Source organism: Rhodococcus sp. WS1 (assembly GCF_003797745.1).
Classification (GTDB): domain Bacteria; phylum Actinomycetota; class Actinomycetes; order Mycobacteriales; family Mycobacteriaceae; genus Rhodococcus_F; species Rhodococcus_F erythropolis.
This window is the reverse complement of sequence record NZ_RKLZ01000002.1, coordinates 1,283,060-1,337,245: the sequence shown is the minus strand read 5'-3', so window position 1 is coordinate 1,337,245 and position 54,186 is coordinate 1,283,060. Positions and strand designations below refer to the sequence as shown.

64 protein-coding genes (2 of these 64 only partly in view) are annotated in these 54,186 nt (G+C 61.7%); 33 read left to right on the top strand and 31 right to left on the bottom strand.

Annotation, left to right across the window (positions count from 1 at the left end):
- Both EEB12_RS18820 and EEB12_RS18815 read right to left on the bottom strand, forming a co-directional pair.
- Positions 1–532 carry the 5' end (the start) of a VIT1/CCC1 transporter family protein gene (locus EEB12_RS18820; RefSeq protein WP_007729922.1) on the bottom strand. It extends 542 nt beyond the left edge of the window, so only the first 532 of its 1,074 coding nucleotides appear in the window; its start codon is at positions 530–532; the stop codon falls past the left edge of the window.
- A gap of 24 nt (positions 533–556) precedes the next feature.
- Positions 557–1,402 carry an alpha/beta hydrolase gene (locus EEB12_RS18815; RefSeq protein WP_029256394.1) on the bottom strand — a complete coding sequence of 282 codons (846 nt, stop codon included), beginning with the start codon at positions 1,400–1,402 and terminating at the stop codon, positions 557–559.
- Positions 1,403–1,593: 191 nt separating this feature from the next.
- On the opposite strand from EEB12_RS18815, the gene EEB12_RS18810 reads away from it, so the two are divergent.
- Positions 1,594–2,235 (top strand): DUF4232 domain-containing protein, encoded by a 642-nt coding sequence (locus EEB12_RS18810; protein ID WP_141488303.1) that lies wholly within the window; start codon positions 1,594–1,596, stop codon positions 2,233–2,235.
- A gap of 1 nt (position 2,236) precedes the next feature.
- Here the strand turns inward: EEB12_RS18810 and EEB12_RS18805 are convergent, their stop codons facing one another.
- Genes EEB12_RS18805 through EEB12_RS18795 form a run of 3 tightly spaced genes read right to left on the bottom strand, consistent with a single transcriptional unit; the run spans position 2,237 to position 4,574 of the window.
- Entirely contained in the window at positions 2,237–3,295 is a 1,059-nt protein-coding gene (locus tag EEB12_RS18805) for an ABC transporter permease (RefSeq protein WP_258537251.1), read from the bottom strand.
- Complete coding sequence (locus EEB12_RS18800) at positions 3,292–4,134, bottom strand: ABC transporter ATP-binding protein (RefSeq protein WP_410055714.1); 843 nt, start codon at positions 4,132–4,134, stop codon at positions 3,292–3,294. Before EEB12_RS18800 ends, EEB12_RS18805 begins: the two co-directional genes overlap by 4 nt.
- A gap of 23 nt (positions 4,135–4,157) precedes the next feature.
- On the bottom strand, positions 4,158–4,574 hold the full coding sequence (locus EEB12_RS18795) for a GntR family transcriptional regulator (RefSeq protein WP_007729675.1): 417 nt from the start codon (positions 4,572–4,574) through the stop codon (positions 4,158–4,160).
- 308 nt (positions 4,575–4,882) lie between these two features.
- Between EEB12_RS18795 and EEB12_RS18790 the strand changes: the two genes are divergently transcribed.
- From EEB12_RS18790 to EEB12_RS18775, 4 genes are read left to right on the top strand one after another with little or no spacing between them, the layout of a single operon-like run.
- Positions 4,883–5,842 carry an ABC transporter substrate-binding protein gene (locus EEB12_RS18790; RefSeq protein ID WP_042953078.1) on the top strand — a complete coding sequence of 320 codons (960 nt, stop codon included), beginning with the start codon at positions 4,883–4,885 and terminating at the stop codon, positions 5,840–5,842.
- A 7-nt stretch (positions 5,843–5,849) separates the two neighbouring features.
- Positions 5,850–6,884, top strand: a complete 1,035-nt coding sequence (locus tag EEB12_RS18785) for a FecCD family ABC transporter permease (RefSeq protein ID WP_141488301.1) — start codon at positions 5,850–5,852, stop codon at positions 6,882–6,884.
- Positions 6,881–7,669: an ABC transporter ATP-binding protein gene (locus tag EEB12_RS18780; RefSeq protein ID WP_141488300.1), complete on the top strand. Its 789-nt coding sequence runs from the start codon at positions 6,881–6,883 to the stop codon at positions 7,667–7,669. Before EEB12_RS18785 ends, EEB12_RS18780 begins: the two co-directional genes overlap by 4 nt.
- Positions 7,669–8,991, top strand: coding sequence for a bifunctional adenosylcobinamide kinase/adenosylcobinamide-phosphate guanylyltransferase (locus EEB12_RS18775; RefSeq protein WP_141488299.1), 1,323 nt, complete (start codon positions 7,669–7,671; stop codon positions 8,989–8,991). The genes EEB12_RS18780 and EEB12_RS18775 overlap by 1 nt, the downstream gene beginning before the upstream one ends.
- Positions 8,992–8,993: 2 nt before the next feature.
- Here EEB12_RS18775 and EEB12_RS18770 read toward each other — a convergent pair whose 3' ends face one another.
- A complete protein-coding gene (locus EEB12_RS18770) occupies positions 8,994–9,779 on the bottom strand; it encodes an IclR family transcriptional regulator (protein ID WP_141488298.1) in 786 nt (261 codons plus the stop codon).
- Entirely contained in the window at positions 9,776–11,314 is a 1,539-nt protein-coding gene (locus tag EEB12_RS18765) for an APC family permease (protein WP_080909863.1), read from the bottom strand. The genes EEB12_RS18770 and EEB12_RS18765 overlap by 4 nt, the downstream gene beginning before the upstream one ends.
- A gap of 348 nt (positions 11,315–11,662) precedes the next feature.
- Here EEB12_RS18765 and EEB12_RS18760 point away from each other — a divergent pair, with 348 nt between their 5' ends.
- The 8 genes from EEB12_RS18760 (at position 11,663) to EEB12_RS18725 (ending at position 18,163) form a co-directional block, all read left to right on the top strand.
- Positions 11,663–12,253, top strand: a complete 591-nt coding sequence (locus tag EEB12_RS18760; RefSeq protein WP_141488297.1) for a MauE/DoxX family redox-associated membrane protein — start codon at positions 11,663–11,665, stop codon at positions 12,251–12,253.
- A gap of 43 nt (positions 12,254–12,296) precedes the next feature.
- Positions 12,297–12,905 (top strand): redoxin domain-containing protein, encoded by a 609-nt coding sequence (locus EEB12_RS18755; RefSeq protein WP_019745575.1) that lies wholly within the window; start codon positions 12,297–12,299, stop codon positions 12,903–12,905.
- Between the two features lie 75 nt (positions 12,906–12,980).
- Entirely contained in the window at positions 12,981–13,652 is a 672-nt protein-coding gene (locus tag EEB12_RS18750) for a methylamine dehydrogenase light chain (protein WP_029256402.1), read from the top strand.
- Positions 13,649–14,968 (top strand): hypothetical protein, encoded by a 1,320-nt coding sequence (locus tag EEB12_RS18745; protein WP_141488296.1) that lies wholly within the window; start codon positions 13,649–13,651, stop codon positions 14,966–14,968. Before EEB12_RS18750 ends, EEB12_RS18745 begins: the two co-directional genes overlap by 4 nt.
- Positions 14,965–16,554 (top strand): multicopper oxidase family protein, encoded by a 1,590-nt coding sequence (locus tag EEB12_RS18740; protein ID WP_113682643.1) that lies wholly within the window; start codon positions 14,965–14,967, stop codon positions 16,552–16,554. The genes EEB12_RS18745 and EEB12_RS18740 overlap by 4 nt, the downstream gene beginning before the upstream one ends.
- A gap of 27 nt (positions 16,555–16,581) precedes the next feature.
- The gene (locus EEB12_RS18735; protein ID WP_003940240.1) at positions 16,582–16,929 is read left to right on the top strand and encodes a plastocyanin/azurin family copper-binding protein; all 348 of its coding nucleotides are present in this window, start codon (positions 16,582–16,584) and stop codon (positions 16,927–16,929) included.
- The gene (locus tag EEB12_RS18730) at positions 16,929–17,252 is read left to right on the top strand and encodes a cupredoxin domain-containing protein (protein ID WP_141488295.1); all 324 of its coding nucleotides are present in this window, start codon (positions 16,929–16,931) and stop codon (positions 17,250–17,252) included. Before EEB12_RS18735 ends, EEB12_RS18730 begins: the two co-directional genes overlap by 1 nt.
- A 74-nt stretch (positions 17,253–17,326) precedes the next feature.
- Positions 17,327–18,163, top strand: a complete 837-nt coding sequence (locus EEB12_RS18725) for a methylamine utilization protein (protein WP_141488294.1) — start codon at positions 17,327–17,329, stop codon at positions 18,161–18,163.
- A 95-nt stretch (positions 18,164–18,258) separates the two neighbouring features.
- Here the strand turns inward: EEB12_RS18725 and EEB12_RS18720 are convergent, their stop codons facing one another.
- The 6 genes from EEB12_RS18720 to EEB12_RS18695 are packed head-to-tail and all read right to left on the bottom strand — an operon-like array spanning position 18,259 to position 25,346.
- Positions 18,259–18,948: a vancomycin high temperature exclusion protein gene (locus tag EEB12_RS18720; RefSeq protein WP_019745580.1), complete on the bottom strand. Its 690-nt coding sequence runs from the start codon at positions 18,946–18,948 to the stop codon at positions 18,259–18,261.
- Positions 18,949–18,973: 25 nt separating this feature from the next.
- Positions 18,974–20,707 carry an ABC transporter ATP-binding protein gene (locus tag EEB12_RS18715; RefSeq protein WP_141488293.1) on the bottom strand — a complete coding sequence of 578 codons (1,734 nt, stop codon included), beginning with the start codon at positions 20,705–20,707 and terminating at the stop codon, positions 18,974–18,976.
- Positions 20,704–22,506: an ABC transporter ATP-binding protein gene (locus EEB12_RS18710; protein ID WP_258537253.1), complete on the bottom strand. Its 1,803-nt coding sequence runs from the start codon at positions 22,504–22,506 to the stop codon at positions 20,704–20,706. The genes EEB12_RS18715 and EEB12_RS18710 overlap by 4 nt, the downstream gene beginning before the upstream one ends.
- 23 nt (positions 22,507–22,529) lie before the next feature.
- The gene (locus EEB12_RS18705) at positions 22,530–22,877 is read right to left on the bottom strand and encodes a plastocyanin/azurin family copper-binding protein (RefSeq protein ID WP_021331818.1); all 348 of its coding nucleotides are present in this window, start codon (positions 22,875–22,877) and stop codon (positions 22,530–22,532) included.
- Positions 22,878–22,887: 10 nt separating this feature from the next.
- Entirely contained in the window at positions 22,888–24,465 is a 1,578-nt protein-coding gene (locus tag EEB12_RS18700) for a multicopper oxidase family protein (RefSeq protein WP_141488292.1), read from the bottom strand.
- Positions 24,462–25,346, bottom strand: a complete 885-nt coding sequence (locus EEB12_RS18695) for an ABC transporter substrate-binding protein (protein WP_258537254.1) — start codon at positions 25,344–25,346, stop codon at positions 24,462–24,464. Before EEB12_RS18695 ends, EEB12_RS18700 begins: the two co-directional genes overlap by 4 nt.
- Positions 25,347–25,630: 284 nt before the next feature.
- Here EEB12_RS18695 and EEB12_RS18690 point away from each other — a divergent pair, with 284 nt between their 5' ends.
- On the top strand, positions 25,631–26,362 hold the full coding sequence (locus EEB12_RS18690; protein WP_141488290.1) for a TetR/AcrR family transcriptional regulator: 732 nt from the start codon (positions 25,631–25,633) through the stop codon (positions 26,360–26,362).
- Between the two features lie 64 nt (positions 26,363–26,426).
- Here EEB12_RS18690 and EEB12_RS18685 read toward each other — a convergent pair whose 3' ends face one another.
- On the bottom strand, positions 26,427–27,590 hold the full coding sequence (locus tag EEB12_RS18685) for an alpha/beta hydrolase family protein (RefSeq protein WP_007729711.1): 1,164 nt from the start codon (positions 27,588–27,590) through the stop codon (positions 26,427–26,429).
- A gap of 175 nt (positions 27,591–27,765) precedes the next feature.
- Here EEB12_RS18685 and EEB12_RS18680 point away from each other — a divergent pair, with 175 nt between their 5' ends.
- The gene (locus tag EEB12_RS18680; RefSeq protein ID WP_003940268.1) at positions 27,766–28,206 is read left to right on the top strand and encodes a VOC family protein; all 441 of its coding nucleotides are present in this window, start codon (positions 27,766–27,768) and stop codon (positions 28,204–28,206) included.
- Between the two features lie 21 nt (positions 28,207–28,227).
- On the opposite strand, the gene EEB12_RS18675 is transcribed toward EEB12_RS18680, so the two are convergent.
- Both EEB12_RS18675 and EEB12_RS18670 read right to left on the bottom strand, forming a co-directional pair.
- Positions 28,228–28,827, bottom strand: coding sequence for a TetR/AcrR family transcriptional regulator (locus tag EEB12_RS18675; RefSeq protein ID WP_030536496.1), 600 nt, complete (start codon positions 28,825–28,827; stop codon positions 28,228–28,230).
- A gap of 58 nt (positions 28,828–28,885) precedes the next feature.
- Positions 28,886–30,319, bottom strand: coding sequence for an FUSC family protein (locus EEB12_RS18670; RefSeq protein ID WP_054781336.1), 1,434 nt, complete (start codon positions 30,317–30,319; stop codon positions 28,886–28,888).
- Between the two features lie 58 nt (positions 30,320–30,377).
- Between EEB12_RS18670 and EEB12_RS18665 the strand changes: the two genes are divergently transcribed.
- Positions 30,378–30,893 (top strand): MarR family winged helix-turn-helix transcriptional regulator, encoded by a 516-nt coding sequence (locus EEB12_RS18665; protein WP_003940222.1) that lies wholly within the window; start codon positions 30,378–30,380, stop codon positions 30,891–30,893.
- A gap of 1 nt (position 30,894) precedes the next feature.
- Here the strand turns inward: EEB12_RS18665 and EEB12_RS18660 are convergent, their stop codons facing one another.
- Positions 30,895–31,299: a PaaI family thioesterase gene (locus tag EEB12_RS18660; protein WP_003940256.1), complete on the bottom strand. Its 405-nt coding sequence runs from the start codon at positions 31,297–31,299 to the stop codon at positions 30,895–30,897.
- A 117-nt stretch (positions 31,300–31,416) separates the two neighbouring features.
- Between EEB12_RS18660 and EEB12_RS18655 the strand changes: the two genes are divergently transcribed.
- On the top strand, positions 31,417–31,860 hold the full coding sequence (locus EEB12_RS18655; protein ID WP_075834550.1) for a winged helix-turn-helix transcriptional regulator: 444 nt from the start codon (positions 31,417–31,419) through the stop codon (positions 31,858–31,860).
- Between the two features lie 2 nt (positions 31,861–31,862).
- Here the strand turns inward: EEB12_RS18655 and EEB12_RS18650 are convergent, their stop codons facing one another.
- From EEB12_RS18650 to EEB12_RS18635, 4 genes are all read right to left on the bottom strand, one after another.
- Positions 31,863–32,318, bottom strand: a complete 456-nt coding sequence (locus tag EEB12_RS18650) for a PPOX class F420-dependent oxidoreductase (protein ID WP_050656047.1) — start codon at positions 32,316–32,318, stop codon at positions 31,863–31,865.
- Positions 32,319–32,351: 33 nt separating this feature from the next.
- Complete coding sequence (locus EEB12_RS18645; RefSeq protein WP_141488289.1) at positions 32,352–32,861, bottom strand: hypothetical protein; 510 nt, start codon at positions 32,859–32,861, stop codon at positions 32,352–32,354.
- Between the two features lie 70 nt (positions 32,862–32,931).
- Positions 32,932–33,747: a DUF72 domain-containing protein gene (locus tag EEB12_RS18640; RefSeq protein WP_030536491.1), complete on the bottom strand. Its 816-nt coding sequence runs from the start codon at positions 33,745–33,747 to the stop codon at positions 32,932–32,934.
- 44 nt (positions 33,748–33,791) lie between these two features.
- Positions 33,792–33,974: a hypothetical protein gene (locus tag EEB12_RS18635; RefSeq protein WP_003940600.1), complete on the bottom strand. Its 183-nt coding sequence runs from the start codon at positions 33,972–33,974 to the stop codon at positions 33,792–33,794.
- Between the two features lie 81 nt (positions 33,975–34,055).
- Here EEB12_RS18635 and EEB12_RS18630 point away from each other — a divergent pair, with 81 nt between their 5' ends.
- From EEB12_RS18630 to EEB12_RS18610, 5 genes are all read left to right on the top strand, one after another.
- The gene (locus EEB12_RS18630; RefSeq protein WP_141488288.1) at positions 34,056–34,376 is read left to right on the top strand and encodes a GYD domain-containing protein; all 321 of its coding nucleotides are present in this window, start codon (positions 34,056–34,058) and stop codon (positions 34,374–34,376) included.
- A 44-nt stretch (positions 34,377–34,420) separates the two neighbouring features.
- Positions 34,421–35,269 (top strand): LLM class F420-dependent oxidoreductase, encoded by an 849-nt coding sequence (locus EEB12_RS18625; RefSeq protein WP_181447543.1) that lies wholly within the window; start codon positions 34,421–34,423, stop codon positions 35,267–35,269.
- 75 nt (positions 35,270–35,344) lie between these two features.
- Complete coding sequence (locus EEB12_RS18620) at positions 35,345–36,094, top strand: SDR family oxidoreductase (RefSeq protein WP_141488286.1); 750 nt, start codon at positions 35,345–35,347, stop codon at positions 36,092–36,094.
- A 62-nt stretch (positions 36,095–36,156) separates the two neighbouring features.
- Positions 36,157–36,621: an RrF2 family transcriptional regulator gene (locus EEB12_RS18615; RefSeq protein WP_039973110.1), complete on the top strand. Its 465-nt coding sequence runs from the start codon at positions 36,157–36,159 to the stop codon at positions 36,619–36,621.
- A gap of 118 nt (positions 36,622–36,739) precedes the next feature.
- Positions 36,740–37,882 carry a sensor domain-containing diguanylate cyclase gene (locus EEB12_RS18610; protein WP_050656051.1) on the top strand — a complete coding sequence of 381 codons (1,143 nt, stop codon included), beginning with the start codon at positions 36,740–36,742 and terminating at the stop codon, positions 37,880–37,882.
- A 27-nt stretch (positions 37,883–37,909) separates the two neighbouring features.
- On the opposite strand, the gene EEB12_RS18605 is transcribed toward EEB12_RS18610, so the two are convergent.
- Positions 37,910–38,794, bottom strand: coding sequence for a helix-turn-helix transcriptional regulator (locus tag EEB12_RS18605; protein ID WP_141488285.1), 885 nt, complete (start codon positions 38,792–38,794; stop codon positions 37,910–37,912).
- 167 nt (positions 38,795–38,961) lie between these two features.
- On the opposite strand from EEB12_RS18605, the gene EEB12_RS18600 reads away from it, so the two are divergent.
- Genes EEB12_RS18600 through EEB12_RS18585 form a run of 4 tightly spaced genes read left to right on the top strand, consistent with a single transcriptional unit; the run spans position 38,962 to position 42,318 of the window.
- On the top strand, positions 38,962–39,999 hold the full coding sequence (locus EEB12_RS18600) for a zinc-dependent alcohol dehydrogenase family protein (RefSeq protein ID WP_030536486.1): 1,038 nt from the start codon (positions 38,962–38,964) through the stop codon (positions 39,997–39,999).
- A gap of 42 nt (positions 40,000–40,041) precedes the next feature.
- Entirely contained in the window at positions 40,042–41,514 is a 1,473-nt protein-coding gene (locus EEB12_RS18595; protein WP_141488284.1) for an MFS transporter, read from the top strand.
- Positions 41,489–41,875: a DUF2255 family protein gene (locus EEB12_RS18590; RefSeq protein WP_069145489.1), complete on the top strand. Its 387-nt coding sequence runs from the start codon at positions 41,489–41,491 to the stop codon at positions 41,873–41,875. Before EEB12_RS18595 ends, EEB12_RS18590 begins: the two co-directional genes overlap by 26 nt.
- A 29-nt stretch (positions 41,876–41,904) precedes the next feature.
- On the top strand, positions 41,905–42,318 hold the full coding sequence (locus tag EEB12_RS18585) for a cupin domain-containing protein (RefSeq protein ID WP_019745603.1): 414 nt from the start codon (positions 41,905–41,907) through the stop codon (positions 42,316–42,318).
- 13 nt (positions 42,319–42,331) lie between these two features.
- On the opposite strand, the gene lexA is transcribed toward EEB12_RS18585, so the two are convergent.
- On the bottom strand, positions 42,332–43,021 hold the full coding sequence (gene lexA, locus EEB12_RS18580; RefSeq protein WP_020909365.1) for a transcriptional repressor LexA: 690 nt from the start codon (positions 43,019–43,021) through the stop codon (positions 42,332–42,334).
- Between the two features lie 77 nt (positions 43,022–43,098).
- On the opposite strand from lexA, the gene EEB12_RS18575 reads away from it, so the two are divergent.
- Positions 43,099–43,569 carry a hypothetical protein gene (locus EEB12_RS18575; protein ID WP_046379411.1) on the top strand — a complete coding sequence of 157 codons (471 nt, stop codon included), beginning with the start codon at positions 43,099–43,101 and terminating at the stop codon, positions 43,567–43,569.
- A gap of 84 nt (positions 43,570–43,653) precedes the next feature.
- Here EEB12_RS18575 and EEB12_RS18570 read toward each other — a convergent pair whose 3' ends face one another.
- On the bottom strand, positions 43,654–45,153 hold the full coding sequence (locus tag EEB12_RS18570) for a flavin-containing monooxygenase (protein WP_141488283.1): 1,500 nt from the start codon (positions 45,151–45,153) through the stop codon (positions 43,654–43,656).
- Positions 45,154–45,786: 633 nt separating this feature from the next.
- Here EEB12_RS18570 and EEB12_RS18565 point away from each other — a divergent pair.
- Both EEB12_RS18565 and EEB12_RS18560 read left to right on the top strand, forming a co-directional pair.
- Entirely contained in the window at positions 45,787–46,332 is a 546-nt protein-coding gene (locus tag EEB12_RS18565) for a helix-turn-helix transcriptional regulator (protein ID WP_258537256.1), read from the top strand.
- A gap of 167 nt (positions 46,333–46,499) precedes the next feature.
- The gene (locus tag EEB12_RS18560) at positions 46,500–47,384 is read left to right on the top strand and encodes a ScbA/BarX family gamma-butyrolactone biosynthesis protein (RefSeq protein WP_141488281.1); all 885 of its coding nucleotides are present in this window, start codon (positions 46,500–46,502) and stop codon (positions 47,382–47,384) included.
- A 41-nt stretch (positions 47,385–47,425) separates the two neighbouring features.
- Here the strand turns inward: EEB12_RS18560 and EEB12_RS18555 are convergent, their stop codons facing one another.
- Positions 47,426–48,070 carry a ScbR family autoregulator-binding transcription factor gene (locus EEB12_RS18555; protein WP_019745609.1) on the bottom strand — a complete coding sequence of 215 codons (645 nt, stop codon included), beginning with the start codon at positions 48,068–48,070 and terminating at the stop codon, positions 47,426–47,428.
- Positions 48,071–48,156: 86 nt separating this feature from the next.
- Between EEB12_RS18555 and EEB12_RS18550 the strand changes: the two genes are divergently transcribed.
- Positions 48,157–48,999, top strand: a complete 843-nt coding sequence (locus tag EEB12_RS18550) for an NAD-dependent epimerase/dehydratase family protein (RefSeq protein ID WP_141488280.1) — start codon at positions 48,157–48,159, stop codon at positions 48,997–48,999.
- Positions 49,000–49,217: 218 nt separating this feature from the next.
- Here EEB12_RS18550 and EEB12_RS18545 read toward each other — a convergent pair whose 3' ends face one another.
- Together EEB12_RS18545 and EEB12_RS18540 are read right to left on the bottom strand one after the other, a co-directional pair.
- The gene (locus EEB12_RS18545; RefSeq protein ID WP_021331800.1) at positions 49,218–49,724 is read right to left on the bottom strand and encodes a hypothetical protein; all 507 of its coding nucleotides are present in this window, start codon (positions 49,722–49,724) and stop codon (positions 49,218–49,220) included.
- Positions 49,725–49,942: 218 nt separating this feature from the next.
- The gene (locus tag EEB12_RS18540) at positions 49,943–50,599 is read right to left on the bottom strand and encodes an alpha-ketoglutarate-dependent dioxygenase AlkB family protein (RefSeq protein ID WP_141488279.1); all 657 of its coding nucleotides are present in this window, start codon (positions 50,597–50,599) and stop codon (positions 49,943–49,945) included.
- Positions 50,600–50,693: 94 nt separating this feature from the next.
- On the opposite strand from EEB12_RS18540, the gene EEB12_RS18535 reads away from it, so the two are divergent.
- The 3 genes from EEB12_RS18535 to EEB12_RS18525 are packed head-to-tail and all read left to right on the top strand — an operon-like array spanning position 50,694 to position 51,992.
- Complete coding sequence (locus EEB12_RS18535) at positions 50,694–51,038, top strand: ArsR/SmtB family transcription factor (RefSeq protein WP_141488278.1); 345 nt, start codon at positions 50,694–50,696, stop codon at positions 51,036–51,038.
- Between the two features lie 2 nt (positions 51,039–51,040).
- Positions 51,041–51,523 carry an SRPBCC family protein gene (locus EEB12_RS18530; protein WP_029256428.1) on the top strand — a complete coding sequence of 161 codons (483 nt, stop codon included), beginning with the start codon at positions 51,041–51,043 and terminating at the stop codon, positions 51,521–51,523.
- Between the two features lie 40 nt (positions 51,524–51,563).
- Positions 51,564–51,992, top strand: a complete 429-nt coding sequence (locus EEB12_RS18525; RefSeq protein ID WP_019745616.1) for a VOC family protein — start codon at positions 51,564–51,566, stop codon at positions 51,990–51,992.
- Here the strand turns inward: EEB12_RS18525 and EEB12_RS18520 are convergent.
- The 4 genes in view from EEB12_RS18520 to EEB12_RS18505 are tightly spaced (at most 21 nt apart) and all read right to left on the bottom strand, a layout consistent with a single transcriptional unit that may run on beyond the window.
- Positions 51,955–52,248 (bottom strand): Ada metal-binding domain-containing protein, encoded by a 294-nt coding sequence (locus tag EEB12_RS18520; RefSeq protein ID WP_020971022.1) that lies wholly within the window; start codon positions 52,246–52,248, stop codon positions 51,955–51,957. The two genes, EEB12_RS18525 and EEB12_RS18520, sit on opposite strands and share 38 nt — an antisense overlap.
- Positions 52,238–52,957, bottom strand: a complete 720-nt coding sequence (locus EEB12_RS18515) for a 2OG-Fe(II) oxygenase (protein WP_141488277.1) — start codon at positions 52,955–52,957, stop codon at positions 52,238–52,240. Before EEB12_RS18515 ends, EEB12_RS18520 begins: the two co-directional genes overlap by 11 nt.
- A gap of 21 nt (positions 52,958–52,978) precedes the next feature.
- Positions 52,979–53,998 (bottom strand): ABC transporter substrate-binding protein, encoded by a 1,020-nt coding sequence (locus EEB12_RS18510; RefSeq protein ID WP_141488276.1) that lies wholly within the window; start codon positions 53,996–53,998, stop codon positions 52,979–52,981.
- Positions 53,995–54,186, bottom strand: partial view of an MFS transporter gene (locus EEB12_RS18505; RefSeq protein ID WP_141488275.1) — the 3' end only. It continues 1,185 nt past the right edge of the window; the window shows 192 of its 1,377 coding nt (coding positions 1,186–1,377); the start codon falls outside the window, past its right edge — the gene reads right to left on this strand; its stop codon occupies positions 53,995–53,997. Before EEB12_RS18505 ends, EEB12_RS18510 begins: the two co-directional genes overlap by 4 nt.

Genomic DNA, 54,186 nt, shown 5'->3' with positions numbered 1-54,186 from the left:
TGATCAGAACGATCTGGTTGGAGACGCCGCTACCGCTGATGCCGAGCACGAGAGCGAGATTGCTGACGAGGCCGTCGTTGGCTCCGAAGACGGCGGCACGAAACGTCCCCGAAAGTCTGTTCCGACCCCGAGTGGCCAAGGCCCGCACCACTTCTTCGTGGATCTTCTCGTCCGCGCCCATCGATGCGGTCGCGTCGGCGTCGTTCGGATACGGGGATCGCGTCTCCGCGCGCTGGGCAAGAGCGAGCACGAACACGGAACCGAAACGCCTGGCCAGAAAGCCCAGTATCCGAGTGCGGATATCGCCGCGTAGTGGTTTGCCGACGTGATCGCCGAGAAGCGCTCGCCAGTGCGCCTCGTGTCGGCCCTCCGCGTCGGCCAGGGCGAGAAGGATTTCGCGCTCCTCGCCGCTGCGCCTACTCGCGAGGTCGCGGTAGACGGCGGCCTCGGCTTGTTCGTCGGCGAGGTATCGTCTCCAGCGCTTGACATCTCGCGGGTCTGGATCGGGTCGTGCGGCCGGAACTGTGGACATCGTGTTCCCCTTCCGGTGAGGCGGTCACGCTTCGAGTACGCGATCCATCCACGTCGTCAGATCGTTGATGACGTCGTCGCGGTTGGTCTCGTTGAAGATCTCGTGCCTGGCGCCCGGATAGGTGTAATAGGTGACGTCTTCGATCCCCGCCGAGTTGTACCGTTCGACTGCGACGTCGGTTCGGCTCAGCGCGGCGTTGAGAGGATCCGAGGTACCGACGAAGACCAGGATCGGAAGGTCTTGTCGCACACCCTCGACGTCGACGAACCTCGGCCCCGCTGCGATAAGTCCGCCCATGCCTGCGTCGTCCAGGCTGAAACCGCACAGTGGATCGTTGATGTACAAATCCACCTGCGCTTCGTCACGGCTGAGCCAGTCGTGCGGAGTTCGGGCCGGTTCGAATTCGGCGTTGAACTGGGCGAGGACGTCCGGGCCGTCGTTGACGAGGCTCTCGATGAGTTGATCGACCGCGGTGGTCCCCGACAGTGCGACGGCGTCGATCAGGTGCGAATGATCGAGGATGTACTGCTGCGAAGCGAACGAACCGAGGCTGTGGCTGAGCAATACGACGGGCAAGCCGGGGCGTTTGTCGCGGATGATGCCCGTGAGGGTCACCATGTCTGCCACCAAGCGGTTCCAGCCGTCGTCGCCGATATTGCCTGGGCCGGCGTGCATGCTCTCACCGTGGCCGCGGTGGTCCGCCGCATAGACGTGGAACCCGCGAGCATTCAGGGCTTCGGCAACGTGTGCGTAGCGTTTTGCGTGCTCACCCATACCGTGCGCGAGTTGAACAACCCCTCGAGGTTCCTGCTCGGTGGGCCATTCGTGGACATGAATGACCACTCCGTCGTCGCTGGTGAAGGTGAACATGCGCTACTCCCGGTGGTCGCGATCCGGACAGGTCATTTCTCATGCTAGATCCGCAGCAGCAATCCATCCGGGAAGTAGGTCCTGATCACCGGCGAGCCTGATTCGTTTCTGCACATCCGGCCTCGGATTCGGATATACCGGACACGGATGTTCCGGAGCCAGTTGTCGACCAGCTTGAGGAGTACAGAGCGATGAATCCCAACCGCATGCGCAACGTCGGCTTGTTGGCGGCTCCACTTGCTGCTCTCGCCCTTCTCAGCGGTTGCGGCTCGGACGAAACGGGAACGGCCGAGAGTTCACCGGCACCCGCCTCAACCACGAGCGCCTCTGCGCCGACGACCCAGACCGGTACTGCCGCACCTTCGACGACCCATACCGACCACACCCAAACCACAACCTCGACGGCACCCAATCCCGAAGGCTGCGCGATCGGGGAACTGAACGTCACCCTCGGCGAGTCGAGTGGCGCCGCCGGTTCTGTGGAGCTTCCGGTGGTCTTCACCAACACGGGCGGTCGCACGTGCACGCTCGACGGTTTCCCCGGCGTCTCGTATGTCACGGGAGCGTCCGGAAGCGAAGTGGGTGCTGCAGCCGGCCGCTCCGGATCCGGTTCACTCGTCTCCCTTACCCCTGGCTCTGCCGCAACGTCTTTGGTGCGAGCTACGAACGTCGAGAACTACCCGGCAGATCAGTGCGGCGTGACCGACGTTGCGGGACTGAGGGTTTACCCGCCCAACAGCTACGACTCGGTCTTCCTCGCCTACCCCACAAAGGGTTGCTCGATGACCGGCGCGAACATCAACCAGCTGACGGTCGCGCCGGTCGCCCGCTGAGTCACGGCTTGAGGCGTCGTAGGCCCCAGAGCGCCGGCAGGAGGAACAAGCCCGAAAGGATCAGGACTAGTCCAGCTTCCGTGAATTGGAATCGTCTGACCTGGTCGACCGAGTGGTACCAGGTTTCGTAGTGGTCCACTCCCTGCGCGAGCACACACGCACGATATTCGGCGTCGAGTTGGGCCAAGAAGGCTTTCTGGCGAACATAGAAATCCACGTCGCTCTCGTCGGATCGCTGATCATGTTCACTACCGGCTGCATCGGTAGTGCACGCCTGATAGTCGATCTCGACCGGCTTGCCGTTGGCATCGGTGTATCCGCTCCGCACGATCCACGCCATCGAGGAATCCATAACGTATGTCGCGTAGAAAGTGTCATGGTCGATACCTTGTGTCAGCACAGTCGGCTCGGCATAGTGTGGCCGTGCCAGATTCTGAAATCCCACCATCAAACCTGCGACGGCGACCAAGGTGACGGCCACCGCGGCGATGGGTGATCGCACCAGCAGGGATACCGCAGCACCGGCGACCAGAGCCATGAAAGTGTATGCACCCAAGACTAATCCGCTGGAATTGAACAGGGGGAAGATCATTGAACTCATTCCGTACGACTGAACGGGTCCGACGTTGACCACATAGCTCCAACTCTCGAACCCGACCCGCGCGGCCTCGAGAATGAAGCCGAGGATCGCGGTCGCAACAGTGAGCGGAAGAAAGACAACAAGAACTCGCATCCAAAACCACCGCGCTCGACTGACCGACTGCGTCAGACCGAGAACATGCGTTTGCTGGTCGATGTCACGGGAGAAGACGGTCGCACCCACCAACGCCCCGAGTAGTACCGGCAGGGCAGCGGCGATCGTGTTCACACCGGTAACGGCGGTATCCGCCCAACAGTCCCATCCGACCCCGACACACCCGAAGTACGTTCCTCGGCCCTCTGCCCCCAAGCTACTTCGAGTTCCGATTCCGCCGACTATCGCTGCTATAGCCAAAGCTGCGATGAATCCCAATGACACAATGAGCGATGTCCGGTGGTGCCGCCACGTAACCCAGATCATGCCGCCACCATCGTTTCTGCGCTCAGGTGCCCGAGCACCACGTCATCGAGAGTTGCGTCGTCGATCACCCAGCCGGCCCGAGGGCTCGGACGGACTCCCTCCACCACATGAGAATTCGACCGAATCCCCTTGTCGGTATGAATGACCGCGCCGGCGCCGACCACGTCCGAAGGATCGCCGTCCCCGATCAATACGTAATGGGCAGCGATCAATTCATCCAACGGACCGGACAATCTCGCGTTTCCACCGCCCAGTAGAAGTAGTCGATCCGAGACATCCGCCAATTCGGAGACGATGTGTGAAGACAACAGAACCGTGGTGCCGTACTCGGCAACGTCTTCGAGCAGAGTGGTCGCGACGGACCGCCGCGCCACGGGATCAAGATCCGCCAAGGGTTCGTCGAGTAGAAGCAACTGCGGTCTGCGCCCGAGCGCCAAAGCCAGTGCAACCCTGGTTCGTTGACCTGGTGACAGAGTCTTCGCCTTTGCATCGAGAGCAATCCCAGCGCGCTCCACCAGATCCAGAGCGTACTTCGCATCCCACTTGTCGTTGGTGCATGCGCCGAATCGAAGAAGTTCCGCAACAGTGAATTTGGGGTACAGCGGCTTGTGCTGAGCGAGGTAGGACAGGCCTGGGCAGATGCCGTCCTGATCCGGCGTGCTGCCCAGTACCGAGATCGAACCGTGGTCAGGCATCGTCAACCCGACAGCCAAGGACATCAGTGTGGACTTACCGGCGCCGTTCACCCCGACCAGGGCAGTGATGCTTCCCGTTGCGACCTCGAAAGTGCAGGCGTCGAGCACCTTCTTCTTGCCGAAGCGCTTGTCCACGTCCTGCATCGTCAGTGCCGATTCTTGCGCAGTCATGATGTCTCCCCCTGCTTTCCGGACGGATCCGATTCGATGAACGTCTTCTCGAGCTCCAAACTCACCAATGCTTCGATGTCCGTGCGCTCGAGTCCGGCGGCCACGGCATCTGCAACCCAACGCGCCAACTCACGACGTAGCGCAGAGCTTTCCGCCATACCGGGCTTGGCCAGGGACTTCACGACGAACGTGCCCAATCCGGGCCTCGGGGCGACAAGTCCGTCGCGCTCGAGTTCCTTGTAGGCCTTCAGGACTGTGTTCGGGTTGATCGCGAGCGCTCCCACGACGTCCTTGGCTGTGGGCAGCCGATCCCCGACTTGGAGATCACCGAGCCTGAGCGCCTGCTTCACCTGAAGGACCAATTGCACGTAAGTGGGAATGCCGGATCGGCGGTCGATACGGAAGTCGATCATCCGAACCCTTTCACTAGTTCATTAGTGGAATAGATATTTACCCTGCCTTGACCTCCCGGGTCAAGCCAGACGACCCCTGTAAAGTGCAGATGCCCCGGTTCACCGGGGTGCCACGCTGCTCGTGTGAAGTTCGGTGAAACCCCGGCACTGTCGACGCAACTGTGAATTCGCCCGTCACTACTCGAGGCGAACGAGTCAGGTCACCGGCCTCGTGGCGACACGATGGTTCTCGGACGAAGGACCGCTCGTGGCGCTTCGCCTCGCGGCCGCGCTGCTCGCGACCCTTCACCACTAGCGGAGGGGTGGCTGTGAGTACTCGGCCGACACGTAGATTCAGATCTGTACTTGCAGCACTGACGGTGAGCACCGCACTGCTTGCCGGTGCCTGCAGTAGCTCGCCGTCCGACGCACCCGCAACCACAGCCGCCTCGGACGGCTCGTTCCCGGTGACTGTTGTTTCCGGTCCCACGGATTCCGGCACGGACATCACCATCGAGTCACGTCCGCAGTCGATCGTGTCACTCAGTCCCAGCGCCACCGAGACCCTGTGGGCCGTCGGCGCGGGCGATCAGGTGAAGGCCGTCGACAATCAGTCCGACTACCCGGCCGGTATCCCGGTCACCGATCTCTCGGGCTTTCAACCGAACGTCGAAGCCATCCTCGGCTACGCACCGGATCTGGTGATCGCATCGGATGACATGAACGATCTTGTCTCCGGGCTGCAAAAGGCGAAGGTGCCGACACTCCTACTACCGGCAGCCACAAGCATCGACGACGTCTACGCCCAGATCGAACGCGTCGCGAAGGCCACCGGCCACGAGGACAAGGGCACCGAAGTTGTCGACACCATGCGCTCGGACATCGACGCCGCTGTCGCCAGTGTTCCTGCGCGCCAACAGCCGCTGACGTACTTCCACGAACTCGACTCCTCGCTCTACACCGTCACGAGTTCGAGCTTCGTCGGGCAGATCTACTCGCTGTTCGGAATGAAGAGCATCGCCGACGCCGCGGGGCAGGGCGACTATCCGCAGCTGTCCGCCGAATTCGTGGTGCAGGCCAATCCCGATCTCATCTTTCTCGCAGACTCCCAATGCTGTGGAGTGACTGCAGAATCCGTCGCCGCTCGGCCCGGGTGGAGCGGCATGAAAGCGGTTACCGGTAACCAGATCCATGTGCTCGACGAAGACCTCTCCAGCCGCTGGGGACCTCGTGTCGCCGATCAGGTGAAGGCCGTCGCGGCCATCGTTGCCCAAGTTCCCGCGGCCTGAGCACTCGATGATCAAAGCCGGTATCTCCCATCATCGGACAGCCGTTCTGCTCGGCGCCGCGCTGATTCTGTGCGCTGCCTTGCTGATCGGTGTTCTGGTGGGGCCCGCCGGTTTGACGCCTGATCGGACCATTCTCGAACTTCTGGACGGAATACCCGGCATCAACCTCGATTCCGGTCTCACCGCGACACAGCAGGCGATTCTCTGGCAGATCCGGCTTCCGCGAGTAGTACTGGGCGCGTTGGTCGGAGCAATGTTGGCCGTTGCCGGTGCCGCCTACCAGGGCGTGTTCCGAAATCCCTTGGCAGATCCGTATCTCCTCGGCGTTTCCAGCGGAGCCGGACTGGGCGCAACCCTCGCCATCGTTTCGGGTGGAGCGCTGGGCATGTTCGGAATTCCCATGGCCGCCTTCGTCGGTGGTGTGCTGGCCGTGTTCGCAACTTATTCGCTCGGCCGAAGCATTGGCGGGCCGCAGAACGCGGTAGTCATCATCCTCGCCGGTGTCGCAGTCGCAGCGTTCACGAATGCAGCGCAGACTTTTGTCCAGCAGCGGTTCGACGATTCACTCCGCGAGGTCTATTCCTGGCTGCTCGGCGGATTGTCCACCGACGGTTGGTCGGAAGTTCTGGTTGTCTTGCCGTACGTCGCGCTGGCATCTGCCGTCATCCTGGTACATCGACGCGTACTCGACGTGATGGCCGTAGGTGACGTCGAAGCCGCCAGCCTCGGCGTCGACCCGGCCAGATCACGCCTGGTACTGGTGCTCGCCGCAACTCTGGGAACGGCGGCGGTCGTGAGTGCAAGTGGACTGATCGGCTTTGTCGGAATCGTTGTTCCCCATGCGGTTCGACTGGTCGTCGGCCCGTCGCATCGACTGCTTCTCCCCCTGTCACTCATGCTCGGAGCGGCGTTTCTCGTCCTCACCGACGTTGCCGCGCGCACGGTCATGGCACCGGCCGAACTCCCCATCGGGGTTGTGACCGCGATGATCGGCGCTCCGTTCTTCCTTCTGGTTCTGCGCCGCAGCCGGGTCTCGGCATGACCGACAGCGCAGTGCGGTGCCGCGACCTCCGAGTCAACCTCGGCGGCAAGGACGTCGTCGACGGCATCGATCTCGATGTGACACCCGGCGATTGGGTTGCCGTGGTCGGGCCGAACGGCGCCGGCAAGACAACCTTGATGCATGCCCTCGCCGGATTGATTCCGTCTACCGGTGAGCTCTCGGTCGGGGGACTGAGTCCTCGCAATTCCAGCCGCAAGGCGATGTCCGCCGTCGTCGCGTTGATGCCTCAGCGTCCGGTAGTACCCGAGGGCTCAACGGTTCAGGAACTGGTTGCGCTCGGCCGCACTCCCTATCTACGACGCTTCGGAACCGAAACCGCTACTGACCGTTCGGTGATCTCTTCGGTGATCGAGAGGCTCGACCTCACCGAGTTCGCAGATCGACGAGCCACCGAACTTTCCGGTGGCGAATTGCAACGCGTGGTCCTGGCTCGGGCACTGGCCCAAGAACCGCAGGTACTGCTCTTGGACGAACCCACCAGCGCCCTCGACATCGGTCACCAGCAGCAGGTTCTCGACTTGGTGGAGGAACTGCGTGAAGCCGACAACATCACGGTCATCGCCGCGATGCACGACCTCACTCTCGCGGGTCAGTACGGTCGACGAATCGTGCTGCTGGACAAGGGCAGCGTCGTTGCCGACGGCACACCCTCATCGGTGCTGGAGGCAGACCTCCTCGGCCGCGTGTACGGCGCTCGGGTCGAAATCCTGGACCGGCCCAGCGGTCCCATAGTTGTTCCGATTCGGCAGGAAGGCACCCGCTGATGGAATTGGTGATGCTCGGCACCGGCGCTGCCGACGGTTGGCCGAACCCGTTCTGTACTTGCCCTTCCTGCCTGGCTGCCCTGTCGAGTGAAACCATTCGCGGGCACACCGCTGCACTGGTGGACAACAGAATCCTGTTGGATTGTGGTCCCGAAGTACCGCGTGCCGCGTCGCGATTCGGTCGCACGCTGGCACACGTCGAACACATCCTGCTGACACATTCTCATCCCGATCACCTCGGCCCGATGGCATTGCTGTTCCGGTCCTGGGCCTCGCGCACCGAACCACTCGAGGTTCTCGGGCCACCCGACGCGCTCGCTCTCTGCCGAGACTGGGTGGGCCCGGATGACCCGGTGACCTTCACACCGCTCGAGACCGGCCAGTCGATCATGTTGGGCACCTATCGTGTTCGCGCACTCGAAGCCGCGCACGAAGTACCCACCCTTCTCTACGACATCACCGACGCATCCGGAACCCGAATCTTCTGGGCCACCGACACCGGGCCTCTGCCCGAATCCACTGTCGACGCACTTGCCGACGCGCGTTTCGACGCCGTCTTTCTCGAAGAGACCTTCGGCCACAAAACTGATCACGGCACCGGGCACCATGATCTGCCGAGTTTCGCGGAGACGGTGACCCGACTACGCAATTGCACCGCGATCACCGATCGAACCGATGTGGTCGCCGTACACCTCGGGCACCACAACCCAGTCGAAAACGAACTCTCGGAAGCACTTCGCTTGTCCGGGGCGCGAGCGGTTCCGGATGGAGCTGTGCTCGAGATCGGGGTAGGACAGGGCCATCGAACTCTGGTCACCGGTGGCGCCCGCTCGGGCAAGTCCACTTACGCGGAGGGCCTGCTTGCCGGCTACCGGAACGTCACGTACATCGCCACCGGGGATCCGCAGGACGACGATCCCGACTGGATCGAACGAATTGCGTCGCATCGCGCGCGGAGGCCGTCGACGTGGACGACGGTAGAGACCTCCGAAGTCGCCGAGATTCTCGCGGCCGCAACAACACCGATCCTGCTCGACTGCCTCGGCACGTGGTTGACCGCACGTCTGGACCGACATCAGGCGTGGGCGACAGAAGATCTCAGCGCCGTCCACGCAGATATCGACGTCTTGGCCGACGCCTGGACCGCCTGTCCGGTTCCGATTGTCGCCGTCACGAACGAAGTGGGAAGCGGCGTCGTCCCGGACACGAAGTCCGGGAGGCTGTTCCGCGATCTACTCGGTCTGGTGAACAGCCGCATCTCCAGTGAATCGGAGTCCGTGGTCCTGATGACCGCCGGGCTCCCCCTGAGCCTGCGCGTGTGACGTCAGAGCAATCCGGTGAGCTGACGCGCACAATCGAGTAGGAAACCGACCAACTCTCGATCCTCGTCCGTCACTCGCCCGCTCGCTCCCTGAACACATAACCCGCCGGCCACCTGGTCTGCGTGATCTCGAACCGGTACTGCCACCGCGGATCGACCCAGGCGGCATTCCTGGTTCTCGAATGCAAAACCCTGCAGGCGAACAGACCTCAGCTGCTCATACAACGCATCGAAATCACCGAGGGTGAACTCCGTGACCCGGCGAAGTTCCAAACCCGAAAGCAACCGCTCGTCGTGCGCCAACAGAACCTTCCCCAGCGCATTCGCGTGAAGGTTCTTCGGCAGCGCCGCTATTCCGATGATCTCGTGATCCGGATCCTTGTCGACGAACCGCAAGCGCCCACCGGCGAATGACGCGACGTGCAATCCGAACCTCGTGTGTGTCCGCATGTCCTCGACGCGCTCGTGCAGCGTCGGCGCCGGACCACTCGACGACGCCGCATGCGAGAGCTCGGCAGTCCGACGCCCCAACGCGAACCCTGACAGGTCCGGCACCCGCACGAGAAAGCCCTCCGCCACCAGCAGATTCAGCATCCGGTACGCCGTGGCCGATGGAACGCCTGCAAAAGTGGCGATCTCCTTCGCGGTTGTTCCCGGTCCCAGATGAGCCACCGCCTCGAGCATCCCCAGCGCCTTTTGAACCGCACGCGGTTGTTGTCCACTGAAGTGGGTCTCTTCGCCGATCTGTTTTCCTGATCGTGGACCAGCGGTTGCACGGTCCGCGGTCACCGCCCATGCTCCGGCGAGTCACCCTCGGAGGTCCCACGATCCGGAACGAGTCGCCTTCGCCCGTCACCGTCGATCAGCAGAGTGCCAGCACCGGGCAACAGGTCCGCCGTCTCGACGCTGTCGAAAGCGCCAACCATCAGAAGGCTTTCAGGTCTGGCTCTACGGAGCAATGCGCTCCACACTGTCCCCGACACCGCAACAGCAAGAGCAGCGATCGGCAGTGCCCACATCCCGTGAACCGCACCGTCGAGAACGATGTAGACCAGTAGACCAGCACCGGCGGTACTCACGGACAGGGTGCATATCCGGGTCAGCGACGTATGTTCCCCGATTCGGCGCAAGAACTTCCACGAAGCAAAGGCCACCAGCGTGTAAGCGCAGACCAACGCGGTCTCCACCACGCCGTCGAAGGATCCCGAATCGTCGCGAACCGTATCCGAATAGATGAATACGCCTGCCGCACTTACGGCGACGAACGCAAGTACCGCAACGTACGGGGTGCGGAACCGTCTGTGCACGCGAGCGAGCGGCGCAGGTAGTACCCGTTCGATCCCCATCGAATACAACAACCGCGAACCCGCCTGCGCACAACCGAGAGTGGATGCGAACCAGGAACACGTCATTCCGATCTTGACTGCCAGAACCACCTCCGCGCTGGCCCCCGATGCCGTTCCCTCGAAGTACGCTCCGACGATCGTCGCGCCGTGGCCGGTCATCGCCGCCCAGGCCGCAAAAACGAAGAGGACCCCGCAGATGATCGGCGAAATGAGAACCGTGCGTGTGACGCTGATGAGTGGTCGCTTCGCTTCCGGACCGAAGAAGGCCGAACTTTCGAAGCCCGCCATGCTGAGCACCGTCAGCATCGCGAGAAACGGAACTGCACTCAGCGACGGATTCGGCAGGGCAACAGCAGTTGTCGTGTCACTGTGCGTCGCCAGCATGACCACGACGATGAGAATCAACGAGCACGCTTCGACGACCAGGATCGCTCGGGTGGCGAACCGGACGCCGCGCACTGCAATCCACGCGACGGCCAGGGCAATCGCCACCGTCGTGATCACCGTCGCGGCGGTCCCTCGCACGTCGGGGCCGACAATGGCGATGGTATCGAGCAGACTCGGAACTGCCTGTGAGAAAACCGAAACCGAGATTCCGAGATACCCGAGTACCAGTGCGGCACCCGCCGTCAGTGTCGCCCGGATACCGGAGCCTTGGAAGACGAAGCTGTACAACGATCCTGCTGCGGCCAGTCTCCGCGTGAATTGAGTGATGCAGAACGCAACGAGAAACACCGCCGAAGTTGTCGCAGCAATCGCAGCCAACCCGACGTAGCCGGGACTGTAGGTGATCATCCACAGGGCGATGAACACCATTCCCGTTGCCGGAGCGATCGTGGAGAGTGATTGCCCCAACAGGTCGATCGGGGTCAAACGTCCTCGTCCGAGACCACGGAGCGGGGAGAACACGGGCTCACTGTGTTGATCCGCATTCTGCGCTCGCGTGATCGCTGCACGCAGTGCCGCACTCACGGCCATGTGTCACCGTCCGTCGCGTCCAGGCCCGAACCTACGAGCGAATTGTCAGAATTCGGTCAAGTTAGTCCGCTTATGTTTCCGCGCAGTTTCCACGATGGCGCGCACAGAACTTTCAAGTGAGAATCCGACTCTGTTTCCCACCCAGCGTCATGCCGGATCAAGGGCGGCCGACGGTATCCGTCCCCTCCGGGAGCACCTTGACCTGCTAGTTCTCCGATTCTCACACGACAACTGCTCTCTCAGTTGCACCTCGTCCAGGCGTAGCGCGGTCGACGCGGGTTCGCAGCATCGCCCGTACAGGATGTGTCCCACACACCACCGGCACTACCCGAGAGGAACGGAGGAAGCATGGACTCGGTCAGCGCCACCACTTCGGCGATCATCGGATTTGTTCTCCTGCTCGCCGGCATTCCCAAGCTGAACGACCACGACGGGGTCCTTCGTTCGGTGCGCGGATACAAAGTGTTGCCGGTGCGACTCGAAGTACCGATCGCTCGCATCCTTCCCGTCGCGGAAACCGTCGTAGGCATCCTTCTGGTTCTCGGCGTGGCCCATCGCCTCGCCGCCTTGGTTGCTGCCATCATGTTCGCGTCGTTCTTCACGGGCCTCACGATCAACCTCCTGCGTGGGCGACGCGATCTGGACTGCGGATGTTTTGCATTCGGAGTCGGCGAGATTCCGCGTATCGGATGGTTCCACGCCGTTCGCGCCGGAACACTCGCGGTGATCGCTGTGGCGCTGTCGGTCACCGCCGGACAGGCTGAGATCGGCGTCCAGGTCGTGGCGGCGACCTTCGGATTCCTCCTCGTTCTGGCTGGAGTTGCGCTCGCACAGATTCGTTCGGTGGTCCACCTCGGACGACGCCCGGTCGACGACTACCTGTCGAGCGCCTCCATCCGCCTCCGAACCGCCGAAACCGCGTCGCGGTACGGCTCGTGACTCACATCCCCACCACTGAAAACTCGAAGGCAGGACTACCACGATGACCACTTTCCTCCTTGTCGCGACAGTGATCCTGGTGATCGCCGTAGCCGTACTGTTCTTGATGGTTCTTGCTCTGGCTCGTGAAATCGGCCGCGTACAAGTACGTCTCGGACCTCTCGGTGCCCGGATGATGGATACCGGCCCCAAGGTCGAACAGGCCGGCCCGTCGTTTGCCGGTCTCATCGATCAGGAAGGACGGACCGTCGGAGTCGGTGGTCACCGCGACAAACCTCAACTCCTGCTGTTCACAGCACCGAGTTGCTCGACGTGCAAGAGCCTTCTTCCCGGCGTAAGGGCAATGGCCCGAGCCGAATCGGATCTCGACGTGATCATCATCTCCGACGGAACACCCGAAGAGCATCGCGAGTTCCTGGCCGGCAGCGGGATCGGTTCCGAGCTCAGTTACATCGACGCTCGAGACGTCGGTATCGCATACCAGGTGGGCACCACTCCGTACGGCGTGATTCTCGACGAGCACGGCAAGATCCGAGGAAAGGGCCTGTGCAATCACATGGCTCAGGTGGAAAGCCTGCTCAATGCGCTCGAATCCGGCACCCCCTCACTCCAGCACCTTCATGCCCAGGCGAAATCCGGCAGCGCGGCCTGATCTTCCTGCACAGTTCGATCCTCTTCACGAATCAGGAGAAAATCGTTGGACGACAATGAATTCCCGCAGCACAACATGACGGAGAATCGATATCCCGTCGACGAGGCGACAGTTCAGGCCCAGGCCGAATGGATGGCGGGCCAGGGCGGTTCGCTCACCAGTCGAACCGGACGTAAACTCTCCGAACGAGTTTCGCGGCGATCCATGATCAGTCGGATCGGCAAGTGGACCATGGGTGTGTCAGGAGTGGCACTGATCAGCACACTTCCTGTGACACGTAGTGCCTTCGCCCAAGAGCCCGAGGTTCCTGCGCCGGCACCTGGCCCCGAACCTCTTGTCCCTGTCTACGACGGTAAAGATCCGGCCGAGTGCGAGTACTGGCGCTGGTGCAACATGGACGGAACGTCCTGTGCCGCATGCAACGGCGGCGGTGTCACCACCTGCGCCCCCGGCAGCAAGCCCGGCGCAGAGTTCTGGGTCGGATGCTGCACCAACCCTGATACCGGCAAGACCTATCTGATCGCCTACTACGACTGCTGCGGTGCACCTTCGTGTTCCAACGCATTCTGCGGCGAACCGGACATGCAGGCCGTGATGTACAACCCGGTCTCCGGAAGCTACGACCAGGAAATCATCTGGTGTGTCTCCGACGAGTCTCAGGCATACACCTGCACGATGGCGCCCATCATCGGTGAGGACTGCCAGACTCGACCGGCCGAGCGCCCCAAGGTCGGTGCCGGATCATGAGCAGTTCGCGAACCCGAAAACTGGCGCGCCCCGCCGTTGCCGTCATCCCACTCACCGTCGTACTCGCGCTGGCCGGTTGCAGTTCGTCCGACAACGACGAACCCTCCAGCACAGGCGATGTCACCTATCCGACAGTTCCGTTCACTGCTCCGGGCGAGGGGATCTCCCTCGGTCACGACGACCAGGAAATCGGCGATACCATTCCCGAGCCATTGCACGTCGGTTCGATCACCCCGATCGCAGCTGACCGCTTGCTGGGCGTCGAAGGTGGATTCGGCCAGCTCGAGCTCAGCGTCAACGTCATCGATCCGAAAACCGGTGTGGCCGAAAGCCGAATCACCGTCGGCCCGGGTATCTGGGACCCGGTCATTCACGGATTCGTCGGGGATTCCGCCGAGGATCCTGCGGTGCTCGCTGCCGAGGTGTGGCGCCCCCGAGGTTCCCGCGGCGCAGCAGATTTCACGGTCAGCACCTACTCCGGAAACCTGCTGGAACCAGCCGAGGTCGTGCTTCCGGACGTCGCACGCGTACATTCCCGTCCCGGCTCGAACGCCGTGACGTCCGACGGCAAGTTCTTCGTCACGTGGGACGACGGTTTGTACGGAATCAGAGTGGTCGACCTCGAGAAGAAGGAAGCGACCGGTGCACTCCAGATAGTCGGCTGCGGTCCGTTCACGTGGATGGTCGATCACGAGCTGTACAGCGTCTGCGAGGACACCCGGGAACTACTGCACGTCACGATCGGTGACGACGGTGTTCCGAAGGAAACCGCCCGAAGCAAGGTCCTACCCGAAGATTTTGTCTCCACCCGCAAGGTCACGTGGGCATCGGAAGCACAAAAAGCCTTGCTGGTCAGTGAGAACGGCGATGTGTACGTCTTCGACTTCTCCAACGGACTGCCTCAGGAAGGTGTCAAGCCGATCGGAAACGCCGGGCAGGATTCCGGTCGATTCTCGGAGAACGTCATCAATGCCGACGCAACCCGGCTCGCAATCGCGTACACGGACACGGCTATTCATCCGGACTCTGCTCGGGGAGGCTCACTGGTCAAGATCGACTTGTCCGATGCAACGACCTTCGCCCCGGTGAAGAGCTTGACGCTGGCAGACCTCGGCTTGACAGACATCAAGAGCATGACCTTTTCCGTCGACGGCGCCACGTTCTACGTGCTCGGTTCGGGACCTGAGGTCGAAGGCTCCGCTCCGCAGAAGATCGTGGGTTACAACGCGAGCACCGGCGAGCAGGTCAGTTCCGTCGATGTCTCGGGCAACGTCGGTGATGTCAGCGGGTTGATCACACCAGAAGTACTCCGATGAGTCGTCCCGGATCCGGTGTGGTGATGGGCCGGCGCCGCTTCCTGAGTTTGGGAGCACTCGGCGCCGGAGCACTCGGGCTCGGCGCAATGGGGACGATTGCCGGATGCAGTTCCACTGCAGCATCTCCGACGCCCACGACCGATCTCGACTACATCCTGCCCACCGACCCCGAAGTTGCCGCCGCAGAATCGGCGCGAGCCTGGAACGGGACCACCGCTGCGTTTGCCCTTGCCGCCGGATTCTCGACGGTAGATCTTGGCGGACGCCTCGTGGACACGTGGACGTACGGAGGCGCTGCGGTGGCTCCGGAACTTCGGCTGAAGTCCGGTGACCGGGTGAACGTCAGCGTCCAGAACGGCCTCGATGCCGAAACAACACTGCACTGGCACGGAATTCGAATCCGCAACGACATGGACGGCGCGGCACCCACCACGCAGGCACCCATCGGCGCCGGTTCGAGTTTCGAGTACAACTTCATCGCACCGGATCCGGGAACGTACTGGTACCACTCGCACAGCGGATTACAAGCCGATCGGGGGCTCTTCGGCGCCATGATCGTCGAGGACCCGAACGACATCACCGGGGCCGACGCCGATGCCGTTCTGGTGCTCGACGACTGGCTCGACGGATTGGGTACCACACCGGATTCCGTCCTGATGGCCCTGAACCCGGCAATTTCGGGCGGGCACGGCGGACACGGCGGTGGGGCAACGACTCCGGCGGAACACTCGGAAGCCGACATGTCCGTCGCGCAACAGTTGGTGAGCGGCGGACACGGTTCTTCCGAACCACTCGGCGGGATGACTCAACACATCGCGTATCCACTGCACTTGATCAACGGGCGGCCACCCAACGATCCTGCTGTCGTCACTGCAGCGCCCGGTTCGACCCTTCGACTGCGAATCATCAACGCAGCGGCCGAAACTCCGTACCGGTTTGCGGTGGCCGGTCACGAGATGACAATCGTCGCTACCGATGGCTACGACGTGGAACCAACTCCCGCCGACACCATCATCGTCGGAATGGCCCAACGCTACGACGTACTGGTGACGGTGAAGTCGGGAACATGGCCGGTGGTGGCGAAGGTCGAGGGCCGAGATGGTTATGCGTCGACCGTCCTACGCAGCACCGACGCGTTGGCGCTGGCGAATCCGGATGTGGGCGGAAACCTCTCGGAACTGGCCGGCCGACTGGTCACCGAAAGCGAACTCCGGCCCACGGAATCCGCACGGCTCGAGATGAAGTCGCCTGATCGCGACTACCACATCGAATTGATCCAGGCCGGCGATCGGTACGTCTGGGGAATGGCGGGAGCCGATGCGGGCAAGCTCGTCATGAAACAGGGCGAACGGGTCCGGATCACGATGAAGAACACGTCCACGATGTGGCACCCCATGCACACCCACGGCCACACGTTTGCGGTACCGGATTACGGCGGACTTCGCCGCGACACCGTCAACGTCCTACCCGGCACCGAGCTTGCCATCGAGTTCGACGCCGACAATCCCGGCGAGTGGATGTTCCACTGCCACAACGCCTACCACTTCGAGGCCGGCATGACGGCAAATTTGCGTTACGTCCGCTGACAAGTCGAAGAATGGAGAGAACACCTCATGAAGAAACTCGTTCCCGCTTTCCTGGCCGCGTGCGCTGCCCTGAGCCTCACCGCCTGCAGTAGTGATGCCGGTGCGTCTTCGGACGAACCTGCAGTCGTGATCGAGGTGAAGAACATGGCGTACACACCGGCATCGGTCACCATCGAGAAGGGACAGACCGTCGAATGGAAGTTCGACGACAGCGGACTCCCCCACGACGTGGTCGGCAACGGTGATCTCGACGGGAAACTGAAGAGCGAGTTGCTCACCGAGGGAACCTTCTCGTACACGTTCGACGACGCCGGCACCTTCACCTACCACTGCACGCCCCACCCGATGATGGTGGGCACCGTGATCGTTCAATAGTGAGGAGGTGGATCGCCGGCTTCGGCCTCGCTGTCGCGGCGACGTTTGTCCCAGCTTGCGGCACAGAAGATCCCGTCCCCGACGTGGTGGTCGAGATCAGCAATGTTCAGTTCAGCCCGATGGACGTCACCGTGGAACACGGCGGCACCGTCGAGTGGCGCTTCGACGACGGTGGACTCCTGCATCATGTGGAATCACCCGGCCTGTTCGACAGTGGTATCACCGGAGACGGAACGTTCCGGCACACGTTCGAGAGCGTCGGCGTCTACGAGTATTCGTGCTCCGTCCACCCGTACATGATCGGCGTCATCACAGTGCTGTGAAACCTGGCTCATCACTTTTCGCTGCGACTTCGGCTCAACACTTTTCCTGAACCACAAACACTTCGGAGGATCTGATGACTACTGTTCTCTCACACGGCCCACTGCAGACCGATGTCCCTGACATCCGGCCGACCCTTCAAGGCTCGGTCGGCACCGCGACCCGTGTCAGCCTCGTCGCGGCGGGCGCTGCTGCGGGTGCCGGCCTCGCACTCGTGGCCACGCCATCTGCGACAACAGCTTTGACCACAGCTGTTATCGGCGCCGGACTGGTTACGTCGCTGGCTGCGAACTGGTCGACCTGCGGAATGTCCGTCGCCGGAGTTGTTGCCGCGCCGAAGCAGGTAGATCGGAAGGGATCCTCGATCCCCGTCCGCCGACTCGGCTGGCACGCTCTGGGTTCGGTCACGACGGGAGCCGTCACCGGGGCATTGATCGGCGCTCTCGGTGCGGCGATGTCCGGGTACGTCCCGATCGGCTGGGCGCTGGGCGTCTGGGCCGTCGTCGCGGTTGCGTACGGGCTGCACGAGTTGGGTGCGGTGAGGATGCCGACTCCGATGCGGCGCCAACAGCTTCCGCGCCATCTGCGCCGCACAATGGCGCCCTGGAAGGTCTCGCTGATCTTCGGCGCGATCATCGGTCCGGGATTTCTGATCTTCATCCGCTCGAGTGCGTACTACCTCCTGGCACTCGGCGTCATGGCTTCGGGTTCACCGGCTCTCGGGGCGGCGCTGTTCACGGTCGTATCCCTTGGCCGCTGCATGCCCAGCCTCGCGGCAATCGTGCACACCAAGCGTGGTGGCTCGATGCCGGGATTCCTCTCGATCATGTGCGTCGTGGACCGTCGCGTGCAGAGCGTCACCGGCGCGGCATTGATCGCACTGGGAGCATTCGCCGCCGCAGCACTGATCTGACTGTCGAGCTAGCACCCTTCACCTCGAGTGAACACACGCTCCGACTCTCCGGAGCGTGTGTTCACTCGACAGAAACCGTGCGCACTCACCCCGCGTCAGGGAATCGACAGCGCCACCTGGACCGAGTCCTCCGACGGCGACGTCACCTTTGCGTCCCGACTCCAGAGCATGTCCAGCGCTGCCTTGGGCTTGGCAAGAACCCACTCCCGCGCGGCGTTCTTGATCAGCGTGGGAGTTGCGCACCCGCAATCGCTGTTCACACCGTCTGCGTCGATGCCGACGTCTCGGCACAACGCAACAGCGCGGGGCACGTGATACCCCTGAGTGACGATCAACGCCTTGGTTACCCCATACGTATGTATGGCCCGGAAGCAGGTGTCATAGGTGTCGAGGCCGTACGGATCCCCCACGATGCGACGCTCATCTATTCCCTGCTCCACCAGGTAGTTCGTCATCGCCGCGATCTCGTCACCCGAGCCGCCGTTCGCGTCGCCGGAGACCAGGACCGCTTTAGCCTTTCCCGCTTCCACCAGTTCGACTGCTGCGTCCAGCCGCCCTTTCAGGAAAGCCATCGGCTTACCGTCCTTGATCTGCGCGCCCAGCACGATCACAACCGGAGCGTCGGGAGCATCGGCGGCGTCTGACGTATGTCCGGCCGACGCCACGGAGATCCACACGATCGAGCCCGCGTAGACAACTGCTCCGAGCACCGCAATGCCTGCGACCCAACGAGGCCACCTGCGCTTGCGCGGCGGTTTCACTGGATCTGCAGCAGCTTCGTCCATTCGTCGATCAAACCACACGGTTTGCTCATGGCTCGAGTGCTCGGTCGATCCTCCATCCCTCCGCGCCACTGCGCTCGGCCCACAGATCCGAGTACTTTCCACCTCGCGCGATCAGGTCTTCGTGGGAACCGACCTCCTCCACCCCTCCGGCTTCGAGGTAGACGATGCGATCTGCTCCCTGAATAGTCGACAGGCGATGAGCGATGATCACCACCGTTCGACCACGGGCCAATCGGTGAATTGCCTCGGTGATGGCGACTTCGTTCTCTCCGTCGAGGGCGGAAGTCGCTTCATCGAGAAGAACTATCGGAGTGTCCTTGAGGAATGCCCGCGCAATCGAGACCCGCTGACGTTCACCGCCGGACAGCAGTGATCCGCCTTCACCTACCCTGGTCTCCTCACCGCTCGGCAAACGGTCGATCACTTCGCCTAGCCTGGAATCCACCACTGCTTGACGGACCTCCGACTCGGTGGCATCCGGTCTCGCCAACCGAACGTTCTCCAGGATGGTTCCGTCGAACAGGTAAACCTGCTGTGAGACAGTCGATATCCGAGACATCAATGCTCTCGTTCCGATGTCGCGAACATCGGCTCCCCCGATGGATACCGCACCTTCGTCGACGTCCCAGAATCTGGAGATCAGCCGAACCAGAGTTGTCTTTCCGGAACCGGAAGAACCGACCAGAGCAGTGACCGAGCAGTCCGGGAATTCGAGGCTCACGTTACGAATCACGCGATCCGGGCCGTAGCCGAAGGAAACCGAATCGAACCGAATATCATACGAGGTAGGCTCTTTCGGCACCTCAGGCTCCGCCAGCACCGGTACATCGATCATCTCTCGGACAGATCCGAGCGACACCCGGGCCAGTGAGATACCTTCACCGAATCCTGCGAGCATTTGCATCGGCTCCACGAACCTCACGGCTAACACGAGAACAACGATCACGCTTGCTGTGTCGATGGACCCGGTGGTGACCAGCAGCGCCGCCAGAACCAGGACGGTGAGAAAGGCAACCTGAACGACGATCATGAAGCGCAGCAGATACTTGTCGACCGATCCGATTTCCTGCAGGTGTGCGTCCCGGTTGGACACAAGAGCTTCGTCCAACCGAGTCCAGCCTTGGCCACTCTTACCGGCCGAACGTAGAACTTGCTGCGCCTGTGCATATTCGACGACGCGCGATGCCAACTCGGATTCGCTCTTGCCGATCGCCTCGTATTCGGGAACAACCGCCCGTTGCACGTTGCGGTAAGCCCGAATCCCCAGTGGAACGAAGACGACCATCGCGAGAGACAGTCGCCAGTCCACAAACAAGACAGCGATCGCCACTGTCGCTGGAGTCACCGTGACGGTGACGAGTTGCGCGATGATCATTCCCGGGATGCTCATCAAGATAGCCGTGCCCTCGGTGACCAGGCGAGTGAACGCTCCACGGTTTGCCTTGCTGAACCACCCGAGCGGAACCTGCACCAAGTGCTCACCGAAGCGATGCATGATTCCACCGGCAAAACCCTCGATTCCGATGCGGTACGCCCGATTCTCGGCGATCCACCGTACGGCGCCACAGGCCACCGCCACGAGAGCAGCCGTGACAACCCACGGAACTGCGGCGTCGTAATCGCCGCGAACCACCGCTTTCAGGATCGGAATCATCAGTGCAAAGACGACACCCTCGAGTATCCCGGCGAGCGTGAAACCTGCTATCTGACCTCGCATCCCATTGTCGCGCCCGAGGATTTCGTCCAGGTCTCGAATCATTGCAGCGCCTTTCGCGGAGATATGTCTTCGACGAGAGGGTTCTGGAGCGCCCACATCCGCGCGTAGGTTCCGCCGAGCGCCGACAACCGTTCGTGCGTACCTTTTTCCACGATCCGTCCGGCGTCGAGAACGAGTATCTGATCGGCGTATCGGACGGTGTGCAGTCGATGAGCGATCACCATCAGGGTGCCGCCGTCTGCACTGATCTCGCCCAGTGCGCGTTGAACGGCCGATTCACTGTGGGGATCGGCCTGCGAAGTCGCCTCGTCCAGGATGACGATCGGCGGGTTCTGAAGGATGGCGCGGGCGATCGTCAGGCGTTGCTTCTCCCCACCCGACAGCTCACCGCCCGAACCACCACCGATCTCGGTGTCATACCCGTCCGGCAGTCGCATGATCACGTCGTGAATCTGCGCCCGCCTCGCCGCTGTCTCCACTTCCAGATCCGTTGCATCCGGTCGACCGAGCCGAATATTCTCGCGCACGCTGTCCCGCAGGAGCACAACATCTTGGAAGACGATGGCCATCGATCTCAAGACTTCACGACTGGACTGATCTCGTAAATCGCTTCCGCCCAGTCGAATAGACCCGTCCGTCACGTCCCAGAACCGCGGAAGTAGACGCGCCAAAGTGGTCTTGCCGGAGCCGGAGGGGCCAACGATCGCGGTCACGGTGCCCGGTTGCATCTCGAAGGAGATGTTCTCGAGGACGCGCTGCCCAGTGGTGTATTCGAAGCCGACGCTGTCGAATTCGACCAAAGTGCTGCGAGCAGGCACTGCATCCTGAGGTTCGGCCAGCTCTGGTTCGCCGAGGATGCTCTCGACGTGAGTCGCTCCCAGTTGGCCTTCGCGGTAGAGGTTGGCCATCGTTCCCATGTGCAGAACCGACGACGGAACACCGATTCCGACGACCAGAAAGGCAACAAGAGCTACCGGGGTAATCCAACCCCCGGACAACATTGCGGTTCCCGTCGCCGTGATGACCACGATGAGTACCGCCGGTGAGAGGAGGATCGACATCGCGACCACCGGCCTTCCCATCCCCGACATCCATCGCACGCACACCGCAACCATCGAATCGACAGCGCTCGAGTAGCGCGCGAATGCGCGACTCCCACTCCCGTACGTCTTGACGACCTCGATACCGTCGCCCAGTTCTACTGTCGCAGAGGTCAATGTCGACATTGCAAGATTCCAGGAGTCGACGTTCGTTCGATAGGCTCTGCGCATCGACGGCGCGGCAAGAGCGAGACACACTCCGATGTAGCCGACCAGGACCAGGCTGAACTTCCAGTCCATCGCCACCAGATAGATCAGGGCCACTATCGGCGACAGGATCGCGGGTACCACGTCGGCGGGAAGGTGAGCGACGAGAAGATGCATCCGCTTCACGTCGTCGGTCATCGCCTGCTTCACTTCACCGGTGCCACCATTTGCAAACCACCCCAGAGGAACTCGGGACAGATGCCGAGCGATACGCGAGCGGATCGAGTATTTGAAATGCGCGTCGGCGGTGTGGCACACGGTCAGCGCTGCGTTGTAGACGACAAATCCGAGAATTGTGCCCGCTGCACCGATTGCGGCCCACAGCCAGACCAGGTTCAACGACGAGTCGGTCAGGAGCACCCGCGCGATCTCGACCACCGAAACGTAGGGCAGGAATCGTAGCGGCACCGACAGCGCCGACAAACCAGCACCCAGGAGCAGGTGATTTCTCACGGGAGCGATCATGCGGCCCAAAGCGTCTCGGTCGACCAGACCAGGCGAGTCTTCGAAGGCCACAGTCTCCTTCACTGTCATCGAGTTCACTGTCATCGAGTTACTCACTCTTCGACGATGATCGTGCCGGTCATGTTCGGATGTGGTGTGCACGTGTAGGTGAACGTTCCGGCTTTGTCGAAGGTCTGACTGTAGGTTCCGCTTCCTTGGAGATCGCTCTTGATCCCCAACTCGGCGAACACGACATCGTGCGGCATTCCCTGGTCCTCGAAAATCCACGTGACCGTCTGTCCTGTGTGCACAGTGACGGAGTTCGGTGAGTACGCAAGGTTCTTCACCGAGATCTCGACCGGCGCTTGCTCGGTGGAACCCTGTGATTCACCTCCGCACGACGTCAGCGTGAACACCGCTGCAACAGCGATCAATGTGGTCAACCCGGTGCGAACTGACATTCTGCTCTCCTCATCGAACGTAGTGGAGGTCGGCAGTCATCCCGGCCTCGAAGTGGTACGCGTTGTGACAGTGGAACATCCACCGCCCTGGATTGTCGGCGTCGAAGTCGATCGCCAATTGTGCACGCGGAAGTACGATCACGGTGTCTCGGCGAAGCCCGCCGTACGAGGGAACCGAGAAGGTGTGCCCGTGGGTGTGCATCGGATGCCACATATCGGTGTTGTTGTTCATGACGATTCGTATTCGCTCGCCCTGCTTCATGATCAACCGACCCACATCGGTGCCCGCCATTCCCCAGACGTATCGATCCCCGGCCTGGATGAGATCAACCGAATACTCACGATCCGGTACCCGCTGTTCCCACGCGCCCGACGGTCGAAGCGTCGGTTCCAGAACGAGTCGGCCGCCGGACCCTGACAGCACTGCAGGAGAAGTCAGGTCGACGCTCGCTACCGAATCCGGTGTCCGAAGCAGGCACGCGGCGCCACCTGGCTTTCCTTCCACCTTCGCGGCGATAGGCCACGAACCGGACTGCACCGTCACCAATACGTCGTATCGCTGCGCGGGTGCGATCAGAATCTCGTCTCCGGCTGTGTAGGCGATGTCCTGCCCGTCAGAACTGACAACGGTCAACTCGTGCCCGGCGACAGAGAAACGGTACGGAGTCTCCGCCCCGGCATTGATCACCCGCAATCGAAGCCGTGTTCCGGCCGCTGCACTGACGACAAAGGGATCTTCCACAGGCCGTCCGTTGATCAGGTGCAGTGGATACGTGATGTGCGTTGCCATTCCACCGAGCGCCTCGGAATTTCCGTGACCGCTGGCGAGAAGTTCTGCGGCAGAATCAATCTCTGCATCATCGACTTCCGGTGGAGCTCCGCCGTGCCCGTGGTGTCCTCCCTGTACGTCCGGTGACAATGCGCGAAGCACTGCATCCGGGGTTGTTCCCAGTCCGTCGAGCCAGTCGTCGATCACGATGACGACGTCCTCGTCGGCTCCGGTCCGGTCGTTCGGGTCCTCGACCACTAGTGCACCGAATAGCCCTCGATCGGCCTGCAATCCTGAATGGGAGTGGTACCAATATGTTCCGTGATCCGGGGCCACGAAGTCGTAGGTGAACTCGGCACCTGGTCGGATTCGTTCCTGGGTGACCGGTGGGACACCGTCCATGTCGTTGCGGATCGCAATGCCGTGCCAGTGCACCGAGGTCTCCGCCGGAAGGTCGTTCTGCAACCGAACGTTGAGCCGGTCTCCCTTGGAGATTCGAATCTCCGGACCCACCGCTTCTGCACCGTACGACCACGTGTCCACCCCTCTGGCGCCCAGACTCACCCGAGCCGGTGCAGCTGTCAGATTCCGTTGGACTGTGTGCCCGCTACGAATACTCGCCTGTTCGGCAGCACGAACTTCGTCGTCGAACGGTGAAATCTCAGAACTGGTTTCGTTCGCCGAGCCACGGCTGCACGCACTCAGTGCCACAGAACCCAAAGCCGCAGAGCCCAAAGCCGCAGAACCCACAGCCGCAGAGCCGAGAGTCACCGCTCCCCATCGCAGAGCCAGGCGCCGACTCAACGCACTCGAACTCATGCCGTCAGCGCCGTGAATTCCTGATAGCGCGTCGCGGCAACAGCTTCGGTTCTGGTGCCGGTCAGATTGCCGGCAGCCATGGCATCCATGTCCTCGATCATCCAGAAAGTGGCGAAGGGATGAGTGGCAAGCCACATGTCTCCGTTGACCTTGGCCACTCGGTTCTCCTGCACCGCTGAAAGACTCGAGAACCCGGGAACACCGGCAACCTTGCCGAACTCGTACACGCCCTCGTCGAACACGGCCACGATCCGAGCATCCTGCGCCGGGATCGCCTCGTCGGACAGGGGCGCATACGGCAGTCCTCCAGCGGCATTCGCTCGCTGGGATTCCGGACGCCCGAAGCCGCTCTCCGCCAACAGCAACGACGGCGGCGCCTGCTCGGTGGTAGTGGCAAGGATTCCAGAACTGCTCATCAACACCGACACGGTGTTCGCTTCACCACCGGACCGAGCAGAGACGTCAGCGATCTTGCCTTCCAAAGCGACAGTCAACTTGTCGGCAACCGACTGACGATCAAAAGCGCGTCCGAAGAAGGCAAGATTCTCACGCCACGGAGTTGTGACGGCCGGGACCGGCACTGTGGGGACGGTCGACGCAAGGGAGTCGTAGTAGCTCCGATCGCCCATCGACGTGAAGATGACCAGTCCAGGATCCTGGGCGAGGACCTGCTCGATCGGGGGTGCACCGAGCGGCGGCACCGTGACCACCTCGGTACCCGCTGACGCCAAGATGCCCTGGCCGATCTCCGATCCCCACGACGTGAAGACCACGTCAGGGGTGATGCCGACGGCAAGGAGACCGAGTGCGGCGTATTCGTCGAGGGAAACAATTCGCCCGAGGTCGCCTGGAACCGACGTCTCACCGAATTCGTGGGACACAACACGCGTTCCCTCGGCAGGTTCCGTCGTCGGTCCCGCCTCACTCGAGCTACAGGCGGCCGCAGTCAGGGCAACGACACTGACCAGCAGCGAAGCTCCCAGCCTCGATAGGTAACCGGGTCGCGTTTTCAACTTCATAATGTCCTTCAGCTTCGAAAAATCGGGGGTTCGATACAAATCGGAGCACTGCTCGGATTTGGCAAGTAAACCTCACCTAAGTTCATCCGTCAATCGGTTGCGTCGACTACGCGACCCGATCCGACGCCGCTAAGCTCGGTCGGACCATGACTGCGCCATCACCTGACAAGAAGTCCGCCGCGAAATCACAGCGCCGCCGGAGTTACAACACCGGGATCACTGCGGACGCCGTGCTGACCGTGGCGCTCGGGCTCAGTCGCGAGCACGGAGTCGAGGGCTGGTCGCTGCGGCAGCTGCTCAGCGAACTCGATACGTCGTTCTCCGTCGTCTATCGACTCGTCGGAGATCGGGACGCACTCTCGGCTGCGGTGGTCGACAGTGCGGTGTCGGCCGTGAACGTGCCATCCGCACAAGAAGATTGGCGTCAATGGCTGACGCATCTGCTCTTGCAGATGCGAGAGGCCTTGATCGAGTGTCCAGGCGCGGCACAGTGGCTGCTGATGAACGGAGTTGCCACCCAGCGCAGCCGGGAACTCATGGAGGCCGGATTGGCTTCACTGACCGCCGCCGGGTTCGGGGAAGAAGCCGCTCAGGCTTACACCGTCGCCTTCACTTCGACAACCACACTGATTGCCATGAACGACGCCAGGCGCATTCCCAGCGGACAGCCTTCACCCGATCACAGCGCGATGCTGGAACGCATGAGCAACGACGGACCCTCAGATCCCCGTTCATCGATGGAGACACTGATCGGGAAATTTGCCGGTCCACCGGATGCTGCGGAAGCAACACGGGCAGAACACTATCGCTACACACTCGACCGTGTCCTCGACGGTCTAGAGGCGCGGCTGGACGCAATCAAAGAGTCACAGAAATGACCGCGGGGTCGCTGTCGCACTTGTGCGACAGCGACCCCGCGGATGATCTGGATTCTCGGTATGCCTAGCGGAACAGGTTCGCGACGAACGGAATCGTGTCAGCCTGTGATTCGACCAAAGCGCCGCTGTGATCGGTGTTGTAGGTCTTGAACGTGACCGGTTCACCGTTGGCGACCAACGCTGCAACCAGCGAAAGTGCAGACGGTGCAGGGACATCCACGTCAAGCAGGCCCTGGCCGATAAAGATAGGGCGGTCGTATCCACTGGTCGGTACACCCATGTAATCGTTCAGCAGACCCTGGAAGTTCGGGATCTGACTGAGCGGGCGGGAGAAGATGTCACCGAGGACCAGATCCTTGGATGCCTCGTCCAGGTCTGCGGCGCAGAGCTTTTCGGCCGAGTCGACCTTTTCCCTCCCCAAGTCGTTCAGGTAGGAATTCAAGTCGATCTCGGGGTGCGCTTCCCGCAAGCCCGCGAGGATGTAGAGCGCGTACGACGTCAACCCGCCGCCGAGGGCGATGGGAGGGAAGCCCGGACCGGCAGGCAGGAGGGTCAACTCGATGTTGGCCGGCACTCCGGTACCCACGCCACCGCGGTAGTCGAGCGAATCCCCTCCGTACTCGGTTGCGTAGCGGGCCGTCGTGATGGCCGCACCGCCGCCCTGCGACTGTCCGACCACTGCCCAACGATTCGAGATGGAGGAGTCGATGACCCGGGCCGCCTTGACCGAGTCGACTACGCTGTGCGCCTCCACCTTTCCGTCGAGGTACGGCATCAGCCCTGGTGTTCCCAGACCGACGTAGTCGGTGGCGACGACGGCGTAGCCCTCCGAGAGCCAGCGCCCCAGGTACGGGTAGTCACGTTCGGGCAGGCCGGGACCGACCAGCGAAGGGGCACAGGAATCGTCGAGTCCGGTGGTGCCGTGCGCCCAGGCGATGACGGGCCAACCACCTTCCGGTGCCGGGCCGGCCGGGACGTAGTACGCGCCACTGCTCAGCGCGGGCCCGCCGTTGGATCCGATGGTCCAGTACGTGAATCGCTTGGCGTCGGCGGTACCCGGAATCCACAGATCCTTCGGTAGCGGCTCACTCGACACCACAGTGCCGGTGGCTTGCGACGCGCTCGGCGCCTGCGCGGACGCGATGGGCGCAGCAACGGCGGAGCCGATCGTTGCAGCACAGAGGGCTGCGATGGATATGCGGGCAAACGACTTCGACTGGAATTTCACGTCTGACGACTCCGGTTCGTGCGGTGGGCGACCTCGTTGGACGTTATCGTAGATTTTGTTTAACCGATCGGTCAAGCAAAATCTTGCAGCTTTGCGACACGTACATGTCGAGATCCCGGCCCCGACTCCGACCCAGTATCGAACCGGCACGAAGAAACAGTAGGAGGATGTGTCCATGGCACACGTACAGCGTTTCGACCACATCGGCATCACCGTCGCGGACCTCGAATCAGCGACGGCATTCTTCGTCGGTCTGGGTCTCGAGGTGGAGGGCACCGGATCCGTGGAGGGTGAGTTCGTGGAAACCGTCTGCGGTATCCCTGGAGCCAAGTGCGAAATCGCCATGCTGCGCCCGCCGGGCGAAGGATCACGGCTCGAGCTCTCGTCCTTCGTCACGCCCGAGCACGTACCCGGATCGCCTGCTCCGATGGCCAACGAGATCGGGATACGCAACGTGTCTTTCGAGGTGGGCGATCTCCAGGCTGCGGTCGACGCGGTGGCTGCGGACGGTTACGGACTCATCGGCGGGATCGGCGAGTACGAGAACAGCGTGCGCATGGCCTACGTCCGGGGGCCTGAAGGGATCATCGTGTCCCTGTTCGAGCAGATCGCCTGAAGCGTCACGGCATTCGGAGCGTCAGATCGCCTTCCAGGAGCTGGCCAGAGCGCCCATCGCAGCCGCGAATTCGGCGAACGCCGCGTCGATTCTGACGCGGTCACCGGTGGTCACCAGATCGAGCGTCAACCCGCGAATCTGCGCCAACACGATCGTCGCGTAGCGATCAGCGCGATCGGGTGGACATCCGTGCGCGAGCGCAGCTTCCGCCAAACCACCCAACCAGTCCCCCACCACATGGTCGAGAAACTCGCGATACCGCTCCGGATGCAACAACGCCTGTCCGTAGATCTCGAACATCAAGCGAAAGTTCGGCAACGATTCCGCTGATGTGCGCCCATTCCAGTAACTCGTCAACATCTCGACGATGTCGGTCCCGGAAGAGATGTCGAGAGAAGAACTGTCTCGCAGGGTGGCAACTACTTCAGTGAGCAGTTGTTCCTTCGAACCGAAATGATGGATGAGTGTCGCATGACTGATCCCCAGATCCTTGGCCAATGGCCGCATGGACAGTTCACCGACGCCGTTCGCCGTGACGTACGCGGTTACCTGCTCGAGCAATTCGGCACGGCGATGCTGGTAACGCAGTTTCCGGCCGTCGACCGGCGTGCTGTCCTCCACCTGCAGGAGCCTACGCAGTACCGGAAACACAGCAGTACCGGAAACACAGCAGTACCGGTTACACGGTGACGTGGTGGCGATCCGATCGACTGATCGTCACAGCGGCGACGACAACACCGATCACCACGCCGATGAGAGTGTCCGCGACGCGAGCCACTGCCGCTTCGGTCCCGATCGGAGCACTGAACCCGATGAGGAGCAGTGCCATCGGGGTGACGGCCAGTGATGTCAGTGCATAGTTCTTGATCACGAGCAGCTCAGCAGCAGTCTGCAGAATCACGACCACGGCAACCGCTTGCCAGTAGCCGAGCGTCAATGCGATGAGAGCAGCAGCGACGACGGCGCCACCGACATTTCCCACCAACCGCTGAATCCCACGCTGGACGGTCTGCTTGTAGTTCAGCCCCTGCATCGCGGCGATGGCACCCATCGACGCCCAGAGCGGATGCTCCAACCCGGCTCCCGCCGCGAGCCAACCGGCCAGAGCCGACGCTGCCACGATGCGGAGAGCATTCATCCGCACCGGGCGCGAATACAGCCGATTCAATCCTTCGAGAAAATAGCCTTCGGGCGCGGCCAGGTTCTTTGCCGGTGCGAGATCGTGTTCGATCATGCTGGAACGCTTGAGCTTCCGAAGCTCCTTCTCGTGCCGAGCAATGCTGCGAATCAGGGTGGCGTCGCCGTGCAACTGCCACTCCTGAACTGCCGCTTCTGCTTCGTCGAGCACCGCCACCAGTTCGCGTCCGTGATCGACGGTCGACTTGATCCGGCCACTCGACGCAATAACCAAGCGGGCGTTGGCAATCGATCCGAGCGCCGGTTCCACTCCGCCTGCGCCGGACTGTTCGAGACGCCCCACCGCAGAAACTGCACGGGCAACTGCCAGGCGGGCAGGTCCCATCGGCAGTACGAGCGCTGGGAGCATCGCGGCCGCCCAACCGACCAGAACTCCGAGCGCACCGGCAGTGACCAACCGCGCCAAATCATCAACGCTGGAGGCATATCCGGCTGCACCGGTCGCCGCGAAGACGAGGATGACGGGCCCTGGTCCGGTGATCCGGAAGCCCGACATGAAGCAGTACGACGCACCCGCAAGCAAAGAGAGGATGCCGATCTGCAACCACATCGGAACGCCCGCGACACCCATGGCGCCGCCGAAGGCAATCGAAACCACCAGTGCAGCACCCACCATTGCCAGCTTGCCGGCCAACCGTGGGTACGGCTCGTACCTGCCGAACGCGGCACACAGCGCACCCAAGGCCGCGAAGCCGGCCAATTCCCGCTGCCCGAGCAGTCCGCCGACCACGAGGACTACGGCGGTGGCGAGTCCGACTCTGATCGCCGGGGCGATGGTCGCGTCCGCGGATCCGATACGAAAAGCCGCTCGCCACGTCGCCCCGGAGACGGTATGTGCAATGGCCTCACTCGAATGAGTGAGACGGCTGGGCGTCCTGGCTGCGGTTTCGGTTCGGGTCACCCACCCAGCATACATTTATTTCACTAGTAAATTACTTGTGAAGTAATGTGAAATCTGTCGCTAAGATGGGGCCATGGGCGCGGCGAACAGATCCGAAGACGACTTCATCGACAAAGTCCGTCGCGAATGGAAGCGCGCCTACCCGGAGTTCGACACCGCCCCCGTCGAAGTGATGGGCCGGATCGCCCGCATCAACGCGCAGTCTCTTCACCAGCTCGACCGCGCACTGGCGTCCAGCGGGGTCTCTCGCGCCGAATTCGACGTGATGAGTGCACTCGCTCGCAGTGACCGTCCCCTGCGGGCGAGCGAAGTCACCGCCGTCACGATGGTCAGCGGCGCCGCCACCACAAAACACGCAGACCGCCTGGCCAAGCTGGGCTTTGTCGAGCGTCAGCGCTTCGAACACGACGGACGAGTGGTTCTGCTTCAACTCACCGATGCCGGTCGCGCATTGGTCGAGGCAGAGTTTCCCCGACGCGTCGAGCGAGACCGTCAAGTACTCACCGGACTCGACGAGGACGAACGTGCCCAACTGACGGCACTGCTCAAACGCATCTCACTCAACATCGACTCGGGGATCTGGGACTGACCTACTTCGGCAGCGGCACGTTCTGCAAACGCACCTGACCGCGCGCCACCTCTTTGCCCGATTCCGGATCGGTGATGACCACCGACCACAACTGCTGAACCCGGCCCTGCTGTATCGGCACAGCCACGACGTCCACGCGCCCACCCGTACGCGCCCGCAGGAAATCCGTTCCGTTGTGCACTCCGACGGCAAATTCGCCACGGTCCGCCACTGCAGTGCTGGCCCCGATGCTCGCGGCGGACTCGACGGCGGTCGTGTAGACACCGCCGTGGACTACGCCCCACGGCGTGTGATGCTCCTCGGACAGATCGATGTGCCCGACAACCTTCGTGCCGGACACCTCGTCCAGTTGCAATCCGGCAGCGCTGACAAATCCGCTTGCTGCCTCGAGATTCAATTCCGTCATGACGACCCCTCATCTGCTCCGTTGGATTTCTCGACCTACCTTCCGCCCTCGAATACATGCCGTCAAGTGCTAAGTTGGAATTCCCAACTAACATTTCCAACTAACAGGGGCCCAGAGATGACGGCGACAAAAGGACGCAACTGCTCCATCGCCAACGCCTTGGAGGTCGTCGGCGAGAAGTGGTCACTGTTGGTGCTCAGAGAAATCGCCCTCGGGCAACGACGGTTCGACGAGATCGCCGCGGGCACGGGTGCGAGCCGCGACATCCTCGCCGCGCGTCTACGCACCCTTGTCGACGCCGACGTCCTCACGAAGCGACGCTACGAAGACCATCCACCGCGCTACGAATACGTCGCCACCGAATCAGGGAAGGCGCTCTATCCCATTCTGATGGCGCTCATGGAATGGGGGGACGCCTTTGCGACGACGGGTCCACCGCCAACCGTCGTCGAACACCGTTGCGGTGAGATCCTGCACGCCCAAGTTGTGTGCGCGCACTGCAAAGAGCCGCTGGCCGCCAAAGACGCGCATGTAGTCGAACTCTCGCCGCCTACTCGATAGCGTCAGCGTCCGGGCGGAAACCCGCCTGTTGCGATCGGACCCCAGGAGTCGACGGTGACGCGGATCAGGCTCTTACCCTGCTTGCGCATGGCTTCGCGGTACTCGTCCCAGTCCGGATGATCACCGGCGATGGATCGGTAGTAGTCGACCAACGGTTCCACCGAGTCCGGGAGGTCGATCAACTCCGCGGTTCCGTTCACCTGGACGTACGGGCCATTCCACTCGTCGGAGTGGATACACAGAGACACCGCCGGGGTGCGGCGGACATTCGCGGCCTTGGCCCGTTCCGGGTACGTGGAGATGACGATCCGACCCTCGTCGTCGACCCCGCACGTCACCGGAGAGATCTGCAGCTCGCCGGATCTCTTCACCGTGACGAACGTGGCCCGATGGCGCGGCCTGATGAACTCGAGGAGTTCGGCAAACGACACACGATCTGCGCTGGCGATCTTGGACATGACCTCAGCCTAATTCGATTTACGAACTGACGCTCAGGGCATCTCGATGGTCTGAGCACGTGCGATTTCGTCGATTGCACGAATAATGTACGCGCTCTGAGCTTTCTTCACTCCGGTCGACAAACTCCCGATGACCAGAACCGCCGAACGCAGGTACGCGCCGTGCCCGATGCGGAACGAATCGTCTTCCAGATCCGAAATCCCGAGCGCCCCGGTGTAGACCGCAGCGAGCGCCTGCACGTCCAGATCCGGCAGCCACACGATCGTGGACTTGGCGCAGGCGGTGAGCGCATCCTGCACGTCCTCGCTGGACAAGCCGTCCGGATGCGTGTCCTCGAGCAATGCGCGCACGATCGCCGCGTGAACCGAGCTGACCTGCTCGAACGAGAGCCCGCGCAGTTCCTCGACAGCCACGAGTAGTCCGTCACGATTTGCCGCTCGCACCGCGGCGAGTGCGTCGGCCGTGGCATCGGCGATGTCACGGGCGACCTTCGGCCAATGCGTCGGCCAGCTCTGTTCTGGCGTCCGCTGTTCTGGCGTCATCGTGGTATCTCCTCGGTCCTCGTGTTCATGCGGAAGCCTTCCACATCCCACCGACAGGCCAGGCGATCCGTCAGCGCAGCCGCTCCAACAAGGACATTGCGTTGTGCGGCGCAAAGCCTTTCATGTCGTTGTCGAAGTAGACGTACACGTCGAGGCCCTCGTCCATCCAATCCCGAAAGCGCTTGGACCACTTGTCCAGAGCTTCGTCGGTGTAACCACTCGCATACAGTTCCTTGTCCCCGTGCATCCGCACATAGACAAAATCGGCAGTAGGAGTGGTGATGCGGGGATACCTGCCGGCTGTGTCTGCGACGACAAAACCGATGGAGTGCTCGCGCATCAGGTCCACGGCTTCGTCGGTCTCGAAGCTGGCGTGCCGCGCTTCCACCGCGTAGCGAATCGGCACGTCCCTCTCGGTCTGGGCGAACACTCGGTCTTCGGTGAGTTTGTCGTCGTGCTGTGCTGCCAGATCGGCTGCAGCCTGCGTGGTACGGGGAAGACCGTCGAAGAAGTCGGCCAATCGCTGCGATTCGAACTGCAGCGTCGGAGGTAGTTGCCACAGAATCGGCCCGAGCTTGGGGCCGAGGGCGAGCGTTCCGGCGGCAAAGAAGTTGGCGAGTCCGTCACGGGCGTCGAGCAGCCGTTTCATGTGTGTGATGTACCGGCCGCCCTTGATCGCGAACACAAAATCTTCGGGAGTTTCGCTGCGCCATTTGGTGTAGCTTTCCGGCTTCTGCAGCGCGTAGAACGAGCCGTTGATCTCAATCGACGTCAATCTCTCTGCGGCATAAGACAATTCTTTGCGGTGAGCAAGACCTTTCGGATAGAAATCTCCGCGCCACGCGGGATACGTCCACCCGGAGATACCTACCCGAATATCTGCCATCGATTCAGACTAAGCGGCACTCGAGCGTTTTGGCACTCCGTGTTTCAAACTCCGGCGCTGAGCGCGACGGATACCGGTACGACGGTCAGGCACACCACCGCACCGATGAACAACGCGATCACGAGGCGACGGTCCCACTTTCCGCGTGCACCACTGGCAGCGAGCATGAAGATCACAAAACCTACACACACGGACACGATAGTCACGATCACCGGAGTTCCAACCATGCCGTGATTGTCCCCTACCCATTGCCACCGAGCGCCCTACGGGTACACGATCGAAGTACCCATCCCGAGCTAGGAGTGGAAATGCCGAAATACCTCTGGCAAGTGACGTACTCACCCTCCGGCGCCGCCGGTCTGCAGCAGGAGGGAGGCACTGCGCGGCGCGACGCGATAACGCGAATGGTCGAAAGCATCGGTGGCACTGTCGAATCCTGCCACTTCGCACTGGGCGGTCACGACATGTTCGTGATCGGCAACCTGCCGGACGACGTCGCGGCAGTCGCATTGAGCATTCGCACGGCTGCGGCAGGTGCAGCACGCTCGGAGTCGATCACACTGCTCACGCCGGAGCAGATCGACGAGGCAGTCAAGCGACCGACCGACTACCGCGCGCCGGGCAAATGACGACGGAAGGAATAGATCCCGGCAGCAGCCGAGTTGCACCCGCTGTGACGGAGACTACGAAAACACCTGACCTGGGCACCTACGGAATCTGGCGAGGAGCGGCTGGTTTGCCGCCCGAGCTGGGAACTGCGATCGAGAAACTCGGTTTCGGCACCATCTGGATCGGCGGCTCCCCACGCGCCGATCTAGGGATCGCCGAGAAAATTCTCGACGCGACCGAGCACATCACCGTGGCAACCGGAATCGTCAACATCTGGTCCTCACCTGCGGCCGAGGTGGCGGAGTCCTATCACCGACTCGAAGCCGCGCACCCGGGGCGATTCCTGCTCGGCGTAGGCGTCGGACATCCGGAAGCGACCGGCGACTACACCAAGCCGTACGCCTCACTCGTGTCGTACCTCGACGAACTCGACGCGGCCCAGGTCCCGGAATCGCGGCGCGTCCTCGCCGCACTGGGGCCGAAGGTGTTGAAACTGTCCGCCGCTCGCGCCGCCGGCGCGCATCCGTACCTGACCACCCCCGAACACACGGCCGAAGCTCGCGAAATCCTCGGCCCTTCGAAGATCCTGGCCCCCGAGCACAAGGTTGTCCTGGAAACCGATCCGGAGAAGGCCAGAGCAATCGGTCGCCCCGCCGTCGCCAACCCGTATCTGTATCTGCGCAACTACACGAGCAATCTCGAGCGCCTCGGTTTTGCGCCCGAAGAGTTGGCCAACGAGGGGAACGATCGCGTCATCGACGCCCTGGTTGCACGCGGTACCGCGAAGTCCATCGCGGATCGACTTCGCGAGCATGTCGCGGCGGGTGCCGATCACGTTGCGATCCAAGCACTTCCCGCCGAAGGTGATCCGATCGCGACCTACGAAGCACTGGCCGCCGAACTCTTCGACTGACCGGGCAACCCTTGACTTGGATAAGTAGTGTCCGAGTATACTTGGACACTACTTATCCGAGTAAAGGAGAAAAACATGAAGATCGTCATTTTCGGAAGCGGACTCATCGGAAGCCAGGTCGCCGCCAAGCTCGCTGACGCCGGGTACGACGTGAAGGCGCTCGGTCGCGGCGACGGGATCGACATCACCACCGGCGCAGGTATCGCCGAGGCAGTCGAGGGTGCCGACGTCGTCGTGGATCTGACCAATTCCCCTTCGTGGTCGGACGACGACGTCTTGGCCTTCTTCCGCGACGGAACCGGCCACATCCTCGCCGCGGAGGAGAAGGCAGGCGTCGGGCACCACGTCATCCTGTCCATCGTGGGTGCCGATCGACTGCCCGATTCCGGGTACATGCGAGCCAAGGTCGCCCAGGAAGACCTGGTCAAAGCGGGCCCGACCCCCTACACGATCGTCCGATCGACCCAATTCTTCGAGTTCGTCGCCGGAATCGCCGACGCGGGAACCACCGACGGCGCCGTCCACGCAACGCCGGGACATCTGCAACCCATCGCGTCTCGAGACGTCGTGTCCCACGTCGCCGAGGTAGTGACCGGCGCGCCGCAAAACGGCACGGTCGAGATTGCCGGACCCGAACCGCTGGGCATCGACGAACTGGTCCGGCGCTTGTTCCTCGTCACCGGCGACAAGCGTTCGGTTATCTCCGATCCCGAAGCCGGCTACTTCGGCGCGAAACTCGACAACTCGGCACTGACCCCGACACCCGGTGCAGATGCATGGATCGCGCCGACAACATACGACGCGTGGCTTGCCGAGAAGGCCTGACGTCGACAACTCGAGCGACGTCCGGCCCGCACCGCTTTCCGCGGCGTCGATAGAGTCCAATCATGAAGCTTTCCGGAGGCGTGGAGTGGTCACTCCACTGCTGCGTGGTTCTGAGCCAGTCCGAAGGGCCGGTACCCACAGCCAGACTCGCCGAACTTCACGGGGTGTCGAAGACATACCTGGCGAAGCATCTGCGAGCGCTCGCGCACGCCGGTCTGGTCAATCCGACCGAGGGCCGAGACGGCGGGTACGTTCTCACCCGGGCTCCCGAGAAGATCACCGTTCTCGACGTCGTACAGGCCGTTGACGGCACCGAACCTGCGTTCCGGTGCACGGAGATTCGACAGCAAGGAATCCTCGCCGCCCCACCGGAACAGTGCCGTTCCGCCTGCGGAATCGCCAAGGTCATGGCCGACGCCGAAAAAGCCTGGCGCGCATCACTGTCGGGGGTCACTATTGCAGATCTTGCTGCAACCCTGGACCTTCCGGCACTCAGAAAGATCCTGACCACACCGATCACACCCTAGAGCAGCCCACACCCCACGAGACGGCAATCCATCGTTCAACTATCGGGTACCTTGTTCGGGGATCAAATCTTGACGAAGAATCTTCCGGGAATTTTCGCAAGATCTCGGAGGGGGTTTCATGGGAGTCAGTGGCGCTGCGGGGTTGGGGCAGAACATTCGTCAAACAACGGGACTGTTGAGTCGCTGGTGGTCTCTTGCGTACGACGGCGAATGGTTCCCGAGGTTCCTGGCTGCTCGATCGATGTTGGGGACAGCCAGGGTGGTCGTCACCTTTTGGTGTGCTGTGTTCGTGGCACTCGCCGTACTGGCTCAATTCGTGAAGGGTGGCGCAACCGAGCTCCCTGAACGGCTCGCGGCGGGCGCAGCATGCATGATCGCGCTCTACTGCATGATTCGCTGGTCACTCGGACGGTCTTGGCCGAGTCACCATCAATCCGTTCGTTTCGTTTCGCTCACCAATATCTGCTTGTCCTTGATACTTCTCGCCGGAATCCAATCGAGCTTCCTGGCATTGACCGGCACCGTCCTGTTCGTGGTCGTCGCGAACTATTCGTCGGTATTCCACAGCCCTCGAATAGTCACAGCACAGATCACCGGCGCGCTGTTCGTCGTTGCGCTACTGACAATTCGTGCTGTAACCGATCCGGATACCGACTCTTCGCTGTCGGTGTCCACTGGATTCGTCATCGGGTGTGTTATCGCTTCAGCTTCGATGACCGTGCATTTCCTCGTCCTGTATTTGACCGACGACGCACGACACTCTTGGCGTGATCCACTCACCGCTGCACTGAATCGACGTGGGCTGCACAATGTCTGGCAACAGTTGTTCGGTGTCGGCGAACTCCAAGGACACGTAGTCCTTGCGGTGGTGATCGATGTCGATTCGTTCAAGAGCGTCAACGACAAACTGGGTCACGCGGAAGGCGATCGGATGCTGGTGACAGTCGGCCGGCGCCTGAACTCGGTGGTCGGAGAGGTCGGGCTGGTTGCGCGGACTGGCGGCGACGAGTTCGTGATTCTCATGCCCGTGGAGCCACGTCGCATCGAACAAACCGTGGTGGACATTCACAATTCGATATCGCGGCCCGCCGGCAGGCAGTCGATTTCCGTGAGCGTCGGAGCCAGCGTGTGGCTGTCCTCGACAATCCCGGACGCTTCGGGAACCATCGATCGGATTCTTGCCGATGCCGACAACGCGATGTATCGGGCGAAACGACGAGGTGGAGACCAGGTAGCTTGGGCAGTAACGCATCTGAGCTGAATCGGCACGATTACCTGCCGATCGAATTCAGAGCGCCGCTTCGCTGTCGTTCGCCGGATCCAGCTGATCCTGGGTTGCCGCCCAACTCGCCAAGAGTTTGAGTGCGTCAGCCGTGGGCGTCTCCGGCGCCGCGGTGTAGACCAGCAGTGTCAGCCCGGGATTGGACGGCAGTTCCATCGCCTCGAAGTTCAGCTCCAGGTCGCCGACGACGGGGTGACGAACCTTCTTGAATCCCGTCCGATGAAAGCGCACATTGTGTTTCGCCCATCGGGTGCGGAATACCTCACTGCGAGTGGCAAGTTCGCCGATGAGCTCGGTCAACGCCTTGTCATGAGGATTGCGCCCCGCTTCCGAGCGGAGCATCGCGGCGATGTCGTCTGCCGCGCGCTCCCAATCCACGAAGAAGTCCTGCGATGCCGGGTCCAGGTACACGAAGCGGGCGTTGTTCGCCGGCCTACGTGGATCGGCCAACACCGGCGAATACAACGCGCGCGCCATACGATTGGCCGCCAGCATGTCGTGCCTGGCATTACGTACCCACGCCGGTGCGTCGGTGATGGCGTCGAGTATCTGCTGAATCGCCGGGCTCACGCCTTTGGGGGCGGGCCGCTTTCTACTCGGTGCGCCTGCACTGGCGGCCTTCGCGAGGTCGTACAAGTGGGCAGTTTCGGCTTCGTCGAGTTGCAGTGCTCGGGAAAGGCTTTCGAGCACCGAGTCCGACGCTCCCGCCAGATTTCCGCGTTCCATGCGCACGTAGTAGTCGATGCTCACACCGGCGAGCAGAGCGACTTCCTCACGGCGCAACCCCTTGACGCGACGGTTTCCGCCGTAGGCCGGCAGCCCTGCCTGCTCGGGTGTGATGCGAGCACGACGGGAGCTGAGGAATTCGCGGATCTCGGCTCGGTTGTCCATGCAGTTCACGTTACTCGAGCGGAGAAGACCGAGGGAGGTACTGCCGTTACCTGGAACAACAGACACTCCCGCGCCCGCGAGGCGCGGCGTTGACTGATTGCAGTCGACCGGTCCACGCCGAAACGTCGACTTCCAAGCACGCGACACCAGAAGCAAGAGGGGACACCATGCGAGCAACCATCATGTACGGCGCCGGAGACGTTCGAGTCGAGACCGTGCCCGATCCGGCACTGCAGCAGCCGACGGACGCGATCGTGCGGGTCGTCAGGGCGTGCGTTTGCGGCTCTGACCTGCACCCTTACCACAACATGCCGGCCACGCCCGGTGGTTCCCCGATGGGCCACGAATTTGTCGGAGTGGTGGAAGAGACCGGTCGCGAGGTGTCCACGTTGAAGAAGGGCGACTTCGTCATCGCGCCCTTCGCCTGGTCCGACGGGACGTGCGACTTCTGCCGCGAAGGCTTGCAGACGTCCTGCCGCCACGGCGGATTCTGGGCCGGAAACGGGATCGGAGGCGGGCAAGCGGAGGCCATCCGAGTGCCGTTGGCAGACGGCACCCTGGTCAAGGCGCCGGTCGGTGAGGACTCCGAACTCCTACCGTCACTGCTCACGCTCTCCGACGTCTTCGGCACCGGCTATCACGCGGCGGTCAAGGGTGGCGTCAACCAACGCACGACGGTCACGGTCATCGGCGATGGAGCCGTGGGGCTGATGGCAGTGCTCTCCGCCAAACGCCTCGGCGCCGAGCGCATCATCCTCATGGGGCGCCACAAGACCCGCACGGATCTCGGTCTCGAGTTCGGAGCCACCGATGTAGTTGCCGAACGTGGGGACGAGGGCATCGAGAAAGTCCGCGAACTGACCGGAGGCGACGGCACTCATGTCGTCCTCGAAGCGGTAGGTCACATGCCTGCCTACGAGCAGTCACTCGGAGTTGTCCGACCGGGCGGCGTCATCAGCCGAGTCGGAGTACCCCAATACGAAGAAGCTCCAATCGGATTCGGGACGCTCTTCGGACCCAACATCACGCTCACCGGTGGACCGGCTCCGGTGCGCGCGTACATCGAAGAGCTGATGCCGGATGTGCTCGACGGAAAGATCGAGCCGGGCAAGGTCTTCGACCACACCGTCGGGCTCGACGACGTAGCGGAAGGCTATCGAGCCATGGACTCCCGTGAATCGTTGAAGGTCCTCGTCCGCCCGTAATCCACCACTTGCGAACGTCCACCACTTGCGAAGAAGAAGCGCGTGACCCACACTGCCAACCGTCCCGTTGCCGGTCGCATCAATTCCACCGCGATCCTGGCGATCATTCTGATCAGCTATTTCATGATCCTGCTAGACAATTCGATCATCCTCACCGGGCTACCCAGCATCCAAAGCAGCATGGGTTACTCGGCAACCGGACTGTCCTGGGTCCAGGACGCCTACACCCTGGTGTTCGGCGGCCTTCTCCTGCTGGGCGCTCGTCTCGGGGATATCTTCGGCCGTCGTCGCGTATTCGTCTCCGGTCTCGCAATTTTCGCGATTGCGTCGTTTCTCGTCGGGGTCGCGCCGAACGGTTGGTGGCTCATCGCGGCGCGCGCTCTCCAAGGCGTCGGAGCCGCAGTGGTGGCCCCGGCGTCGCTGTCACTGCTGACTGCCAGTTTCCCGCCCGGCCCGGAGCGAACGCGCGCTGTTGCCTGGTACGGCGCTGCGGCGGGAATAGGCGCCAGCCTCGGCCTCGTGATCGGCGGCGCCCTTGCCGACTGGGTGTCATGGCGCGCAGGCTTTTTCATCAATGTTCCGATCGGAATCGCGATGATCGCGCTCGCTCCCCGGTTCATTCCGGAAACCGAACCCAACTCCGGACGTTTCGATGTGGCGGGCGCTGTTCTCGCCACACTCGGCATGACCGCACTCGTCTTCGGCACCGTCAACTCGGCCGAGGCGGGGTGGACCTCACCGATCACTGTTGCGACACTGGCGGCCGGGGCGATACTACTGACCTTGCTCTTCCTCAACGAAGCGAGAGCGGAGCAGCCGATCATGCCACTGCGGTTGTTCCGCAGCCGGGAGCGATCCGGGGCGTACGCCGCCCGAATACTCTATCTGGGTGCCATGATCGGATTTTTCTACTTCACCACTCAGCTACTCCAAGGCGTCATGGGCTTCAGCGCGTTCCAAGCTGGCATCGCCTTCTTCCCGATGACGATCGTCAATTTTGCTGTGGCGATGCTGATTCCGCGACTGACACCACGATTCGGAAATTCCGCAATTCTGTCGGTTGGCATTGCCGTCACCCTCGCCGGGATGGCGTGGCTCAGTCTGGTCCATCCCGGTAGCACGTATCTCACTGCGATAGCACTTCCGATGATATTGATCGGCGCCGGGCAGGGGTTGGCTTTCGCTCCGCTGACTTCTGCCGGTATCTCCGGGGTAGAGGCCGAGGATGCCGGTGCCGCATCAGGATTGGTCAACACTGCACACCAACTGGGCAGTGCTCTCGGACTCGGCATCCTCGTCGCAGTTTCCGCGGGCGCCGGAGCCTCTGCCGACGACGCTACAACGGCACTCACCGATCACGTATCAACGGCTCTCACCGCAGGCACCGCCCTGCTGGCCGCTTGTCTCGTCATCGTCCTCGCACTGATCGTCCCGGCTACGAGAACGCGAAGTACCACAAAGCAATTCGAACAGGAGAAAGGAAGCCGAGATGTCGCACTCGTGGACCGAGGCTGAACTGACCAAGATCGGTGGTGCCGAGGAATTGCAGATCTCCTCTAACCGCCGCGACGGCACCGCAAGGCCGTACGTCACGATTTGGGTCGTCCGTGCCGACAACCAACTGTACGTGCGCTCGGCATACGGAACCGACAACCCGTGGTTCGTCCGAGCAACGGCAAGTGGAAGGGGCCGAATCCGCGCAGGAGGAATTGAGCGGGACGTGGCGTTCGAGTCCGCCGCACCGGATGCGCACTCGGCGATCGACTCCGCCTACCACACCAAGTACGACCGCTACGGCCCGCAGATCGTCGGCTCCGTCACCGGCCGCGCCGCCGCACCCAACACCATTCGACTTGTTCCGCTGACGCAGAACTGAACCGCCCCTTTCGATTCCGAGGAGACCTCATGGAAATCTTGAAGCCCCAGCCCACCAGCAAAGCACCCAGCGACTGGTTCACCGGCGACGTCTGGTGGGACGTCATCTACGCCGGCCAGGAGCCGTCGAGGATGCGCGCCAACATGGTTCGCTTTGCACCTTGTGCGCGAACCGACTGGCATTCCCATGTCCTCGGGCAGACCCTCCACATCGTCTCCGGGACCGCGCTGGTTCAAGCTCGCGGCGGCGAGATCGTCGAAGTTCACCCGGGCGAGACCATCTATACCCCGGCAGGAGAGGAACACTGGCACGGCGCGGCACCCGACCGTTTCATGACCCACCTTGCGCTGTGGGAAGGACCCGGCGACGGAAGCACCGAAACGACATGGGGCGACAAAGTCACCGATGAGGAATACAACGGTCCCCGCGCCAACCATCGCTGAAACCGGACACCACTCAGATACGTCGCATCACGGAAACAACCTTGCCCAAGATGGCCGCGCGATCGCCGTCGATGACGCTGTATGCGGGATTACGAGGCTCGAGGTACACGTGACCGTCGCGACGTCGGAGCACCTTCACGGTGGCCTCGCCGTCGATCATCGCGGCGACGATCTCGCCGGAGTGTGCCTCGTCCTGGCGCCGCACCACGACGACGTCGCCGTCGCAGATTGCTGCGTCGACCATCGACTCACCGCGCACCCGAAGTCCGAACACCGTGCCGGAGCCCACGAGCTCGCGAGGAAGCGCCAGCACCTCGTCGGCGTGCTCCTCCGCGAGGATCGGCGCGCCGGCCGCAATGTCACCGACGACCGGAACCGTCACGGTGTTCGACGACGACTGTTCCTTCGCTCCCACGAGGAACGGCCGCACGTCCAACTGCCGAGCCATGGCCGCTCCCCTACGGAGGAAGCCCTTTTCTTCGAGGCTCTTGAGGTGCTTGGATACCGTCGACGTCGAGCGCAGACCAACCGCGTCTCCGATCTGCCGTGTGCTCGGCGTGCACCCGTTGGCAGCCACGAGATCCCGGATGGTCATCAGAATCTGCTGCTGGCGGAGCGGCAGGGAGGAGGCGTCGAGGCCACCGAACATGTCGAGATCGTCGTAATCGGTCACGACGAGAATCGTAGTGAGGGGTCCCGACATCCAGGCCAGGCAGCCGCAGCCTGCCAGAAACGGCACAGGCAGTTTGTTTCCCGAGCGGCGCATGGCACGCTGAGCTCATGGAGCCTCTCGAACCGATGCGCTCGGTGAGCGTTCCCGCCGACACTTATGCGTCGACGCCGATCTGGAAGTCGGCGCCGGTCACATTGGCAACGGTGGGCGTGTTTGCCTACGCATTGATGTCCACGAGAACCGGCGTCGTCGAAGTTGCACTTGGTGCGGTGATCGCGATCGCCGGCGCCGCCCTCTACTGCATGTCAGTGATGCGCACGATCAGAGAAAACTCGGGCAGCCGCGTACCTCTGCTCGGAACCCCACCCGTCTCGCCCCGTGACGTCGACCTGCTCGCCGCGGCCGGGATGCCCTTGATCATGGGCGGATCGTTGCTGGTCATTCGAGCAGCGGGCTGGACCTGGCCCTATCTCTACCTCGGACTGCTTGCCGTGATCATGGTTGCTGTCTATGTTCTTCCCGTGGTTGTGCACAACCGACGAACGCGGAAGCGAACTCACCGATCACAAACCCCGTGACGCTTGGGGACGTCGACGCAACATCACCAGCCCATTCACCGACGTCTGGGTGGTGCGACCGGTTCACCCCCCCGGTGGAGTCGACTATGCGCTGGCGACCTTGCTATCAGGCACGACAGGAATGTCTACCTTGCTGAACTGCAGCACACCGTCTTCGATCTCGGCGTCGTGCATCAGCTTGCGGTCGCGGTAGTAATTGTTGACCACTTTCCACGCGCCGCGGGCACCCTGACGCGGCATTTCTCCGTCGCCGCGCTGGATGTAGCCCGAGGTCAGGGCTCCGCCCATGAGAGATTCTTCGGCGAAGTCCTCGGGTTCGGCGTGAACCTCGAAAGTCGTGTAGCTGCGATCGCGCATGATCTTGAGCACGCGACACAGATAGGACGCGGCCAGGTCAGCCTTGAGCGTCCACGACGCGTTGGTGTAGCCGAGGATCATCAGGAAGTTCGGGATGTCGGAGTAGAGCACGCTCTTGTAGGCCACAGTCTCGTTGAGCTTGACCGGCTCGCCGTCGATGCTCATGGTCGCGCCGCCCAGAATCTGTACGTTCAAGCCGGTCGCCGTGACGATGACGTCGGCCTCGATTTCGCGGCCCGACTCGGTCACGATGCCCTTCTCGGTGAACGTGGCGATACGGTCGGTGACGATGTCGGCCTTGCCGCTCTTGAGCACCTTGAACAGGTCCCCGTTGGGAACCACGCACAGGCGCTGATCCCACGGGTTGTAACTGGGAGTGAAGTGACGCAGGTCCACATTCTTGCCGAGCTGCAGGCTGATCTGGGCGAGGAACAGCTTCTTGGCCAGCTTCGGGTTGGTGCGAGAAAGCTGAAAGCTGGCGCGTTGTAGTGCGATATTGCGGGCTCGACCAATCTTGTAAGCAATCTGGTCGGGAACACGTGCGAGCTTGAGACCCTTGGCAACAGGGTCCTCGGACGGAAGCGCCTGGATCCACGTGGGCGAGCGCTGCAGCATGGTGACGTGACCAGCGGTGGGGGCCATCGACGGGATCAGCGTGATCGCGGTGGCGCCGGAACCGATGACCACTACCTTCTTTCCGGTGTAATCGAGATCCTCCGGCCAGTGCTGCGGGTGCACGATCTGACCGCGGAAGTCGTCCTCACCGGGGAAGGCGGGGCGGTAACCCTTGTCGTAGTTGTAGTAACCACAGGCGCCGACGAGGACGTTCGCGGTCCACGTCTCGGTCTCCCCCGTCGCCTCGACCAGGACGGTCACGGTCCACTGCGCGGCGGTACGGTCGAAGTCCATAGACACGACCTTGCGGCCGAAGTTGATGTAGTCGGTGACGCCGTATTCCTTGGCGGTTTCCTCGACGTAGTCACGGATACTGGCGCCGTCTGCGAGCACTTTGGTGCCGATCCAAGGACGGAAACCGAATCCGAAGGTGAGCATGTCGGAGTCCGAACGGATGCCCGGGTACTTGAACAGGTCCCAGGTGCCACCGATGTTCTCGCGACGCTCGAGGATCGCGTAAGTGCTTCCGGTCTTCTCACGAATGAGGTGGCAAGCCGCGCCGATTCCGGACAAGCCAGCGCCGATGATCAGTACGTCGACATGCTGTGTCATGGAGGAAACTCGTTTCGTAGGTCGTCGCGAAGCTACATCTGGTGTCGGCAGTGGCCGAGAACGATCGGCCGGTTCAGGCCGGGTTCCCTAAGGTCAGCGCCAATGTACAGGGTATGTGCAACTGACGGTAACAGTCAATATCTCGACCCGACTGGGTACAGAACATTGAGAGTGCGACGCACCGGCTCGCGGAAACTCGATCGAGACGACTGAATGCCGCCAGCCACTGGAGAGTCGTTCACGTCGTCGACGGAACGTCCAATGGCTCGTCTACGCGGGATACTCATCGCCCAAATATTCAGCGCCCTAGCATAATTCGTAGGTCCACGATCAGGTGTCGGACGCGCGAGTCTCCATGGGCGGACGGACAACTGCGCTATCGCTGTCACCCTTCGTGCGCATCAGTGGAGAGGTCACTCCGATAACGAGCCCGCTGACGAAACCACGCTGAAACCAACGGTTTTGGATTCGCAACGCGGAAAACGGGCGGACTGGACCTCCGCCGGTGATGTAGTCGCTATGACACACTCCAGCACAGTCACGGTGTACACCACTCATAGCGATCGAGGGTTCGCCAATGCAATCGCTGCCCGAATAAGCGCCGGGGCTTATTCCGCGCCACAAACCGCAGACATGAGCCTGTTAAGGCACCACACCAGCGATCACGGTAGAGCGCTTGTTCTCCTACCCAGCGGGGGCGTCGATTGGCAGGTGAAGGAGCTTTCCGCACTCGAGGGATCGGTCCTGGTCGGCGATCTCAGTAGCGGCCGCTCCATGATTCGGGGACTTGCTGCGGGCGCCCACTCCGCGCTCAACTCTCAACTCCCGTTCGCATCGCTGCTCGATGAGCTGCAAGCCGCACTCAACCCCAATTCCACTCAACCTGCACACGAGAAGTCCTCGCTCGTACAACGCATCCGGTTGCGCACCGAAGAATCCGCACGAATCGGCAGTCTCACCGATCGCGAATTCGAGATCGTGGGTCTTCTCTACGGCGGTTCGAATGTCGACTCGATTTCTCGAACCGCCCACATCGCACCGACCACGGTTCGCGCCCACGTCCGAAGCATCCTGCAGAAACTGGGGGTGCACTCCCAACTGGAGGCATGCGCGATGCTCCGCCGCTCTGGTCACGACGCACGCAGACACCCGCTGGAACTTCGGATCGGACGCTTCTAGCAGGAAGTGCCCCAGACACACTCGTTGAGATGGGTGCTACCCCTGATCGAACTCGACCTTCGCAAAGATCGTCAATTTTGACGATTCGGCGACGTGTCCGGACGTCGAAAATTGGTTCCTACACGACACCGAAGACACGAGCGAACATCGAAAGGTGCATTCAATCAATGGAATACACACGCACAGTGCCGCGGCATCTCGTCCACAGACATGCTGTTGCCGAGGTTTTCTTGACGGACTACCGGATCGAATCGGACTCGGCGTACCAGGTTGCTGTGCAACTCCCGGTCTCGCACCGGATATTCGACGTATCGAGCGAGCAACACGATCCACTCGGGGTGGCAGAAGCATTTCGACAGGCAGTGGTGCTTCTCTGCCACACCCGATACGAGATTCCACTGCACTACAAGTTCCTCATGGAAACATTCAGCTTCGAGATGTTGGATGCGCTCGACGTGCAACCAGTCGCGGAGCCGTTGAGTTTCTCGATGACAGCGGACAACCTCACTCATCGCGACGGAGCGGTCTCGGGGGTCGAAGTGTCGGGGATCCTCAGAGAGGGCAACCGGCACGTCGCCAGATGCAAAGCTGTTGCGCGAGGAGTCAGCCCCGAGGGATACCGTCGAATTCGGCAAGGACGAGAAGACCACCGCCCGAGCCGGCGCATCCTTCCTTCCGGAACCGCGGTGGTCGGATCGGAGCGAGTCGGACGCCTAACCGATGGAGATGTGCTCATCAGCACTGATCCTGCTCGGCACACGATGTTCTGCACTCCCGATCCGCGCAACCACTCCCTTTTCGACCACCCCGTCGACCACATCCCAGGAATGATTCTTTTCGAGGCCGCCCGACAAGCGGTCCGATTCCACATCGGCAACCCAGCAACCAAGATCGCCTCACTCTCGGCGGTCTTTCCGAGGTTCACTGAATGGGAAACGCCGTGCGAGGTGTCAACGACCCCCCTTGACGCGTCAGGCCATGTGCACCGAGTTCGGTTCACTCAAGAACTGGAAACCACCGCGGAACTTGAACTTACAGTTGCGGACCAATGATGAAAGGGAACGAACACGTTCTTCTCGTCGCGTCATCCACGTCAAACGCTCGGTGGTTCCCACTCTCTCGGTGCAAGCGCCGCCAGTTGCATGACGTGCGCCAACTTGTCCTCGCGGACAATCGTTGGCAGCACCAAGTTCCACATCTGACTCAACCGCTCGTACAGATCGGTTCTGCCCGTAAGCATTTCCGAGAGAATCTGCACTCCGGTGAACGACCCCACCACAAATCGAGCCAACGCGTCGATATCGGTGCCCGGGACGATATCGCCGGCTTCGGCCGCTTGCGTTGCCACCTGCTTGATAGCCTCGATCCAATCGAGATACGGCTGTTCGATGGGACCTTGAATACTGCCGATCTCCATCGTCAACCGCATGCCACCTCGCGCGATGGGCTCGGTCACAAGCTGCCGAGCCATCTCCTGCGAAACGAGCACCAGGGTTTCGACCGCGATGTCGGAATGCGCAGCAACCCTCCGGGTACCCTCCATCGCCATACCGTGCTGCGCTGCGATGACCGCGTGCGCAAGCTCCTCCTTCGACGCGAAATGAAAATACATCGCACCCTTGGACACGCCCCCGTGTTGCAAGATCGTGCCCAGACTGGCGGAGTACCCGAACTTCTCGAAGCTCTTCGCAGCACCCAAAATGACGGCCTGGCGCGTGAGGACCGCACGCTCCTGCATGATCTACCCAGCTCTCGTTGCCGACGGAATGAATCTCAACGATACGTCGAAAGACCCGGCAGCAACGCCCTCGACACGGACACACCATGACGACTCTGGTACTCGGAGCCACTGGTTTCATCGGCTCAGCAGTGATGAACCAGCTGGTTTCCCGGGACGGAAACGCTGCAATCGGGTTCGTTCGCACGGACAGCGCAGCCAAACAACTCAGCCGCAACGGAATTGCCGCCACTATCGGCGACATCAACGAAAGCGCCTCTCTACGAGTTGCTATGAGCCAGGCGTCCACCGTCATTTGCTGCGTGTCGTACGTGGGCGACGACGAACAACAGTGCGTTCACGTCAACGAACACGGCATACGAAACGTTGCGTCGATCGCCGTCGCCGTCGGCGTCGAACGGCTGCTCTACGTCAGCACCGCCGCGGTGTACGGGCCAGGCCCGTTTCGAGACCTGCCCGTCAACGGCGCACCTCTCAAACCCCTCTCACCTGCCAGCCGCACGCGCGCCCTCGCCGAGGAGTTCGTGCGCGACGCCGGAGGCCTCGTCGTCCGGCCCCATCTCGTGTACGGACCCGGCGACAGATGGTTTCTGCCGACACTGACGCGAATCGTCTCTCGACTCGGCTCGATCATCGACAATGGTAGCGCGATCCTGTCAGTAGTCGACGTAAACCTACTCGCCCGATCTATCTACAAACTGTCGACAGAACAGCAATTTCGCTACGGCTCAACACTTCACGTCAACGAACCTGTCCCGCGGACAGTCATCGACCTTCTCGAGCATCATGCGCGGGAGACCAATTGGACTCTGCCCCAAAGCTCTATCCCCCGCGCCGACGCAGTGAAAGCTGCTGCCCAGCTGGGTCTCGACATGCACAAGATAGACATGATCAGTCTCGATCACTGGTTTCGGTCGAGACTGTACTGATGACACAAAGGTTGCTCTCGCCAAAACAACTGCCTCCCAAACTCTTCAGTTCTCATTCGGGATCATCCTGCGCAATGAACAGGACCTATTGCGCTGTCACTACAGACGAACAGTGCGAGCACTGATGGACGAAAACAATGGCTGCACAATGACGGCAGTGGTCGCGCCCGACACCGATTCTCTCAGGCAGATGGCGATCCACAGTTCCACTACCGGTGTCAGCTCCCGAAGTTCATGCCAGGGGTTGATGTGGGCGCACCAGCGCTGGGCAATGAGACCACCCAGGATGCTTGTTGCACCGCGTATGTGGTGTAAGGGAACATCGCCAGGTAGGGCTCGAGTCCTGGGTAGTCCGATACCCACATACTCGTCGGTTCATCGACGCTGCCGCAGGATGCCAGGACGACGTAGGAGCCGTCCGGGATATCGTTGATCGTCTGAACTGTTGTACCGGTGGGGATCACGCCGCTCTCGTAGATCGCCTGTCCTGGACCGATCGTGGCTTCGATTGGTGGCAGCACTCCGCCGGGCGCGTTCGCGAGCGAGGTGCTGCATTGCAGAGCTCCACCCGAATTGTTGGTGATGGTGTTGCTCACGGTCGAGCCGGAAGCACTGTAAGCGAAGGTGACGTCGGCAGCTGTGGAAGCTGAGGCCAGCGAGGGAGCAGCCATTGCCAACGGAAGAGCGGCAGCACCGATGAGGGCCGCTCGTGTGATCGAATGCATCGAATCTCCATCTCGTTCAGCCTGAAAGGTCGTCAGTTGATCTTGACATGAAACGAGACCAATTGGACGGATTCAACGTAGATTGATGTCTTCGCTAAAGACCACAGTTGGTGGCTATTTCAGAATGACCTGGGATGTCGATAAATTGAATGCCCGTTTCTTCTTCGAGTGCTGCCCACCGATCCCCTCGATTCGCGAGGCCGAAATCAGCCTGAGACTCACGACATTCCGGTATCCCGCAGGGTGATGTTCAGCCGCCCGGACGGCAGACCGATGTCGGGACTTGCACTTCCCGCAATAACTTTCGGCACTCCGTGATACGCGAACCGAGACTCCCCACCGAAGACGAAGAGATCACCCGAATGGAGTTCGACGTCGGTGTACGGCTTGTTCCGATTCTCGGAATTCCCGAACCGAAAGACACAACTCTGCCCGACGCTCAGTGAGACGACGGGAGCGTCGCAGCGCTCGTCCTTGTCCTGATGCATGCCCATCCGAGCGCCCTCGTCGTAGAAATTGATCAGCGCAGTGTCCGGCGTGTACCGCTCCCCCACAGTCGGACCATCATAGGCCGCGGCAACTGCGCTACGGCCGAGGCCAACGAGCCAGTCGGGCACAGCGGCAACCGGTTCACCGTTCACGTCGTCGGCGGTGCGCGTGTATTTGTACGGCTGCCAGTGCCAACCGAGACAGACTGTTTGCACCGACATCTTGTGCCCACCAGGGACGACGGCCGAGCGCATCGGTACGGGTGCGGTCGCCCACCGTCGGCACTCGGCCACCAAGGTGCGCTGTTGTTCGATGCTGAGCCAATCCGGAACGAGAATCGCCCCTGGCGCCACTTCCATTCGTGGCCGAGGAATCAAAGCGTTCATGAATTCCACGCTAATCGGTTTCGCAGCATTGACACCCTCCGCATGGACCCGTAGCGTAATCAACAGATTGGTTGATAAAGGAGATGGTTGACAAGTGATCGTGGATCCAGGGGCAGACGAGCGTCTCGACAAAGCGTTCATGGCGCTCGCCGACCCGGTACGACGGCGGATCATCGCCCGCCTGAGCACCGGCCCCCAAACGGTCAACGATTTGGCCGAGCCGTTCGAGATCACGAAACAGGCCGTCTCCAAACATATTCAGGTACTCGAAGCCGCGGGTTTGGTCACCCGCAGCCGCGAAGCCCAGAGGCGGCCGGTGCATCTCAACGCCGCAACTCTCGAGGCTTTGACCGCCTGGATCGACCACTATCGACTGATCCACGAACAACAGTTCCGCAAGCTCGATCACCTACTCAGCACCACACAGAAGGAGACTTAGCCATGGCTACCACCAATCCCGTCAGCATCACGGCTCCTGAGGGCGTGCCGTACATCGACATCACCCGCGAATTCGACGCACCCGTCAGTGCCGTCTTCGCAGCTCATTCGAATCCCGAACTGGTCAAGCAGTGGCTCGGCCCCAACGGATACGAGATGGAAATCGACGAATACGAGTTCGTGAGCGGCGGTCGATACAAGTACGTCCATCGCAACCCCGAGGGCGAAGAGTTCCGGTTCAACGGTGTATTTCACGTTGTTCGCGAGAACGACTTTGCCATCCAGACTTTCGAATACGAGGGATTTCCCGACGTCGTCAGCATCGAATCGATCACGTTCGAGGACCTGGGCAACGGACGCACCCGTCTCTCCGGCCATTCCGTATATCCGAGCCTCGAAGCGCGAGACGGAATGATCGAGAGCAATATGGAGCTCGGCGTCACCGAAGGTTACGAACGCCTGGACAAGATCGTCGCGCAACTCTGACCACCTGTTTACCCGAACCTCTTCAGCGAAAGGCAGTTTCATGGACTGGACCCTCGAAGTAGTCATCGTTCCCGTCAGTGACCTCGGCCGCTCCATCGAGTTCTACCGTGACAAGGTCGGTTTCGATCTCGACCACCACACCGTCAACGAACACATGACGGTCGCCCAGCTCACTCCGCGTGGTTCGGGCTGCTCGATCGTCATCGGCAACCTGCCGTCGCAAACCGAGATGGCCCCTGGTTCGTTGAAGGGATTGCAGTTGGTCGTGGCAGACGCTGCAACGGCTCGCCAAGAGCTCATCGACCGCGGCGTCGATGCCAGTGAGGTCACCGTCTTCGACGAGCGTGACGGGGGCACCTTCTTCGGATTCGCCGACCCGGACGGCAATACCTGGGCTGTCCAGCAGCTGAAGGTCCGCGGCGACAAGCCGCTCATTCCGAAGGAGTACCGCGACCGCTTCGGCGCGTAGCAACTGCCTTCCAGGCTGCGTAACCTTCGGGCATGCAGACGGCACAGGGGCGATAGCCGGCCGCAATCGCGGTCGGCTCGTCCGCGAAGAACACCCGACTGGCGACATACCCACCACGCGCGATTGCCTGCGCAGCCCCTCGACAGTCGAGTCGACCGTAGATCTTCGTTTTCCGATGTCCACCAAGCACACCGGGCGTCGAACTCTCGTAGGGTTTGTTGCGAGCGTCGCGGAGAATGTACGTCTTACTCAGCATCATGAAGCACCAATCCCAATGTTCGACGCGTGCCGGATTGCACCACACTGACACCATGTCGCACAGGGGCTCTCGACCACCCCCGCGAACTCTGCACCGGTCGATCCCGCGTGGTGAAGATCAACGCGTGACCTTGCTCGAGAACTGTCACCGTCCCTTTCGACTGGGCGCGCGGCCGCTGTTCCACGAGCAAGAACTCGCCGCCGGCGTGGTCGATGCGAGGTCTGTCGAGCCCGATCACGACTTGCAAGGGAAACACCAACTCTCCGTACAAGTCCCGATGCAATGCATTCCAGTCACCAGGTCCGTAGGACAGAAGGATCGGGGTAGGGCGATTCTGACCGGCGTCGTGACACTGATCGATCCATTCTTCGAAAGAATCCGGCCACGGTGCACCCTCGCCCAGCTTGAACGCCCACTCCCGCGCCACGGGCAGCAGGTGTCGGTAGAAGGCGGATCGCATAGCCGTGATCGGCTCCGGTACGGGATCGCCGAAGTACCGGTACTCCCCCTGGCCGAAGCGGTATCGAGCCATGTCGATGGTGCTCCGGAACCGGTCGACGTCCGAGTACCAGGAAGCAATTTCGCGGCACTCCGACTCGTCGAGTATCGGCGCCGTCTGGGCACACCCACTGGAGTTGATTCCCTCGATCAGCGCAGGCCAATCGAGGGAATCAACTCGAGCAGACAGATCGGTGAAGAGGTCCATACGTCGTAGACGACGCGGCGGTCAGGAATGTGAGAATGCCAGCAGCTGGTCAGCCAGATTGTTGTACGTACGGGCGATCCCGGCATAACTGAGCACGGGTTCCGGATTCCAGGTCCCGATCTTTCCCGCCTTCACCGCGGGCAAGTTGGACCACGCAGGATTGGTTCCGAGCGTATCCAGTTGCAAACTGGACGGGCGATCGTCGAGGAAGATCATGTCGGCCGGATAGTGGTCCGCCATCTCCCAAGCCAGTTTCTCGACGTAGACCGACGATCCCTCGGCCGGATCGACGACGGCAAGTCCCAATCCCGCCAGGTCTGCGAGGATCGGGAATCCCGAAAGACTGACACGAATCGTGTCCGCATCTGCGGACGCGAACAAAACCTGTGAATTATTCAGCGAAGAAGCAACTTTGGAGATCCGCGCACGCGCAGCGTCGTAGCCTTTTCGCTGAGCCTCCATATCCTGGTCCGCTCCGAGTTCCACGGCCAGTTCCACGATCTCTTGCACGGTTCGGTCGATGGTTCCTGCTGCCGTTTCCACGAACAGTACTGTCGACAAGCCTTTCACCGCATCCAAGTTCGCCTCGTCTAGTAGTGCCGAACCACGCAACTGAGGGACGATGACGACGTCCGACTCCAGCGCAGCGATCTTCTCGAGTTCCACTTGTCCCCAGAGCTGCCCGACCATGTCGGTCTTCGAGAAATCCAAGTTGCCGGAGATGCTGGTGTCCGTTGATCCCGGTGATCGTGTCAGCGCCCCGAAAACACCGACAGGCACCAGTCCGTAATCCCAGAGAGCGCCCGCGATACCGGTGTAGGTGACAAATGTCCTCGGCGGTGAATCTAATTCGATCAGGTTGCCGCGATCATCGGTGAAGGACCAGCCTGCATCGCCTTCACCCCCGGCGTCTGCGCCCGAACGCGAGCAACCGGCCGCTGCCAGCGCAGCAGCCAATCCTGCTGCAGCGCCGAGGAACCTGCGGCGACTCCAGTCCATCTCGAGACGCCGGTGCGGTCGTGGAGTGAACAGCGTGGTCATGTGTGTGCCCTTTCGGCGATTGGCTGAACTGTTGCAGGAGTTGACGAACGAGAAAAGAGAAGGATCGATACCAAACCCGTGAGCATTCCGACGCCGGCGCAGAAGACCAACGGCCACAGCAAGGCGAACTCGTCCGGACCGGCGAAGAGAGAGCCGCACAACGCAATTCCGACGGCAAGCCCGAATTG

Bases quoted from the DNA above. Each gene is read 5' to 3' on its own strand.
- EEB12_RS18690 (WP_141488290.1), top strand. From the start codon at position 25,631: ATGACTGCGCCATCACCTGACAAGAAGTCCGCCGCGAAATCACAGCGC.
- EEB12_RS18645 (WP_141488289.1), bottom strand. From the start codon at position 32,861: ATGACGCCAGAACAGCGGACGCCAGAACAGAGCTGGCCGACGCATTGG.
- EEB12_RS18680 (WP_003940268.1), top strand. From the start codon at position 27,766: ATGGCACACGTACAGCGTTTCGACCACATCGGCATCACCGTCGCGGAC.
- EEB12_RS18705 (WP_021331818.1), bottom strand. From the start codon at position 22,877: ATGTCAGTTCGCACCGGGTTGACCACATTGATCGCTGTTGCAGCGGTG.
- EEB12_RS18640 (WP_030536491.1), bottom strand. From the start codon at position 33,747: ATGGCAGATATTCGGGTAGGTATCTCCGGGTGGACGTATCCCGCGTGG.
- EEB12_RS18510 (WP_141488276.1), bottom strand. From the start codon at position 53,998: ATGACCACGCTGTTCACTCCACGACCGCACCGGCGTCTCGAGATGGAC.
- EEB12_RS18735 (WP_003940240.1), top strand. From the start codon at position 16,582: ATGAAGAAACTCGTTCCCGCTTTCCTGGCCGCGTGCGCTGCCCTGAGC.
- EEB12_RS18585 (WP_019745603.1), top strand. From the start codon at position 41,905: ATGGAAATCTTGAAGCCCCAGCCCACCAGCAAAGCACCCAGCGACTGG.
- EEB12_RS18775 (WP_141488299.1), top strand. From the start codon at position 7,669: ATGGAATTGGTGATGCTCGGCACCGGCGCTGCCGACGGTTGGCCGAAC.
- EEB12_RS18795 (WP_007729675.1), bottom strand. From the start codon at position 4,574: ATGATCGACTTCCGTATCGACCGCCGATCCGGCATTCCCACTTACGTG.
- EEB12_RS18590 (WP_069145489.1), top strand. From the start codon at position 41,489: ATGTCGCACTCGTGGACCGAGGCTGAACTGACCAAGATCGGTGGTGCC.
- EEB12_RS18555 (WP_019745609.1), bottom strand. From the start codon at position 48,070: ATGCAGGAGCGTGCGGTCCTCACGCGCCAGGCCGTCATTTTGGGTGCT.
- EEB12_RS18605 (WP_141488285.1), bottom strand. From the start codon at position 38,794: ATGGACAACCGAGCCGAGATCCGCGAATTCCTCAGCTCCCGTCGTGCT.
- EEB12_RS18760 (WP_141488297.1), top strand. From the start codon at position 11,663: ATGGACTCGGTCAGCGCCACCACTTCGGCGATCATCGGATTTGTTCTC.
- EEB12_RS18600 (WP_030536486.1), top strand. From the start codon at position 38,962: ATGCGAGCAACCATCATGTACGGCGCCGGAGACGTTCGAGTCGAGACC.
- EEB12_RS18530 (WP_029256428.1), top strand. From the start codon at position 51,041: ATGGCTACCACCAATCCCGTCAGCATCACGGCTCCTGAGGGCGTGCCG.
- EEB12_RS18710 (WP_258537253.1), bottom strand. From the start codon at position 22,506: ATGACAGTGAAGGAGACTGTGGCCTTCGAAGACTCGCCTGGTCTGGTC.
- EEB12_RS18515 (WP_141488277.1), bottom strand. From the start codon at position 52,957: ATGGACCTCTTCACCGATCTGTCTGCTCGAGTTGATTCCCTCGATTGG.
- EEB12_RS18665 (WP_003940222.1), top strand. From the start codon at position 30,378: ATGGGCGCGGCGAACAGATCCGAAGACGACTTCATCGACAAAGTCCGT.
- EEB12_RS18805 (WP_258537251.1), bottom strand. From the start codon at position 3,295: ATGATCTGGGTTACGTGGCGGCACCACCGGACATCGCTCATTGTGTCA.
- EEB12_RS18785 (WP_141488301.1), top strand. From the start codon at position 5,850: ATGATCAAAGCCGGTATCTCCCATCATCGGACAGCCGTTCTGCTCGGC.
- EEB12_RS18780 (WP_141488300.1), top strand. From the start codon at position 6,881: ATGACCGACAGCGCAGTGCGGTGCCGCGACCTCCGAGTCAACCTCGGC.
- EEB12_RS18810 (WP_141488303.1), top strand. From the start codon at position 1,594: ATGAATCCCAACCGCATGCGCAACGTCGGCTTGTTGGCGGCTCCACTT.
- EEB12_RS18560 (WP_141488281.1), top strand. From the start codon at position 46,500: ATGGAATACACACGCACAGTGCCGCGGCATCTCGTCCACAGACATGCT.
- EEB12_RS18575 (WP_046379411.1), top strand. From the start codon at position 43,099: ATGGAGCCTCTCGAACCGATGCGCTCGGTGAGCGTTCCCGCCGACACT.
- EEB12_RS18655 (WP_075834550.1), top strand. From the start codon at position 31,417: ATGACGGCGACAAAAGGACGCAACTGCTCCATCGCCAACGCCTTGGAG.
- EEB12_RS18745 (WP_141488296.1), top strand. From the start codon at position 13,649: ATGAGCAGTTCGCGAACCCGAAAACTGGCGCGCCCCGCCGTTGCCGTC.
- EEB12_RS18550 (WP_141488280.1), top strand. From the start codon at position 48,157: ATGACGACTCTGGTACTCGGAGCCACTGGTTTCATCGGCTCAGCAGTG.
- EEB12_RS18755 (WP_019745575.1), top strand. From the start codon at position 12,297: ATGACCACTTTCCTCCTTGTCGCGACAGTGATCCTGGTGATCGCCGTA.
- EEB12_RS18540 (WP_141488279.1), bottom strand. From the start codon at position 50,599: ATGAACGCTTTGATTCCTCGGCCACGAATGGAAGTGGCGCCAGGGGCG.
- EEB12_RS18815 (WP_029256394.1), bottom strand. From the start codon at position 1,402: ATGTTCACCTTCACCAGCGACGACGGAGTGGTCATTCATGTCCACGAA.
- EEB12_RS18525 (WP_019745616.1), top strand. From the start codon at position 51,564: ATGGACTGGACCCTCGAAGTAGTCATCGTTCCCGTCAGTGACCTCGGC.
- EEB12_RS18750 (WP_029256402.1), top strand. From the start codon at position 12,981: ATGACGGAGAATCGATATCCCGTCGACGAGGCGACAGTTCAGGCCCAG.
- EEB12_RS18545 (WP_021331800.1), bottom strand. From the start codon at position 49,724: ATGCATTCGATCACACGAGCGGCCCTCATCGGTGCTGCCGCTCTTCCG.
- EEB12_RS18725 (WP_141488294.1), top strand. From the start codon at position 17,327: ATGACTACTGTTCTCTCACACGGCCCACTGCAGACCGATGTCCCTGAC.
- EEB12_RS18610 (WP_050656051.1), top strand. From the start codon at position 36,740: ATGGGAGTCAGTGGCGCTGCGGGGTTGGGGCAGAACATTCGTCAAACA.
- EEB12_RS18660 (WP_003940256.1), bottom strand. From the start codon at position 31,299: ATGACGGAATTGAATCTCGAGGCAGCAAGCGGATTTGTCAGCGCTGCC.
- EEB12_RS18715 (WP_141488293.1), bottom strand. From the start codon at position 20,707: ATGATTCGAGACCTGGACGAAATCCTCGGGCGCGACAATGGGATGCGA.
- EEB12_RS18800 (WP_410055714.1), bottom strand. From the start codon at position 4,134: ATGCAGGACGTGGACAAGCGCTTCGGCAAGAAGAAGGTGCTCGACGCC.
- EEB12_RS18615 (WP_039973110.1), top strand. From the start codon at position 36,157: ATGAAGCTTTCCGGAGGCGTGGAGTGGTCACTCCACTGCTGCGTGGTT.
- EEB12_RS18570 (WP_141488283.1), bottom strand. From the start codon at position 45,153: ATGACACAGCATGTCGACGTACTGATCATCGGCGCTGGCTTGTCCGGA.
- EEB12_RS18670 (WP_054781336.1), bottom strand. From the start codon at position 30,319: ATGTATGCTGGGTGGGTGACCCGAACCGAAACCGCAGCCAGGACGCCC.
- EEB12_RS18765 (WP_080909863.1), bottom strand. From the start codon at position 11,314: ATGGCCGTGAGTGCGGCACTGCGTGCAGCGATCACGCGAGCGCAGAAT.
- EEB12_RS18720 (WP_019745580.1), bottom strand. From the start codon at position 18,948: ATGGACGAAGCTGCTGCAGATCCAGTGAAACCGCCGCGCAAGCGCAGG.
- EEB12_RS18635 (WP_003940600.1), bottom strand. From the start codon at position 33,974: ATGGTTGGAACTCCGGTGATCGTGACTATCGTGTCCGTGTGTGTAGGT.
- EEB12_RS18630 (WP_141488288.1), top strand. From the start codon at position 34,056: ATGCCGAAATACCTCTGGCAAGTGACGTACTCACCCTCCGGCGCCGCC.
- EEB12_RS18565 (WP_258537256.1), top strand. From the start codon at position 45,787: ATGAGCCTGTTAAGGCACCACACCAGCGATCACGGTAGAGCGCTTGTT.
- lexA (WP_020909365.1), bottom strand. From the start codon at position 43,021: ATGTCGGGACCCCTCACTACGATTCTCGTCGTGACCGATTACGACGAT.
- EEB12_RS18650 (WP_050656047.1), bottom strand. From the start codon at position 32,318: ATGTCCAAGATCGCCAGCGCAGATCGTGTGTCGTTTGCCGAACTCCTC.
- EEB12_RS18520 (WP_020971022.1), bottom strand. From the start codon at position 52,248: ATGCTGAGTAAGACGTACATTCTCCGCGACGCTCGCAACAAACCCTAC.
- EEB12_RS18740 (WP_113682643.1), top strand. From the start codon at position 14,965: ATGAGTCGTCCCGGATCCGGTGTGGTGATGGGCCGGCGCCGCTTCCTG.
- EEB12_RS18700 (WP_141488292.1), bottom strand. From the start codon at position 24,465: ATGAGTTCGAGTGCGTTGAGTCGGCGCCTGGCTCTGCGATGGGGAGCG.
- EEB12_RS18620 (WP_141488286.1), top strand. From the start codon at position 35,345: ATGAAGATCGTCATTTTCGGAAGCGGACTCATCGGAAGCCAGGTCGCC.